Origin of the sequence: Bacteroides sp. AM37-9, from assembly GCF_003603455.1 — a bacterium.
Taxonomy (GTDB): Bacteria; Bacteroidota; Bacteroidia; order Bacteroidales; family Bacteroidaceae; genus Bacteroides; species Bacteroides xylanisolvens.
Genome location: NZ_QTNF01000006.1, coordinates 115,344 through 173,014, shown reverse-complemented (window position 1 = coordinate 173,014; position 57,671 = coordinate 115,344). Strand labels below are relative to the sequence as shown.

At 43.6% G+C, this 57,671-nt stretch carries 49 protein-coding genes and 1 tRNA gene (1 of these 50 only partly in view); 30 read left to right on the top strand and 20 right to left on the bottom strand.

Annotated elements, in window-relative coordinates:
* Positions 1 to 31: the final stretch of a sodium ion-translocating decarboxylase subunit beta gene (locus tag DW862_RS06560; RefSeq protein ID WP_004308326.1), read on the top strand. The gene continues 1,184 nt to the left of window position 1, outside the view; the window shows 31 of its 1,215 coding nt (coding positions 1,185-1,215); its start codon lies off the left edge, out of view; it ends in the stop codon at positions 29 to 31.
* 144 nt (positions 32 to 175) lie between these two features.
* On the opposite strand, the gene DW862_RS06555 is transcribed toward DW862_RS06560, so the two are convergent.
* The 5 genes from DW862_RS06555 to DW862_RS06530 all read right to left on the bottom strand — a co-directional run bounded on the left by DW862_RS06555 (position 176) and on the right by DW862_RS06530 (position 5,079).
* The gene (locus DW862_RS06555) at positions 176 to 928 is read right to left on the bottom strand and encodes a copper homeostasis protein CutC (RefSeq protein ID WP_055235860.1); all 753 of its coding nucleotides are present in this window, start codon (positions 926 to 928) and stop codon (positions 176 to 178) included.
* A gap of 65 nt (positions 929 to 993) precedes the next feature.
* Positions 994 to 2,529, bottom strand: coding sequence for a ribonuclease Y (rny, locus tag DW862_RS06550; protein ID WP_004313412.1), 1,536 nt, complete (start codon positions 2,527 to 2,529; stop codon positions 994 to 996).
* A 123-nt stretch (positions 2,530 to 2,652) separates the two neighbouring features.
* Complete coding sequence (locus tag DW862_RS06545; protein WP_004304741.1) at positions 2,653 to 2,943, bottom strand: cell division protein ZapA; 291 nt, start codon at positions 2,941 to 2,943, stop codon at positions 2,653 to 2,655.
* 11 nt (positions 2,944 to 2,954) lie between these two features.
* Complete coding sequence (locus tag DW862_RS06540) at positions 2,955 to 3,269, bottom strand: hypothetical protein (protein ID WP_004304743.1); 315 nt, start codon at positions 3,267 to 3,269, stop codon at positions 2,955 to 2,957.
* Between the two features lie 787 nt (positions 3,270 to 4,056).
* Positions 4,057 to 5,079 carry a LacI family DNA-binding transcriptional regulator gene (locus DW862_RS06530; protein ID WP_004313409.1) on the bottom strand — a complete coding sequence of 341 codons (1,023 nt, stop codon included), beginning with the start codon at positions 5,077 to 5,079 and terminating at the stop codon, positions 4,057 to 4,059.
* Positions 5,080 to 5,409: 330 nt separating this feature from the next.
* On the opposite strand from DW862_RS06530, the gene DW862_RS06525 reads away from it, so the two are divergent.
* The 15 genes from DW862_RS06525 to DW862_RS06455 all read left to right on the top strand — a co-directional run bounded on the left by DW862_RS06525 (position 5,410) and on the right by DW862_RS06455 (position 26,826).
* Entirely contained in the window at positions 5,410 to 6,729 is a 1,320-nt protein-coding gene (locus tag DW862_RS06525) for an FAD-dependent oxidoreductase (protein WP_009039729.1), read from the top strand.
* 14 nt (positions 6,730 to 6,743) lie between these two features.
* Entirely contained in the window at positions 6,744 to 8,534 is a 1,791-nt protein-coding gene (locus DW862_RS06520; protein ID WP_004308315.1) for a sodium:solute symporter family protein, read from the top strand.
* A gap of 31 nt (positions 8,535 to 8,565) precedes the next feature.
* Positions 8,566 to 9,930, top strand: a complete 1,365-nt coding sequence (locus tag DW862_RS06515) for a BACON domain-containing protein (protein ID WP_120067511.1) — start codon at positions 8,566 to 8,568, stop codon at positions 9,928 to 9,930.
* Positions 9,931 to 9,935: 5 nt separating this feature from the next.
* Positions 9,936 to 13,022 carry a TonB-dependent receptor gene (locus tag DW862_RS06510; RefSeq protein ID WP_004313405.1) on the top strand — a complete coding sequence of 1,029 codons (3,087 nt, stop codon included), beginning with the start codon at positions 9,936 to 9,938 and terminating at the stop codon, positions 13,020 to 13,022.
* A 24-nt stretch (positions 13,023 to 13,046) separates the two neighbouring features.
* A complete protein-coding gene (locus DW862_RS06505) occupies positions 13,047 to 14,786 on the top strand; it encodes a RagB/SusD family nutrient uptake outer membrane protein (RefSeq protein ID WP_004313404.1) in 1,740 nt (579 codons plus the stop codon).
* Between the two features lie 21 nt (positions 14,787 to 14,807).
* The gene (locus DW862_RS06500; protein ID WP_004304775.1) at positions 14,808 to 15,761 is read left to right on the top strand and encodes a DUF6772 family protein; all 954 of its coding nucleotides are present in this window, start codon (positions 14,808 to 14,810) and stop codon (positions 15,759 to 15,761) included.
* A 17-nt stretch (positions 15,762 to 15,778) separates the two neighbouring features.
* On the top strand, positions 15,779 to 16,108 hold the full coding sequence (locus tag DW862_RS06495) for a hypothetical protein (RefSeq protein WP_004304776.1): 330 nt from the start codon (positions 15,779 to 15,781) through the stop codon (positions 16,106 to 16,108).
* Entirely contained in the window at positions 16,096 to 17,472 is a 1,377-nt protein-coding gene (locus DW862_RS06490) for a ComEC/Rec2 family competence protein (protein ID WP_055235857.1), read from the top strand. Before DW862_RS06495 ends, DW862_RS06490 begins: the two co-directional genes overlap by 13 nt.
* Entirely contained in the window at positions 17,472 to 18,746 is a 1,275-nt protein-coding gene (locus DW862_RS06485; protein ID WP_004313401.1) for an FAD-dependent oxidoreductase, read from the top strand. Before DW862_RS06490 ends, DW862_RS06485 begins: the two co-directional genes overlap by 1 nt.
* A gap of 40 nt (positions 18,747 to 18,786) precedes the next feature.
* Positions 18,787 to 21,024, top strand: a complete 2,238-nt coding sequence (locus DW862_RS06480) for a histidine phosphatase family protein (RefSeq protein ID WP_120067510.1) — start codon at positions 18,787 to 18,789, stop codon at positions 21,022 to 21,024.
* Entirely contained in the window at positions 21,011 to 22,333 is a 1,323-nt protein-coding gene (locus DW862_RS06475) for a mannitol dehydrogenase family protein (protein WP_004308303.1), read from the top strand. Before DW862_RS06480 ends, DW862_RS06475 begins: the two co-directional genes overlap by 14 nt.
* A gap of 21 nt (positions 22,334 to 22,354) precedes the next feature.
* Positions 22,355 to 23,440: an SGNH/GDSL hydrolase family protein gene (locus DW862_RS06470; protein ID WP_120067509.1), complete on the top strand. Its 1,086-nt coding sequence runs from the start codon at positions 22,355 to 22,357 to the stop codon at positions 23,438 to 23,440.
* A complete protein-coding gene (locus DW862_RS06465) occupies positions 23,437 to 24,465 on the top strand; it encodes a zinc-binding dehydrogenase (RefSeq protein WP_120067508.1) in 1,029 nt (342 codons plus the stop codon). The genes DW862_RS06470 and DW862_RS06465 overlap by 4 nt, the downstream gene beginning before the upstream one ends.
* Before the next feature lie 4 nt (positions 24,466 to 24,469).
* On the top strand, positions 24,470 to 25,336 hold the full coding sequence (locus tag DW862_RS06460) for a carbohydrate kinase (protein ID WP_120067507.1): 867 nt from the start codon (positions 24,470 to 24,472) through the stop codon (positions 25,334 to 25,336).
* A 203-nt stretch (positions 25,337 to 25,539) separates the two neighbouring features.
* Positions 25,540 to 26,826: a Fic family protein gene (locus DW862_RS06455; protein WP_120067506.1), complete on the top strand. Its 1,287-nt coding sequence runs from the start codon at positions 25,540 to 25,542 to the stop codon at positions 26,824 to 26,826.
* Positions 26,827 to 26,870: 44 nt separating this feature from the next.
* Here DW862_RS06455 and DW862_RS06450 read toward each other — a convergent pair whose 3' ends face one another.
* A complete protein-coding gene (locus DW862_RS06450) occupies positions 26,871 to 27,758 on the bottom strand; it encodes a hypothetical protein (protein ID WP_120067505.1) in 888 nt (295 codons plus the stop codon).
* Between the two features lie 186 nt (positions 27,759 to 27,944).
* Here DW862_RS06450 and DW862_RS06445 point away from each other — a divergent pair, with 186 nt between their 5' ends.
* Positions 27,945 to 28,511, top strand: a complete 567-nt coding sequence (locus DW862_RS06445; RefSeq protein WP_118408606.1) for a nucleosidase — start codon at positions 27,945 to 27,947, stop codon at positions 28,509 to 28,511.
* Here the strand turns inward: DW862_RS06445 and DW862_RS06440 are convergent.
* Positions 28,481 to 28,840 (bottom strand): YbaN family protein, encoded by a 360-nt coding sequence (locus DW862_RS06440; RefSeq protein ID WP_004304786.1) that lies wholly within the window; start codon positions 28,838 to 28,840, stop codon positions 28,481 to 28,483. The genes DW862_RS06445 and DW862_RS06440 overlap by 31 nt on opposite strands.
* Positions 28,841 to 28,969: 129 nt before the next feature.
* Here DW862_RS06440 and DW862_RS06435 point away from each other — a divergent pair, with 129 nt between their 5' ends.
* The 7 genes from DW862_RS06435 to DW862_RS06405 all read left to right on the top strand — a co-directional run bounded on the left by DW862_RS06435 (position 28,970) and on the right by DW862_RS06405 (position 35,172).
* Positions 28,970 to 29,326, top strand: coding sequence for a 6-carboxytetrahydropterin synthase (locus DW862_RS06435; RefSeq protein ID WP_120067504.1), 357 nt, complete (start codon positions 28,970 to 28,972; stop codon positions 29,324 to 29,326).
* A gap of 21 nt (positions 29,327 to 29,347) precedes the next feature.
* Positions 29,348 to 29,893 carry a radical SAM protein gene (locus DW862_RS06430; RefSeq protein WP_032843967.1) on the top strand — a complete coding sequence of 182 codons (546 nt, stop codon included), beginning with the start codon at positions 29,348 to 29,350 and terminating at the stop codon, positions 29,891 to 29,893.
* Positions 29,894 to 29,944: 51 nt separating this feature from the next.
* Complete coding sequence (locus DW862_RS06425; RefSeq protein ID WP_120067503.1) at positions 29,945 to 30,685, top strand: (Fe-S)-binding protein; 741 nt, start codon at positions 29,945 to 29,947, stop codon at positions 30,683 to 30,685.
* Complete coding sequence (locus DW862_RS06420) at positions 30,682 to 32,067, top strand: lactate utilization protein B (protein ID WP_120067502.1); 1,386 nt, start codon at positions 30,682 to 30,684, stop codon at positions 32,065 to 32,067. Before DW862_RS06425 ends, DW862_RS06420 begins: the two co-directional genes overlap by 4 nt.
* Complete coding sequence (locus DW862_RS06415) at positions 32,064 to 32,645, top strand: LUD domain-containing protein (RefSeq protein ID WP_008021058.1); 582 nt, start codon at positions 32,064 to 32,066, stop codon at positions 32,643 to 32,645. Before DW862_RS06420 ends, DW862_RS06415 begins: the two co-directional genes overlap by 4 nt.
* A gap of 334 nt (positions 32,646 to 32,979) precedes the next feature.
* Positions 32,980 to 33,852, top strand: coding sequence for a pyridoxamine kinase (locus DW862_RS06410; RefSeq protein WP_004304792.1), 873 nt, complete (start codon positions 32,980 to 32,982; stop codon positions 33,850 to 33,852).
* A gap of 150 nt (positions 33,853 to 34,002) precedes the next feature.
* Positions 34,003 to 35,172 carry a DUF418 domain-containing protein gene (locus DW862_RS06405; protein WP_008775568.1) on the top strand — a complete coding sequence of 390 codons (1,170 nt, stop codon included), beginning with the start codon at positions 34,003 to 34,005 and terminating at the stop codon, positions 35,170 to 35,172.
* A 10-nt stretch (positions 35,173 to 35,182) separates the two neighbouring features.
* Here DW862_RS06405 and DW862_RS06400 read toward each other — a convergent pair whose 3' ends face one another.
* From DW862_RS06400 to DW862_RS06380, 5 genes are read right to left on the bottom strand one after another with little or no spacing between them, the layout of a single operon-like run.
* A complete protein-coding gene (locus DW862_RS06400) occupies positions 35,183 to 36,469 on the bottom strand; it encodes a carboxypeptidase-like regulatory domain-containing protein (protein ID WP_120067501.1) in 1,287 nt (428 codons plus the stop codon).
* Positions 36,466 to 37,038 carry an RNA polymerase sigma factor gene (locus DW862_RS06395; protein WP_004325078.1) on the bottom strand — a complete coding sequence of 191 codons (573 nt, stop codon included), beginning with the start codon at positions 37,036 to 37,038 and terminating at the stop codon, positions 36,466 to 36,468. Before DW862_RS06395 ends, DW862_RS06400 begins: the two co-directional genes overlap by 4 nt.
* Positions 37,039 to 37,695, bottom strand: a complete 657-nt coding sequence (locus tag DW862_RS06390; protein WP_165861890.1) for a lysophospholipid acyltransferase family protein — start codon at positions 37,693 to 37,695, stop codon at positions 37,039 to 37,041. It lies immediately after the preceding gene.
* A 24-nt stretch (positions 37,696 to 37,719) separates the two neighbouring features.
* Positions 37,720 to 38,676: a phosphatidate cytidylyltransferase gene (locus DW862_RS06385; RefSeq protein ID WP_008016953.1), complete on the bottom strand. Its 957-nt coding sequence runs from the start codon at positions 38,674 to 38,676 to the stop codon at positions 37,720 to 37,722.
* Entirely contained in the window at positions 38,673 to 39,329 is a 657-nt protein-coding gene (locus DW862_RS06380) for a CDP-alcohol phosphatidyltransferase family protein (RefSeq protein ID WP_008644284.1), read from the bottom strand. The genes DW862_RS06385 and DW862_RS06380 overlap by 4 nt, the downstream gene beginning before the upstream one ends.
* Before the next feature lie 190 nt (positions 39,330 to 39,519).
* Here DW862_RS06380 and DW862_RS06375 point away from each other — a divergent pair, with 190 nt between their 5' ends.
* Positions 39,520 to 41,370 (top strand): VWA domain-containing protein, encoded by a 1,851-nt coding sequence (locus DW862_RS06375; RefSeq protein WP_120067499.1) that lies wholly within the window; start codon positions 39,520 to 39,522, stop codon positions 41,368 to 41,370.
* A gap of 259 nt (positions 41,371 to 41,629) precedes the next feature.
* Here DW862_RS06375 and DW862_RS06370 read toward each other — a convergent pair.
* The 3 genes from DW862_RS06370 to DW862_RS06360 all read right to left on the bottom strand — a co-directional run bounded on the left by DW862_RS06370 (position 41,630) and on the right by DW862_RS06360 (position 42,783).
* A tRNA-Trp gene (locus tag DW862_RS06370) sits at positions 41,630 to 41,702 on the bottom strand.
* Positions 41,703 to 41,767: 65 nt separating this feature from the next.
* Entirely contained in the window at positions 41,768 to 42,121 is a 354-nt protein-coding gene (locus DW862_RS06365) for an arsenate reductase family protein (protein WP_004308288.1), read from the bottom strand.
* A gap of 83 nt (positions 42,122 to 42,204) precedes the next feature.
* Complete coding sequence (locus tag DW862_RS06360) at positions 42,205 to 42,783, bottom strand: uracil-DNA glycosylase family protein (RefSeq protein ID WP_049703251.1); 579 nt, start codon at positions 42,781 to 42,783, stop codon at positions 42,205 to 42,207.
* Between the two features lie 108 nt (positions 42,784 to 42,891).
* On the opposite strand from DW862_RS06360, the gene DW862_RS06355 reads away from it, so the two are divergent.
* The 4 genes from DW862_RS06355 (at position 42,892) to DW862_RS06340 (ending at position 49,883) form a co-directional block, all read left to right on the top strand.
* On the top strand, positions 42,892 to 46,023 hold the full coding sequence (locus DW862_RS06355; RefSeq protein ID WP_165861888.1) for a TonB-dependent receptor: 3,132 nt from the start codon (positions 42,892 to 42,894) through the stop codon (positions 46,021 to 46,023).
* A gap of 15 nt (positions 46,024 to 46,038) precedes the next feature.
* Positions 46,039 to 47,634, top strand: a complete 1,596-nt coding sequence (locus tag DW862_RS06350; RefSeq protein WP_049703250.1) for a SusD/RagB family nutrient-binding outer membrane lipoprotein — start codon at positions 46,039 to 46,041, stop codon at positions 47,632 to 47,634.
* Positions 47,635 to 47,707: 73 nt separating this feature from the next.
* Positions 47,708 to 48,415, top strand: coding sequence for a DUF5020 family protein (locus DW862_RS06345; protein WP_008021077.1), 708 nt, complete (start codon positions 47,708 to 47,710; stop codon positions 48,413 to 48,415).
* A gap of 154 nt (positions 48,416 to 48,569) precedes the next feature.
* Entirely contained in the window at positions 48,570 to 49,883 is a 1,314-nt protein-coding gene (locus DW862_RS06340; protein ID WP_008644291.1) for a nucleobase:cation symporter-2 family protein, read from the top strand.
* A 116-nt stretch (positions 49,884 to 49,999) separates the two neighbouring features.
* Here DW862_RS06340 and DW862_RS06335 read toward each other — a convergent pair whose 3' ends face one another.
* From DW862_RS06335 to DW862_RS06315, 4 genes are all read right to left on the bottom strand, one after another.
* Entirely contained in the window at positions 50,000 to 52,141 is a 2,142-nt protein-coding gene (locus DW862_RS06335; RefSeq protein ID WP_120067498.1) for a KamA family radical SAM protein, read from the bottom strand.
* Between the two features lie 485 nt (positions 52,142 to 52,626).
* On the bottom strand, positions 52,627 to 53,259 hold the full coding sequence (locus DW862_RS06325) for a hypothetical protein (RefSeq protein ID WP_009041269.1): 633 nt from the start codon (positions 53,257 to 53,259) through the stop codon (positions 52,627 to 52,629).
* Between the two features lie 111 nt (positions 53,260 to 53,370).
* Positions 53,371 to 54,759, bottom strand: a complete 1,389-nt coding sequence (locus tag DW862_RS06320) for a sodium:alanine symporter family protein (protein WP_118408596.1) — start codon at positions 54,757 to 54,759, stop codon at positions 53,371 to 53,373.
* Between the two features lie 40 nt (positions 54,760 to 54,799).
* Positions 54,800 to 55,447 carry a helix-turn-helix domain-containing protein gene (locus tag DW862_RS06315; protein WP_004314088.1) on the bottom strand — a complete coding sequence of 216 codons (648 nt, stop codon included), beginning with the start codon at positions 55,445 to 55,447 and terminating at the stop codon, positions 54,800 to 54,802.
* 147 nt (positions 55,448 to 55,594) lie between these two features.
* Here DW862_RS06315 and DW862_RS06310 point away from each other — a divergent pair, with 147 nt between their 5' ends.
* Positions 55,595 to 55,771, top strand: coding sequence for a histone H1 (locus tag DW862_RS06310; protein ID WP_004301965.1), 177 nt, complete (start codon positions 55,595 to 55,597; stop codon positions 55,769 to 55,771).
* A gap of 89 nt (positions 55,772 to 55,860) precedes the next feature.
* Here the strand turns inward: DW862_RS06310 and DW862_RS06305 are convergent, their stop codons facing one another.
* Positions 55,861 to 57,609 (bottom strand): ATP-binding protein, encoded by a 1,749-nt coding sequence (locus tag DW862_RS06305; RefSeq protein WP_120067496.1) that lies wholly within the window; start codon positions 57,607 to 57,609, stop codon positions 55,861 to 55,863.
* Positions 57,610 to 57,671: the final 62 nt, after the last annotated feature.

Here is a 57,671-nt window from a genome sequence, read left to right as displayed (position 1 = left end):
TATTTATATTACGATAATTCCATATTTATAAATAAAAGTATAGCAGTTTCTTGAGATACTGTTGGTAATGATGCAAAAAAGAAATGGTGAACAAAAGCTTGAAGGCTGTATGTTCACCATTTCTGTCTTGTATTAGTACTATTATGAGACGATATCTCATCCCTTGTCGCCATATTTATCCATGTAAAGCGGCATCAATCGTTTCTTTTACTCTTCGTATGGAAGTTACATTTCGTTCGTATTCGTTGATGTGTACCGTGCCTCCCATGGAGACGGCTTCATTTTTGAATATCATTTCGCTCTGAATACTTTCACGTGCCGAAAAATGAAACTCGTTGATTCCGGTTTCTGCGGCAATGCGCGCGATATTATTTTCATTTACTCCGCATCCGGCGAGTAATGTGATTCTTCCGGTAGCCTGTTTCTGTAACTCTTCTAAAAGGGGGATTCCCAGTTCAGCCGTAGGTTGCTGACCGGAAGTCAGAATACGGTTGCACCCCAGTTTGATGATCTGTTCCAATGCTCTCTGCGGGTTACGGCATACATCAAATGCCCGGTGAAAAGTCACAGATAGCCCTTGAGCAGCTTCCATTAGTTTCTGCATTGCTGGCAAGTCTACTTCACCCTCTGCTGTCAGGCAACCGAATACCACTCCGTCTGCCCCTAATTTTCGTGCAATTTCAATATCTTTCAGCATTGTCCGGATTTCGATATCCGAATACAGAAAATCTCCTCCACGAGGCCGGATAATAACGTGTAGTCGGGTATGAGTCAGTACTTCCCTTGCGATGGCGATCTCACCATAGGAGGGCGTTGTTCCACCTTCCGGTATTCCGGCACACAGTTCCACACGGTCTGCTCCACCTTTCTGTGCGGCCAGGCAACTTTCCACTGAATTGGTACAAATTTCAAATTGATACTTTCCCATAGTCGTGATATTAAAAAAGGGCGAATTTCTTCGCCCTTATATGAATCTTCTTTTGAATCGTTACGTTATTTAGCGAAACTTACCGCACGTGTTTCACGGATGACGGTAATCTTCACTTGTCCCGGGTAAGTCATTTCATCCTGGATCTTCTTGGCGATTTCACCTGACAGGCTTTCTGTCTGCTTGTCGTCAATCTTATCTGCACCAACGATAACGCGGAGTTCGCGTCCTGCCTGGATAGCATACGTCTTTGTTACACCCGGATAAGCCATTGCTAGCTGTTCGAGATCGTTCAGACGCTTGATATAAGCCTCTACGATTTCGCGGCGTGCCCCCGGACGTGCACCGGAGATGGCATCACATACTTGTACGATAGGAGCCAGCAGACTGGTCATTTCTGTTTCGTCATGGTGAGCACCGATAGCGTTGCAGATATCCGGTTTTTCTTTGTATTTCTCGGCAAGTTTCATACCCAGCAATGCGTGTGGCAATTCTGGTTCTTCATCAGGCACTTTACCAATATCATGCAGCAAACCTGCACGTTTTGCTTTCTTCGGGTTCAGTCCCAGTTCTGATGCCATCACAGCACAAAGATTGGCTGTTTCGCGTGCATGCTGCAACAAGTTCTGACCGTATGAAGAACGATATTTCATCTTACCGATGATACGGATCAATTCAGGATGCAGACCGTGGATACCCAAGTCGATGGTCGTACGTTTACCCGTTTCGATAATTTCTTCTTCCACCTGTTTGCGTACTTTAGCTACCACCTCTTCGATACGGGCCGGATGGATACGTCCGTCAGTCACAAGCTGATGCAGGGCCAAACGGGCAATTTCACGGCGAACCGGGTCGAAGGCAGAAAGAACGATTGCTTCCGGAGTATCGTCTACAACGATTTCAACACCGGTAGCAGCTTCCAGAGCACGGATATTACGTCCTTCACGTCCGATAATACGTCCCTTGATTTCATCCGATTCGATATGGAATACTGTAACAGAGTTTTCAATGGCAGTTTCCGTAGCCACCCGTTGGATAGACTGGATAACGATACGTTTGGCTTCTTTGCTGGCAGTTAATTTAGCATCATCCATAATGTCGTTGATGAATGATTGTGCCTGCGTTTTAGCTTCTTCTTTCAGTGATTCTACCAGGCGTTCTTTGGCCTCTTCGGCAGACAATCCGGAGATTGCTTCCAGTTTATCGATTTCCTGCTGTTGCAGTTTATCGAGTTCTTCTTTTTTCTTGTCAACAATCACAAGTTGCGCTTCCAGATTCTCTTTTACCGCTTCGGCTTCCATCTTTTTACGTTGGATTTCTTCCTGACGCTGGCTAAGTACCATTTCACGTTGCTTCAACTTGTTTTCCGCTTGCTGAATCTTCTGATTCCGCAATGCTACCTCCTTTTCAAGGTCTGCTTTCTTATTCAGGAATTTCTCCTTCACTTCCAGCAGCTTGTTTTTCTTAATTACTTCCGCTTCCGTCTCCGCTTCTTTCAGGACATTATCGTATTTGGATTTCAGTACATACCGGAATAGTATATATGAAAGGACTCCTCCTACGATGAAGCAAGCAATTGCTGTTGCTATTATTGCTATCATTCTACATTTAATTTAAGTATATAAATAAAAACGCACCGCCAAATATCAAAGCAATTATTTTTGCTTGGATATTGTGCAGTGCGTGGTTGTTTTATCTCTTATCAGCGAATAGCCAGTCGGGATTTATTCTTCCTTAAAATAATCCTCCAGCAATTCTGTCAGTTCTTTTACCTTCTCCACATAGGGGCTGGTATCATTACGTTGCATCAATTGCAGTCTCTCTAACGAGAACTGATAGGCTACCATGGCAATAATTTTTTCGGGTTCCAGATTTTTATAGACTTCCCGATACTTATTAAGCCTGATATTTACCTGCTTGGCGGCTTCCCGTACCATTTGTTCTTCCTCGCGGTTGATGGTTAACGGGTAGTTTGAGTCTGCTATCTGCAGGTTTATCTTTATTTTATCGTTCATACATCTTCTTCTTATTCATTCAACAAAGCGATGCATTTATCGACTTCACGCACTAATTTTGACAATCGCAGCTTCGTCTCTTTTACGTCGCTGCCGTTAAGGCTGATTGCCGTAGCTGTTTTTAGGTTTGTATAGCTGACTTCCAATTCATCGTATTGAGCTTGTACCTTCTCGTTTTTCAGCTTTTCATTTTCGAGAAGCTTCTTCAACTCGGCATTTTCACGCTTAAGTTCATCGTGCAAATAAATCAAATGCCGTAGTTGCGTTTCAAAGGAATTCAATAACTTTTTTTCTTCTTCTGTCATCACTACACCAAAATTGTACACAAAAATACGATTAACTCTGATATTACAAAAACTTTTCGGGAGAAAATGTTCTTTTTCGTCTAAATTAGCTATGAACGGAGGGGAAAGTAGAGTATTGCATAGGAAGCAAATACAGACTGCTTATAATATTATGGTATATTTTAAATTAATGCGAATTAGTAATTGAAAATGAATTGTCATTCATTTTTGTACGATTCTGAATCATTACAAAATCGATTAGATTTTTCTACTGGGTATTTATTTTCAATCTTTCTATTTCTTCTTTCACCTTTTCTCTGTCTCTTCGATGAATAAGGAGTTTGCGGGTGAAGAGTAACAATTTCACCATCTCTTCACCTGTAGCGAGTAGTTTCAAAAATAGTTTCAAGGCTTGAAACAATCTGTTTCACACCGAGAAACACTTCGTTTCGCTACTTGAAACAAAGTGTTTCCCGCCTTGAAACTTTTAGTTTCAAACAAGGTTGAAACTAATTACGAAATAGCTTTACTAATTTTACTCAATGGTGGAATCTGGAGGCTGCAATTTGATTTGATTCACGATGAAGAGCAGGTGAAGGGGCGGCTATTCACCTGCAAACAGCTTGTTTATCGGCCATACAGAAGAAAAGTGAAGGAGCTGGAAGAATTGGACGTATTATAGAGAAAGAGCATTGAATGATTCAAAACTATATAAATCTGAATTCTTCTTTTTTGTTGGTATCGTAAAAGATTACTATTCAGCAAACTTTTGTAACTTCGGTATGTTTTTCAGGAAAGTATTAAGATATAATATCTGGTAGATAAGTCATTAATATACCTCCAAACGTGGCGTCGATGCACGCATTTTGATTTCCGCATCCAACACGATTGAATGATTGGGAGATGCCGGATCTTTGATTTTCTCTAAAATAAGTTCGGCAGCTTTTTTCCCCATCTGGTACAAAGGCGGTTCTACTGTAGTCAATTTGGGATAGACTATGTTGGAAAGTTCAGTTCCTGAAAAACTGGCTACGGCGATTTCTTCGGGTATTTTTTTTCCAAGTTCCCTCAATCTGTTCATAGCTCCAATAGCCAATGTTTCCGTAAAAGCGAAAATAGCATTGAAAGGAATATTTCTTTCCACTAATATATCCGCTGCTTTTTTCCCTTCTTCAAAAGTCATACCGGTTTTTATCAGCATATTATTCTTATCAAAAGGAATCCCGAATTTAGCCAAAGCGTCTTTGTATCCTCTGACACGTTCTATGGAGTTGTAAATATCGTCCGGTCCCTGTATATGAACAATCTGTTTGCGTCCGCTTCGGATCAGACTTTCTACGAGAAAGAATGACTTCATATAATCGTCCACTATTACTTGCGGAACTTCAAGTCCATAGGGAATACGATCATAGAACACCATAGGCATTCCCGCTTGCTGTAAACGAGCATATTCCTCCTTATTCCTTTTATAACTGCAAAGACAGATGATGATGCCATCCACCATGAATCCTTCCATCAGTTGCAGGTTCTCTTTTTCTTTTTCCGGATCTCCTCCCGACTCTGCAATAATCACCTTTATATTTTTGGTGTGAAGCACTTCTTGTATGCCGTTTATTACTCGTGAAGCAAACGGCGTAACCATTTCAGGAACGATCACCCCCACGGTATTGGTATGTCCGTATTTAAGGTTGATTGCTACAGGGTTTGGTCTATATCCCAATCTTTTAGCTGCTTCTATCACCTTTTCTTTCGTTTCTTTACGGATATTCTTGTCATCTCCCAATGCACGAGATACAGTGGAGACGGATATTGACAAATGTCGAGCGATGTCTTTTATGGTTATATACTTCATGCTGAATGATTGTTTAAATCAAAGCAAAGATATTGATTTCAAACAATAAATCCTAATATTGGAGTAAAATACGAATCCCATTTGCCTTTGTGTAATGCTTTTGTAACGTTTGCAGATTTTGGGAACGTTCCCGCAATCGTTTGCAGGCAAAAGAGTTAGGAAAAAACTTTTTTTCAAGCTCTTGTTCTTTATCTTTGCTACATCAACATGATGTCGAACTAAAGAAAAAGAACTATGAAAACACACCTCTTTTCTTATAAGTGCGGTCGAAAGCACATCAAAGTTTACCATCTATTTGAATTGGTAATAATTAAAGGATAAAAAACGGTCATGGACAAGAAAGTACGAAGTATAGAAATTTCGAAACGGGTTCCAATTGTGGGCAACTATGATGTAGTTGTCTGCGGTGGCGGACCAGCTGGTTTCATTGCGGCCATTGCGGCTGCTCGCAGTGGTGCGAAAACTGCTGTTGTGGAACAATATGGTTTTTTAGGTGGAATGGCAACAATGGGGCTTGTTACTCCTTTGAGTGTTTTCACCTATAATAATGAAAAGGTGATAGGCGGTATTCCATGGGAGTTTATCGAACGGCTGGAGAAGATGGGAGGCTGTATCATTGAGAAACCTCTTGGCAATGTAGCTTTTGATCCGGAGCTTTACAAGCTTTTATGCCAGCAAATGATACTGGAAGCCGGTGTGGATATGTATATGCACTCTTACTTAAGCGGTTGTCAGGCAAAAGACGGCAAAATATCCTGTATCTTCTTTGAGAATAAGAATGGGACAGAGGCCATAAGTGCCGATATGTATATCGACTGCACTGGGGATGGTGACCTTGCCGCTATGGCGGGTGTTCCGATGCAAACTGATGAATGTAAACCGCTGCAACCTCTTTCCACCTATTTTATATTAGGAGGTGTGGATACAGATTCGCCCATGATAATTGATGCCATGCACCATAATAAACAAGGGCAGAATTGTCATTGCATTGCAGTTCGTGAGAAACTTCTAGCAATGAAAGAGAAGCTTGGCATCCCCGAGTTTGGAGGTCCTTGGTTTTGCACCACTCTTCGTCCGGGCGAAGTAACGGTTAATATGACCCGTACTGCAGGAAATGCCATCGATAATAGAAATTTTACCGCAGCGGAATGTCGCTTACGGGAAGATGTATTTAAAATAGCACGAATCTTTAAAGAGAACTTTGAAGAGTTTAAAAACAGTTATGTGACGACCGTCGCCGTACATGCCGGTATTCGTGAGACACGTCGTATCAAAGGTGTACATACCATTACAGCAGAAGAATATGTGAATGCTTATAAGTATCCTGATAGCATATCACGCGGCGCACATCCTATAGATATCCATGTCGCTGCAGGTGCGGAACAGAGCGTAACTTTCCTTAAAAAAGCGGCGTATGTACCTTATCGCGCTCTTATAGCTGAAGATTTTCCGAATCTGCTCGTAGCGGGACGCTGTATTAGTGCCGATAAGACTTCCTTTGCGTCACTTCGCGTTCAGGCAAGTTGTATGGGGGTAGGACAAGCCGCAGGAGTAGCAGCCGCACAATGTATAAAGGCAGGTGTGACCGTACAAAAGGCTGATATTCACAATCTCATAGAGGAATTGAAGAAACTTGGAGCAATTATATAAAGAAGAACCAGAATATGGAACAGTTAGATTATATTATTATTTTACTCTACTTTCTCGGACTGATTGCCGTGAGTGTTGTGATGTCCCGGAAAATCAAAAACTCCGAAGATATGTTTATTGCCGGGCGAAATTCTTCGTGGTGGCTGTCGGGAGTCTCTTCCTACATGACTATCTTCTCGGCAAGTACCTTTGTCGTTTGGGGAGGCGTTGCTTATAAATCGGGACTTGTTGCGGTAGTTGTTGCACTTTGTCTTGGCATAGCATCGTTTATTGTCGGTAAATGGATCTCGGGCAAATGGCGGGAGCTACGTATTAAATCGCCGGGAGAATTCCTTACCATCCGGTTCGGACACCGCACGGTGAGTTTTTACACAATTTCAGGAATTATAGCCCGTGCGGTGCATACGGCAGTGTCTCTGTATGCGGTAGCGGTTGTGATGTGTGCATTAATCAAAGTTGATGGTGGCAGTATTTTTGCAAGTACGGGTATGATGGGTGATTCACCGATGGGTTACCTAAGTATTTGGTGGGCGCTTCTTATCCTTGGTGCCATCGCTCTTGGATACACCATTGCCGGAGGATTTCTTGCGGTACTAATGACTGATGTAATTCAGTTCGGAGTACTTCTGGCCGTGGTTGTATTTATGATACCTCTTTCATTTAACGCGGTAGGAGGCGTAAGTGCATTTATTGATAAGGCCAGTGAGATACCGGGATTCTTCTCGGGCACATCTCCGACCTATACATGGGGGTGGCTTTTACTGTGGATATTTCTCAATGTTTCTATGATTGGCGGCGACTGGCCGTTTGTACAGCGATACATAAGCGTGCCTACTACAAGAGACGCAAAAAAGAGTACTTATTTAATCGGAATTCTTTATATCGTCACTCCTCTCATCTGGTATCTTCCTACCATGATTTATCGTGTGATGGAACCCGGACTTGCGCTTGATTTGGATGCAACCACAATGACTTTCAACGGCGAACACGCTTATGTGAATATGAGCAAACTCGTGCTCATGAAAGGAATGGTCGGCATGATGTTGGCAGCGATGCTATCGGCCACATTGAGTAATGTTTCGGGTATTTTGAATGTATATGCCAATGTATATACTTATGATATTTGGGGACACAAAGAGAAAAACCGTCAGGCAAATGAGAAAAAGCGTATCAAGGTAGGACGTCTCTTCACATTTGTCTTTGGACTTGTGATTATCGCTTTGTCAATGCTCATTCCTTTTGCCGGAGGTGCCGAAAAGGTGGTAGTAACTCTTCTTACTATGGTGATGTGTCCTTTATACATTCCGTCAATATGGGGACTGTTCTCGAAGCGGCTGACAGGCAACCAACTTATTTCTGCAATGATTCTTACCTGGCTCGTTGGTATTATGGCTCGCGTCATAATTCCCGCCTCCGTTATTAGTCCAAGCCTTATAGAGTCAGTTGCCGGTTGTGTACTTCCTGTACTTATCCTTGCAATTATGGAAGTTTGGTCGGCACGTAAAAAGTATGAAGACAATGGTTATCAAGCCATTTGTGAATATACTGATCCTGAAGCCGATCGCGAACCGACATTAAAGGAGAAGAAAGCGGTATTAATCTATTCGCATTTGGCTGTTAACTGCTTCTGTATTACCATTGGTGTCGTTGCGCTCTTACTGACAGGTCTGCTTATTGCTGGAGATCCGAAGACCCTTGCGGTCAAAGGAATTGTGATAGGAAGTATCATACTGATGATTGCCATGATACTTGCTTATGTGATATACAGAATTATATATGCAAGACGTCTGAAAATGTCTAGCTAGTCAATTATTAATAACCCTAAATACTAATCAAATGAATCTAAAGATGTTATTGTTTGCAAGTGTGTCGCTTGTGCTTTTTGCATCTTGTCATAACTCGGATGATCCGTATATGACACTCGCGACAAAGACACTTGATGTAGAAGCAGAAGGTGGACTTTTCACTGTTGACCTTTCATCTAATGTCTATTACAGAGTCAATAACGATTGCCAGACCGATGGAAGCGATAGCCATTGGGCAGTTGTTGATTCGCATGAGACACAAGGTGAGATTACTAAGTTTACAATCAAAGTCTCTGAAAATTCATCGACTAGTTCACGTGTCGGTACCATTCGTTTCATTGGCGATGATGTAACTCCTCTAAAGCTGGTTATTACCCAAAAAATGATTGTTCCGAAAGGTATCAGTCCTATCACCGAATCGATTGACGCAACTACAACAGAATCCTCATTCAAAGTCTTTGGCGATAAGGAGTGGAAGGCTGTATGTGCAGATGCGGATGTGACCGTTTCTCCTGCAAATGGGGTAGGCGAATGTGATATTAAACTTACTTTCCCGGAGAACAAGACATTTGCCAAAAGGACAATTAAAGTAACGGTAACCGTCCAGGATGATACAGACTATACCTATACTCTTGTACAAGATGCTTTCTCGGGCATTTTGGCTGATTGGGACTTGAATAGTTTAACTGCCAACACAAGTGGAACATTTGCTGATGATGAGGCACAATCGGTATTCCCGGGAACCAATGGCAAGTATCTTGCTCCGAGTGCCGGAAGTGGTAAGATTGAGTATTGGGCATGTGACCGGACAGGTTATGTAGTGCAGAATGCCGTATGTGAGCGTGCAGTGGGTGGTAATGGTGACCCGTATGTGTCAGGAGCCGTTCCCGGTGATTATTGGTATGTCTATGGGGATATGAAAGGTACGGTTATTCCTGCCGGCACAAAGATTCACTTCTATTTTGTGACCAAATTAGGAACGATGTGTTCCAACTACTGGATGATTGAGTTCAAGGATGGAGAAGAATGGAAACCGGCTCTTCCGACTTCGACTCTTCAGGAAAGTGCGACAGAGACTTTGTCGGGTGCGCCTATCAATTATTCGGCAACTATTACTTACAATTTTGCGGGAATGTTGCTCGATAACAAAAATAATGGCGCATATATCCCTGCCGAAGGAATATTTACCACGACTAAGGATATGGATGAGATTGTGTTACGGTTTGGACAGGCAGGCCGTTTATGTCTTAGTGGTGCCAAATATTCTGGCAAGTATATCGACTGCACACACGCAAGTGGCCAAACACGTTTTTCAGCGCAACATCCGAGTAACCCTGAAACAGGTGAGGCAATCAAAGAGTATAACGAACATGTATTGCTTGAAATCGTAGAATAAATAGTATGAAAAAAAGTATATTAAGCCTGTTATTGGCATGTTTCCTGCAAATCAATCTGGCTTTTGCACAGAATGTAATGAAGGGTGTCGTTAGCGATGCCAATGGTCCTCTTGTCGGAGTGGTGATCCACGATAAAGACAATGCAAAAGGTACTACCTCCGATATGTCGGGAAAGTATGCGCTCAATGGCGCTGAATCAGGCCATACAATAGAATTCCGTTATCTTGGTTATGTGACCGAGACTGTGGTATGGGATGGTAAAAGTGTAGTAAATATAAAACTTAAAGAGGATGCTGTACAACTTGAAGAGACGGTTGTTATCGGCTATGGATCTGTAAAAAAGAAAGATCTTACAGGTGCGGTCGGTGTAATCAACAGTTCGCTTATCGAGAAACAGAGCACGTCTCAACTTTCACAATCTTTGCAAGGACTGATTCCGGGACTGACGGTTACCCGTTCGAGCAGTATGCCGGGAGCGAGTGCTACGGTTCAGGTGCGTGGTGTGACAACAATGTCTGATTCAAGTCCGCTTATCCTTGTCGATGGTATGATGGTCAGTAGCCTCGACAATATAGCAAGCGAAGACGTACAGCAGATTACTGTACTTAAAGATGCAGCTTCTGCATCCATCTATGGTGCCCGTGCTGCTGCCGGTGTTATCTTGATAACGACTAAGGAGGCAACCGAGGGACAGCTTTCGATCGGTTATAACGGAGAGATTTCGTTGTCTTCTCCTACCGAATTTCCGAAATTCCTGACAGACCCTTATCACTACATGACAATGTACAATGAATGGTCGTGGAACGATGCCGGTAATCCTGCGGGAGGCGAATTTGCCAACTATTCACAGGACTACATCGACAACTATGCTACCAACAACAGATATGATCCCATTCAATATCCTATCTATGATTGGAAAGATGCTATTCTTTCGAATACCGCTATGCGCCATAAGCACAACTTGACCATGACGTATGGCAACAAGGTAATCAAGAGCCACACTTCCGCTACCTACGAAAATGCCGACGCTATCTATAAAGGTTCAAACCACGAAAGAATCTCTATCCGTTCGCGTAATAATCTGAAGATTAGTGATAAACTTTCCGGTTCTATCGATTTCTCGGTACGTTATGCCACGAAAAATGACCCGACTTCCGGTAGTCCGATTCGTGCAGCTTATATGTATCCTTCCATTTATTTGGGACTTTATCCGGATGGCCGTGTTGGTCCTGGTAAAGACGGCAGTCTTAGCAATACGCTTGCCGCCTTATTGGAAGGCGGAGAGAAGAAGACCGTATCCAACACAATGACCGGTAAATTCTCGTTGAGCTATAAGCCCATAAAAGATTTGACCCTTACTGCCAACCTGACTCCTACCGTCGGAACTGTTTCGATCAAGGAGATGAAGAAAGCCATACCTGTTTACGATGCATACGAAACCGATGTTATGCTGGGATATGTTTCGGGATATACTTCCAATTCGTTAAGTGAAGAACGCCGTAACATCAAATCATTGGAGAAACAATTCATCGCTACATACGACAAGACCTTCAGCAAGGTACATAACTTCAATGCCATGGTCGGTTATGAAGATTATAGCTATACGTATGAAACGATGTCGGGATCGACCAACGATATGTCTTTGTCTTCTTTCCCTTATCTTGATTTGGCGAACAAGAATGCTCTTGCCGTAGCCGGTAATTCTTATCAGAATGCATACCGTTCATTTTTTGGCCGTGTCATGTATAATTACGACAGCCGTTACTACCTCCAGCTCAATGCTCGTGAAGACGGATCTTCACGTTTTCACAAGGATCACCGTTGGGGATTCTTCCCGTCCGCATCGGTGGGTTGGGTCATCTCTAACGAGAAGTTCATGCAAAACATAACCCCGATAAACTATCTGAAGTTCCGTGCCTCTATCGGTACGCTCGGTAACGAGCGGATTGGAAATTATCCTTATCAGACATACATTTCGTTCAATAATGCCATTATGTATGACAGTGCAGGTTCTACGCCCCAATCTTCCATGTCTGCCGCTCAACAGGATTATGCGTATGAGAATATCCATTGGGAGAAAACACAGAGCTGGGATATAGGTGTGGATGCCGCTTTCTTTAACAATCGTCTAGACTTTAGCGCAGACTATTATTATAAGAAGACAACAGATATGCTCTTGTCAGTGGCAATCCCCTCGTTTACAGGCTATTCGGCACCTGACAGGAATGTAGGTAAAATGCATACCCGCGGTTGGGAAGTGAAACTCGGCTGGTCTGACCGTATCGGAGATGTAAGTTATGCGGTAAGTTTTAATATCTCTGATTACAAGTCTATAATAGATAATCTTAACGGCAAGCAGCAGTTTAACAGCGATGGTACCATTATTACTGAAGGTGCAGAATATAACTCCTGGTACGGATATAAGACTGCAGGTTTGTTCCAGACCGCAGAGGAAGTCAGTGAAAGCGCTCTGCTTTCGGCTTCTACCAAACCGGGTGATGTGAAATATGTAGATGTCAGCGGTCCGGACGGCACTCCTGACGGAATTATCAATGAGACATACGACCGCGTAGTGCTTGGCAGCTCATTGCCACACTATCTATATGGAGGTTCTATTAGTTTGGGCTGGAAAGGTCTCTCTTTCTCCTTACTCTTCAATGGTGTCGGGAAACAACTTTCACGCCTCACCGAAAGTATGATTCGCCCCATGCAGGGACAATGGCTTCCGGCTCCGTCAGTCCTTCTGAACGACAATGGCAGCCGTAATTATTGGAGTGTATATAACACTGCAGAGCAGAACGCGGCAGCCAGCTATCCCCGTTTGAGCCATCAGGGCGGTGAATACAACAACTACAAAATGTCGGATTACTGGCTCAAGAGTAGTGCCTATATGCGTATAAAGAATATCAACGTTGGCTATACAGTTCCTAAAAAAATCGTCTCTAAAGTCGGAATCAAGGGACTTCGGGTGTACGTCAATATCGATGATCCATACTGCTTTGATAGTTATCTTTCGGGATGGGACCCTGAAGCAGGCGCTTCTACCTATATCACACGCACTTATACATTTGGAGTGGATATCAAATTCTAATGGAGTATGAAAAAATTACATAATATGAAAAAAATACATGTATTGATTTGCATGATAGCTCTTCTATCTGTAACTTCTTGTGTGAACCTCGATCTGAATCCTCCTTCAGCCGCATCCAGCGAAAACTGGTTCTCGTCACCGGAGGAAGTTCGAATCTCATTGAACGATTTTTATCGCAGTACTTTCTTTGTTATAGAAGAAGGTTGGACGCTGGACCGTAATACGGATGACTGGGCACAACGAACCAACATTTATACCATTGCGGCAGGTTCACTGAATGCGTCTTCTACAAGTAATCCTAACATCAAGACTGTTTGGAGTTACACGTATAAGAACATTAGTCGTGCCAACCGGATTTTGGAGGCACTCGACAAACTTGAAGGCAAATATTCCACCACTGAACTGAACACGCTTCGTGCCGAAGCCCGTTTTTTCAGAGCATTTGCTTATTCACGTTTGATTACTCTTTGGGGAGATGTTCCTTTCTACGTGACTTCGATTACTCCGGAGGAAGCATTTGAGATGGGGCGTACCGACAAAGCTGTCGTTCTGAAACAAATTTATGAAGATTATGACTATGCCGCAGAAAATTTGCCGGCCGCAAATAATAATAGCGGCGCCACCCGTGTAGATAAAGGAACGGCTTATGCTTACAAGGCTCGTACCGCTCTCTATCAACACGACTACGGGACTGCCGCAAAGGCTGCGCAAGACTGTATGGATCTGGAAGTATATGACTTGGCCCCTGATTATGGAGAACTTTTCCGCGACAAGACAAGAGGAAGCAAAGAAGTTATCTTCTCTGTTGCTCACTCAAGCGACCTTGAGTTGGATGAAAACGGTAAACCTACTACACAGGCTATCGGTTCCTTTATTGCCCGTTCGGCAGGCGGTACACATAATGCGCAACCTTCGTGGGAACTTCTTGCTGTCTACGAAATGACGAATGGCAAGACGATTGATGAACCGGGCAGTGGCTTTGATCCTCACGATCCATTTGCCAACCGCGATCCCCGTTGCTTGGAAACATTTGCAGCTCCCGGCAGCCGTATCTATGGTATTGAGTGGAATCCTGCGCCGAACGCACTCGAAGTAATGGACTATACGCAAAATCGTATGATTACAAACAAAGATTCCAAAGGCGGTTCGGATGCTTCCAACTGTGCTTACAATGGTTGTTGCCTGCGCAAAGGCGCGCAAGAGTCATGGCGTACTACTTTGTATAACGACAACCCCGTTATTCTCATGCGTTATGCCGATGTTTTGTTGATGTATGCCGAAGCTAAGATTGAACTGGGGGAGATTGACGCTACTGTCCTTGCTTGCATCAACGATGTCCGTGCCCGTGCTTATGGCACCACCCGTACACAAACCAACGACTATCCGTCCATCACGACAACCGATCAGACGGCATTGCGCAAAGTGCTCCGCCGTGAGCGTCGTGTGGAGTTTGCATGGGAAAATCTGCGCTATTTCGACTTGCTTCGTTGGCATCAGTTTGAGAATGCTTTCGGACACAATATGTACGGATTTACCCGTACAGCCAACAGGGCAAAGGAATACTTTGCGGCAGGCAACTGGTTTTGGCCGGAGACTCCGACATTTGACAAAGACGGATTTCCTTCTTTTGAAGCGATGGCCGACGGAACCTATATCGTCCAGCATGGTGAACGTAAGTATGATGAGAAGATTTATTTATGGCCATTGCCAAGTGATGATGTATTGATAATGAATGGCAAACTTGTTCAGAATCCAGGGTACTAACTTTATTAAATAAATGATATTATGAGCATTGGAGAAATTTTATTGCGCAGTCGCTATCAACCATTGAAAAGGGTGTTGAGCTATGATGTATTCAACACTGGCTTTAACGGCTGGATGACATTGATGCCTAACTTTACGGAATATCCCGATTTTGATGTTCCCAAGACATTGGTCAATAAAGACCAGTGGCCACCGGTCATGCTTAGTTCCGCTACTTTCAGGTATCCGGGCACTCACGGGGCAATGTCCGGCACTTACTCTCTTAAACTTTCGACAAGACCTGTTGCCGCTCCTTATACGGAGATTCCGGCGGAAGGTTGTCTGGGACATGCCATTAAGCGGCTTTCGTTCTCTCGTCCGGGCTGCAAATATTTGCAGATAGAATGTTGGTTTACATACACGGCGGAGCAGGATGTGGTGGATGGCGGTGACCGTCCGCAACCGGGTTTGCATGAGAGTTCCATCCGCGATTTTGGTATGGGATTCGATGTACAGGAGGGTGGAAAACGTTACCATGTAGGAATTCGCTATCTCAATGCAGTAGATGGCAAATTAATGCAGAAGTGGCAGTATGAACATTCCAATGAAGACATAACCGACCGCGATTGGGCTTATGGACTTGACGGAGACTGGTGTAAGAGGGGAGTCGATCCCTGGTGGTTCGGCCGCCGTTATCCTAATGGCGACCACGATGGATTCAAGGATTTGAAAGATGGTCATCAGAAACTCATTTACAATGAGACCGACTGTAAACTCAATTGGCAATACATGCGTCTGAAACTTGACACAGAGCTTCGTGAATATGTAGAGTTCCAATGTCAGGACAAAATTTGGGATATGCGTGGCATTGCAGCCGATACCGTTGACGGATATGGACGCATCGACAATCTTATCAATCCTCTTTTCTGGGTGGGTACTGATACCAATCGTCGTGTATTCTTTTATATAGATTCTGTTGTTGTTTCACAAGAATAAAAGGAGGAATGTAATATATGAAAATGTTTAATGATTCCCATCTTGAGGTAAAGAAGTTCTTTAAAGGTACTTTCTTCACTCATCCTTACGAGGCTGGTTGGGCAGATGAGGCTATATTCTTTGTTATGGTTGAGAAAATAGAAGGAGATCCCGTATTCGAAGGTCGTGTACAACTATCGCAAGACGGCATACATTGGGCTGACGACGGTAGTGAGCCTGTAATCTTCAAAGGACTTGGCCAACATATTATAAAGGTAAATTCAAATTTTGGTAATTATATTCGTCTTGCCGTCAGCATTGAAGGCGGAGAGATGTTTTTAAATCTTCATATAGCATGCAAAGGTTAATATTTATACTTAGTCTGTTCATTCTTGCGATTGTAGGATGCAGCTCCAATGAGTCTCATTCATTTTTGATTCGTCCGGATGGAGGTGGGGAAGATGCTGCCACTGAAATAGAGGTAGGTAAAACGATTCCTGCCTGGCAGGAGGGTGTGATGGATATTCATTTCATCAATACAACTACCGGTGAAAGCATGTTTGTAATATTCCCGGATGGTACGCAAATGCTTATTGATGCCGCAAGTTCGAGTGTTACGACCAACTCTAATAGTAATACGACCAACACCGGTATCCGTAGTCGTTGGGATCCGACTCTGACTTCTACCCGTGGTTCACAGATTATAACTGATTACATTCGTAAGTGTATGGTATGGACAGGTAACAGTACGATTGATTATGCCGTACTTACCCACTTCCATAATGACCACTTCGGCGGTTATACTTCTTCCTTGCCGAAATCTTCCAATTCCGACACTTATTCGTTGATAGGTTTTGCCGAGATTTTCGACAATTTCAAGATTGGTACGCTTCTTGATCGTGGCTATCCCGATTATAACTATCCGTTTAATATGGCGACAATGGCAGACAATGCTCCAAGTTGCAGCAATTATATCAATGCAGTGAAATGGCATGTCGCCAATCAAAAGTTCGATGCTGCGATATTCAAAGCAGGGGCGAATGATCAGATCGTTCAGAAGTATAATCCTGCAAAGTACCCTACTGCAAAGGTGCAAAACGTGGCAGTGAATGGAGAGATCTGGACAGGTTCGGGTACTACCACAAAGAAGACATTCCCTGAACTCTCGGAGATTTCATACGAAAACAGCAAGAACATTACCTCCAGTGACAATTGTCCGCCGGAGAATATAACCAGTTGTGTGATGAAAGTTTCGTATGGCAACTTTGATTTCTTTGCCGGTGGTGACCTTCAGTATAACGGACGTTCGAGTCATGCATGGAAAGATGCCGAACTGCCCTGTGCAAAAGCAGTGGGTCAGGTGGAACTATTGAAAGCTAACCATCACGGTGTAACCAACACCAATCAGGTGGATGCTCTGAAAGCACTCAATCCACAAACGATTGTTGTCAATTCGTGGGTAGATTGTCATCCCCGTACCGATATACTGAATTCGATGGAGACAACGCTCCCTGCGTGTGACATGTTTATCACTAACTTCTGGCAGGGCGATCGCCCCAGCGGAGTAGACGACCGGGTTACGGCGGAAGAGGCTGCGAGAGTAAAGGGATATGATGGACATATTGTAGTTCGTGTGACCGACGGGGGAAACAAATATAGAGTTGTGACAATCACAGATTCTGACGGGGCAATGACTGTTAAGACTATTTCCGGTCCATATACAAGCAGATAATGAATACAAAATATTATGATGTAATAGTAGCAGGTGCAGGTCCTGCCGGGATATGTGCGGCTGTAGCCGCCGCCCGGCAAGGAGCACGTGTTGCTCTTATCGAAAGATATGGAGTCATCGGAGGTAACCTGACCGCCGGGTATGTCGGCCCTATTCTCGGTAGTGTAAGCAAGAACACGATGCGCGATGAGGTTTGTGCTATTCTTGGCGTCAAAGACAATGACTGGATTGGTGAGCATGGAAATGCTCACGATTTCGAAGAGGCAAAACTTACATTGGCAGAGTTTGTCGCCAGGGAAAAGAACATCGATGTCTTTTTGCAATGTTGCGTGTCGGATGTTATTCGTGACGGAAAGGTGGTAAAAGGTATTAAGTGTGCAAGTAACGAGGGGACGCTCTGTTTTGAAGCCGCGGTTACGATTGACTGTACCGGTGATGCCATAGTATCTTTTCTTGCCGGTGCAAAAATAGAAAAAGGACGTGCTGACGGACTCATGCAGCCTGTAACCCTTGAATACACCATTGATGGCGTAGATGAATCGAAAGGAATTATCTGCATTGGAGATGTAGACAATGTTCAATTGAATGGCGAGTGTTTTCTTGATTGGTGTAAGAAGAAAGCCGATGAGGGCAAACTTCCCCGGATGCTTGCTGCCGTGCGTTTGCATCCATCGGTCAGACCGGGTTGCCGTCAGGTAAATACGACACAAGTCAATAGGGTGGATATAACTTCGGTAAGCTCTATTTTCACCGCCGATCTTGAACTTAGGCAACAGATACGCCTCCTGACTCAATTCTTGAAAGAAAATTTGCCGGGTTACGAAAACTGTAGAGTGATCGGAAGTGGTACAACAACCGGAGTGCGCGAAAGCCGCAGGGTGATGGGCGACTATGTGATTGATGCCGATGAAATGGCGGAAGGCTGCCGTTTTGCCGATGTGGTGGTACATAAAGCATTGTTCATTGTCGATATACATAATCCTGACGGAGCCGGACAGGCGGAACCAACCATCCAATATTGCAAACCATACGATTTGCCGTATCGTTGTTTTCTCCCGTTGGGCTTGGAAGGGCTTCTGGTGGCGGGACGGTGTATATCGGGTACTCACAGAGCTCACGCTTCATATCGTGTCATGAGTATTTGCATGGCGATGGGAGAGGCAGTTGGTATTGCTGCTGCCATGAGTGCGTCGCAGCACTGTACTCCGCGGGCTCTCGATGTAGGAGAGTTGCAGAAACGGCTTGAGTCGTTAGGCGTAGAGCTGTTCGATTAACGTAGAACATAATCATACTTTAAATTTATAGAGCATACTTATGAAAAAGATATATTTGTCTGTCGTGTGCTTACTGATCTCTATTCCCCTTATCGCCCAGTTGTATGTAGAGCCGGAGAAAGAGGTAGAGTGCTCTGTCTTCCTGGCAAAGGAAGGACGGGGGCGGGCACAGCAAGGACTTGAAATATGGGATGATTACATATTCTCGTGCGAGGATGGAGGGCACGTGAATATCTATGATTTCAAAAGTGCCGATCCGAAACCTGTGGCAGGCTTTGAGTTGGCGTCCTCCCATCCGGACAACCATGTAAATAATGTATGCTTTGGCGTCGAGACAAAACGCGGAGCATCGTTTCCTCTCTTGTATATCACAAACGGGAAGGTAGGAAGCGAGTTGGAATGGTTGTGCTTTGTGGAGAGCATCACCCGTCGTGGAAAACGTTTTAGCAGCGAAATCGCACAGACAATTGAACTCGATGGCTCGAAGTGGGCGGAGAAAGGGTATGTCCCCATCTTTGGCGCACCAAGCTGGCTGGTCGATCGGGAACGGGGATTTATATGGATATTTTCGGCGCGTAAACGTACTGTGGCGAAGGTGACAAAGCATGCATGGGAAAACCAGTATGTCGCCACCAAATTCCGTATACCATCGTTGAGTGAGGGGGCAAAGGTGCGCCTCGACGAAAATGACATTCTCGATCAGGTGGTGTTCCCCTATGAGGTATGGTTCACACAAGCGGGCTGTATGCATGATGGTAAAATCTATTTCTGCTTCGGAGTTGGGAAACAGGATGACAGCCGTCCTTCCTGCATCCGGGTGTACGATACGGATAGGCGGACGATTACTGCCCGATACAATGTGCAGGAACAGGTTATTTACGAACCGGAAGATATTGTGGTCAAAGACGGGGTTATGTATGTCAATACCAATACGAATGCGAAAAAGACGTCTGATCTTCCTTGCATATTCAAACTCTCTCTTCCGAAAGAAAAGCCGGTGGCCGAAAATCCTCTCGACGAGATACGCAGGGACCCGGAACGTGCGGGCGGCGTGTATTATGTGACCGATCTTTCACATCCGGTTACGCCGGCGCCCAAAGGATATACGCCTTTCTATATAAACGGCTATTTTCGTCACGGAGCGCGTCAGATAGACGATGAGGTGACTTATCCTGCCATATACGGCGTATTGGAGAAAGCTCATGCCACAAACAACCTTACCGATTTTGGGAAAGCCTTGTACGAACGTCTTGAACCGTTCAAGAAGAATGTGTTTTACAAAGAAGGCGATCTGACGCAAATCGGTTATCGTCAGACAAGGGAGATAGGCCGGAGGATGGTACAAAATTATCCGGAAGTATTTGAAGGCCATCCCTATTTGAAGACTAACGCAACGAATGTGCTTCGGGTGGCGGCCACCATGCAATCTGTAAATTCGGGCATTTTGTCGCTGCGTCCCGGGCTTGAATGGGCGGAGATAGACAACTCCCGTTCGTTCCTTGCCACACTGAATCCATACGGTAACGTATGTCCCGACAGGAGTCCGCTTGATAAGTATATACTCGGTAAAGAAAACAGTTGGTATAAGAAATATCGTTCATATATAGATGAAAAGTTGGATGTGGATGCTTTTTTTACAAGACTGTTTATAGATGTTACGCAAGTAGAAAGTGAGTATGACAAGTACGACCTGATCCATCGTTTCTGGTTAATGGCATCGCTGATGCAATGCCTCGACCGCCAAGTGCCTATATGGGATATTTTTACAGAAGAGGAAATATTGGCTTGGGCGGAAATCGAGAACTATAAGTATTTTGCGCAGAAAGGTCCTGAACCGGTATCTCACGGGCGTAGTTGGGGACTTGCATCCCGCACGTTACGCCATTTGTTAGACGAATCTGCCGAAGATCTGGTGCGCAAGCGTCATGGTATCAATCTCAACTTCGGACACGATGGCGTTCTGATGGCCATCTTGACCAATTTGCAAGCCGGGACGTGGGCGCGGGAGGCTAGTAATTCCAAAGAAGCGTTACGGAGTTGGAAGTATTGGGATATTCCGATGGGTGCGAACCTTCAGATGATCTTTTACCAATCAGAAGGCAATCCGGACGTTTTAGTTAAGTTTATGCTGAATGAAAAAGACCTCCGGTTGCCGTTGGAAGCGGTTGAAGCATCTTATTACAAATGGAATGAGGTTTATAAATTCTATATAGAACATTGCGACAAGGTGGAAAAATCACTTGCCGAAACATTGAAATTATCGTATGAAGACTTTTAATTATAATCGTGCTGAAATAAAGGCCGGAATAGTACATTTCGGCGTTGGAAACTTCCATCGTGCACATCTCGAAGCTTACACAAATCTATTACTTGAAGATCCTTCACAAAGATGCTGGGGGGTATTCGGAGCCATGATTATGCCTACGGACGGGGTCTTGTTCAACGCCCTCAAGAAAGACGACGGCATATATCAGTTGACGACATGCAGCCCTTCCGGCGAACAGGATAGTATGCTGATTGGTTCGCTTGTAGAACTGGCATGGGGGGAAATAGATAGTGAGCCTATCATCGCTAAAATAGCATCGGAGGAGATAAAAATCATCTCTCTCACCATTACCGAAGGGGGATATAAGGTTGATTTTAACCAATCGCGCAGTGTGTTTTGGTATGTAGCCGAAGGACTTAAACGCCGGATGGAGAAAGATTTGCCGATTACGATTCTTTCGTGTGACAACATGCAGATGAACGGCAATGCCGCCAAATGTGCGTTTATGTCATACTTCGAAGCGAAATATCCCGAGGTGGCAGCGTGGGCGAAAAAGAAAGTGACGTTCCCGAATTCGATGGTGGATCGAATCACTCCCGTAACAAAACCGGGTAAGGTTACAGATGTGTGTTGTGAAGACTTTATACAATGGGTGATTGAAGATAATTTCATTGCAGGCCGTCCTGCATGGGAGAAGGTGGGAGTTACATTCACCCATGATGTGACCCCGTATGAAATCATGAAATTAAGTCTTCTCAATGCGTCACATACTCTTCTTTCTTATCCTGCCTATATGGAAGGATTCAGGAAGGTCGATGCTGTAATGGCAGACGAGAGGTATCGTGCAATGATAAAGCTGTTTATGAACAGGGACGTTACTCCTTATGTTCCGGTTCCCGAAGGCGTTGACCTTGAAGCGTATAAAGACCAGCTTATCGAACGATTTTCAAACAAGGCGATCAGCGATCAGGTATCACGGCTTTGCGGCGATGGCATTGCTAAGTTTGCGGTTTATGTGGTACCCATACTCAAACAGATGTTGCAGGATGGGAAGGATATTTCGATAGAGGCTTTCCTGATAGCTGTTTATTGCAAATACCTGATAGGTGCGCGCACCGAGTCCGGTGAAAATATAGCTATCTCCGAACCTCACATCACCCCGGCGGACAGGAAGTTGATTTCGGGAGGATCGCCGGCCGAGTTCTTGAAGATATCACCTTTTGTGTCATTGGGACTGGACAAATATCCTGTGTTTATGGAAAAGTATGAGCAGTTTTATGCTATGCAGGTAGCGGAAGGATTGAAAGTCTTATTACAGTAAACAACTAAAAAATCCAAGGCAATGAAGAAGTTTTTCATAACGGTTGTTCTGTCGCTTTCGTGCGTATTGTCGGTTTCGGCACAAAAACAGACGGAGGCGTCAACGCTTAACCTGATAGGTAAGCCGTTTGAATCGACTCCCAATCCGTATCATAGAGTCGATACATTGGTTTATAAAGGTTTTAACAGGACGGAGAATCGACAACTCCGTTGCTCTGCCGGTATGGCTGTGTTGTTTAAAACGAACACGCGTAATATACAGATTACGACAAAGTGGGGATATGTATATTCGAGCCATTCAACCATGCCGATCTCTTATAAAGGATATGATCTTTATATCAAAAATGCAGACGGTCAATGGCAATATGCAGCAAGCGGTTCATTGAAAGCGTATAAGGGCGAGAAAACCGAGACATTCACGCTCATTGAGAATATGGATGGTACGATGCACGAATGTATGATGTATATGCCGATGTATTCGGAGGTCATTTCTTGTAAGATAGGGATAGATGACGATGCTGTTATCGAACCGTTGAAGTCCGATTTTCGTCACAGGATAGCGGTATATGGCTCTTCGTTTACGCAGGGAGTGAGCACGGATCGATCCGGTATGAGTTATCCCATGCAATTTATGCGTAATACAGGTCTTCAAGTCGTGTCGCTCGCAACAAGCGGACGTTGCCTGATGCAGCCTTACATGCTCGACGTTCTTGCGGAAGTCAAGGCTGATGCCTTTATATTCGATACTTTTTCAAATCCTGACGCAGAACTGATAAGAGAGCGCCTGATGCCGTTTATCGATCGGCTTATAGCGGCACATCCGGCTACTCCGTTGATATTTCAGCGTACTATCTATCGTGAACGACGTTCATTCGATACAGTTCTTGATGCGAAAGAACGGGCTAAGGCGGCAACCGTAGAGGAGTTGTTTGCGAAAATCCTCACGAACCCGAAATATAAAGACGTTTATCTGATTACGCCTGATGCTTCCGATGCGCATGAGACATCGGTCGACGGAACTCATCCAAGTAGTTATGGATATGCACTTTGGGCGAAGTCAATAGAGACTCCGGTAATAGAAATTTTAAGTAAATATGGTATAAAATGAGACAAGCGGTATTAGTAGAACCAAAACATATTGAATTTCGTGAAGTTGAGGCGCCTAAGGCGTCGGACCTGAAAGAACATCAGGTACTTCTGAATATTAAGAGAATTGGTATTTGTGGAAGTGAGATACATTCTTATCACGGATGTCATCCGGCAACTTTCTATCCGGTAGTTCAGGGGCATGAATATTCGGCAGTGGTAGTCGCTACGGGGGCGGCGGTTACGATCTGCAAGGCGGGTGACGTTGTCACCGCACGTCCGCAACTCGCGTGTGGGAAGTGCAAGCCTTGTCAGCGGGGAGAGTATAATATTTGTGAAGAGCTAAGAGTGCAGGCTTTTCAGGCAAATGGAGCTGCGCAAGACTTTTTTGTGGTTGATGATGACAGGGTTGCGGTGTTGCCTGAAGGTATGTCACTTGATTATGGGGCTATGATAGAACCGGTGGCAGTAGCTGCGCATGCAACCATGCGTGGCGGGGACTTGAAAGGTAAGAATGTGGTTGTATCGGGTGCCGGAACAATCGGTAACCTCGTGGCGCAGTTCGCTAAGGCAAGAGGAGCCAAACGGGTTCTTATTACCGATGTAAGTGATTTCAGACTTGAAATCGCTCGTAAATGTGGCATAATAGATACGCTCAATGTAGCTAAGACGCCGCTCAAAGAAGGAGCGAAGAGGCTTTTCGGGGATGAAGATTTTCAAGCTGCGTTTGAGGTTGCCGGAGTTGAGTCGAGTATTCGTTCGCTTATGGAGTGTATTGAAAAAGGGAGTACCATCGTTGTAGTGGCGGTATTTGGCAAGGATCCGTCGCTTGATATGTTCTATTTGGGAGAGCACGAACTGAAGGTGAACGGAACGATGATGTATCGCCATGAAGATTATCTTACGGCTATCGATCAGGTAAGTTCGGGAGCTATCCGTCTCGAACCGCTTATTTCGAATCATTTCCCGTTCGAGCAGTATGACGAGGCATATAAATTTATAGACGAGCATAGTGCAACATCCATGAAAATAATTATTAAACTATAAAACCATGAAAATAATAGGTATAGGAGAAGTTGTTTGGGATTGCTTCCCGGAAGGTAAGAGACTCGGTGGAGCACCTATCAATTTCTGCTTTTTTGCGAAGGAATTGGGAGCAGAATCATATCCCGTTACGGCAATAGGTGACGACGAACTCGGTGATGAAACATTTGCGGTGCTTAAAGAGACCGGACTTGATTTAGGATATATTTCCCGTAATATTTTGCCGACAGGTAAAGTGCTTGTGTCGTTGAATGAGGCCGGTGTACCGCAATATGAGATTGTTGAGAATGTTGCTTGGGATGCTATCGAGTGTAGTCCTGCGACCATGAAACTTGTCAGCGATGCAGATGCTGTTTGTTGGGGCTCTTTGGCACAACGAAGTGAAAAGTCACGTGCTGCAATCTTGAGACTCATAGATGCCGTGCCGGATACCTCTTTGAAGGTGTTTGATATTAATATCAGGCAACGTTTTTATTCGACAGACTTGATTGTGGAATCCTTGCAAAAGGCAAATGTGCTCAAATTGAATGAAGACGAATTGCCGTTATTGATTTCTCTTCTTTCCCTTTCGACTGATTTTGTGGAAGCTATCGCAGAACTCATTGCTCGTTTCTCGCTCAAATATGTTATATTCACACAGGGGGCAGTACGTAGTGGCATATATGATGTAAGTGGGGAAGTGTCATCCATAAACACACCTAAAGTCGAGGTGGCCGATACTGTAGGTGCAGGCGACTCGTTTACTGCTACCTTTGTTGTGAACATACTTAGAGGGGCGTCGGTTGCTGAATCACACCGCAAAGCGGTAGATGTATCGGCATATACTTGTACACAAAGGGGGGCTATTAATCCGTTGCCGGATAGTAAAAAGTAATATTGGGTACTCCACATAAGGAAGTTTCGTACTTGGTTTGAATGATTCTTCAAACCAAGCGTGATGAATATGCCTTGTTTTTATTAAATGCGGTTTAATCTCATTAATTAACCGCAAAATTTGCGGCTTATCATACCTCTTTTAACCGCATTTTTATAGATAACTCCAATTTAATAGTTATTTTTGCAGAAATAACTGATGGTATGTTTATCCATGAAATAGAAAATTGGAGTTCATTCAGATGGAACGCTGAAAGATTGTCAGATGCGATAGCCCTGACAAACAGGGCTATCGGATATCTTGTTGGAAGGTTAAGTACAATTGGATTTGATAGTCAGATGATCGCTACGGTGGAAGCTGTGACGCATGATGTTGTTGCATCTTCAGAAATTGAAGGAGTAACTTTGAATACAGCAGAGGTACGTTCTTCCGTTGCCCGAAAATTAGGTGTAGCTGTACCCGATGTGAAAGAACCGACGCATTATATTGATGGAATGGTCGAGATGATGCTTGATGCTATAATGAATTACGAAACTCCGTTAACACATGATAGATTATTCGGATGGCATTCCGCACTTTTCCCAACAGGTAAAAGTGGCTTTTCTGATATTTTAGTGGGAAGTTATCGTACTGAAGCTATGGAGGTTGTTTCCGGTACATTTGGGCGGGAAAGAATACATTATCGTGCTCCCGGGCCGGAACGTGTATATGACGAAATGGATAAATTTCTTTTATGGTTTAATGCCCCCAATATAGCTCCGTCATTATTAAAGTCTGCAATTGCTCATTTCTGGTTTGTATGTATCCATCCGTTTGACGATGGGAATGGTCGTATTGCGAGAGCTATATCAGATATGGTATTATCCCAGACAGATCGCAGTAAATTGCGATTCTTTAGTATGTCTATGCAGATTAATAAGGAAAAGAAGGCTTATTATCGTATGCTGGAACAGGCTCAACGTGGAAATGGTGATATTACAGAATGGTTAGAATGGTATCTGGCTTGTCTTAAACGGGCTATTGATGAATCCAATGGCTTGTTAAGCGGCATATTGAATAAAGCGATTTTTTGGAAAACTCATTCGGGGAGCATTATAACTGAAAGACAACGAATGATCCTCAATATATATCTGAATGGCTATGAAGGAAAACTTACTGCAAAAAATTGGAGCAAGTTGGCCGAAGTTTCATTAGATACAGCTACTAGGGATGTGAAGGATTTAGTGGCAAAGGGAATTCTTTCGCCTATACAGGGGCGTGTCAGGGATGTGTCATATACATTAAATTATGTAGAATCAGATACTCAAATATCTGATTTTACAGATTCTGTACTAATAAATCGTGATGGAAAAGACTATATTTCTTCTATATATAAGAAACAAAAAACTGTAGAGGAAAGAATTTCTTCATTGGACAAAATGCGTTTTGAACAAAAGGAGATGTCAATTAATGATTTAGTATATAAGTATTTTGCATATCTTATTGAATGATTATTCCCCCCTCTTATGCCATTTATTGAAGTATTTTTGGGGCGTTAATTATTCAAATAACAATCCCACGAAATCTCTTTCTTATTGAAATCAATTTTAGCCTCAACAGATACTCCGACAGCTTCACCATTCATTACCGCAGGTTGCCATTTCACTTCAGTACTAAAAAAACGTCCGGGAAAAGTTTGCTCTTCTATGAAATATCCCAGTTGAATCCCGGATAAATCATGCACATATTTCAAGTCGGAGAACTTTCCGGTTTTATCAATATTAAAGTTTAATTGCAATACTCCCATTATTGAAAATATTGCGGCATCCGGAAATTCCAGTTTTTCCACATGATTGGCAGTCCGGCTATAAATATGCATGGCAACTTGGTGTAGATACCTTGTCAGATTATATCTTTTGGAATATACTCTTTGATTCATTTCTCCCCATTCAGGAGCTTTGTCCAACATAACAGGTTTACCTTTCAGGTTAAGTGGAATGATAAACTGTTGCTTTGAGTGTGCTCTAGCTCTATTTTCTTTTGACACTTTCCAAGGACCGGACTTAGATACCAATCGTTGTATTTCGTTGGCGAAAGCTACATTAGCGGGCTTTTCAACAATTATGTTACTGATTTTACCTTTTGGGCTTACTGCAAAATCAGTGACAATTTCAATTTGAAGCGGAGTAGTATTGGCATAAACTAGATTGCTGAACAAGATGTCCTCCTCATTGAGATTGGCACTAAATGGTATATCTCTGTGGAGTAATTGATTTTCCAACCATTTTGGGAAACTGACTTCAGCATCTTTTCTTTTAAATAAAACTTCGGCATCTTTTCCCTTAGAGGAAGTCTCTAAATTACTTTGCGCATTTAAAGAGAAATATCCTCCCCATGCAATGAACAGCAATAAAACCGTTCTTCTTACTGTACTCATAATCATAACGAATAGTTTTATAGTTTTGTGTTTATGTATCCAACATCCAAATATATGTATAATTTTTGATTAATGGGAATAATGTTCAGCAATTATTTTTTATCTATGTTTTTTTGGAGATTATGTACGACTAGGGTGGCTTATCTCCAATAAAAATTCTATTTTTGCATATTCATAAATCAAGAGAAACCCATGTTGAAAATATTAATAACCTACGCCGTCCAAGGCGAATTTGTAGAGATTAAATGGCCGGATATAGAACCTTACTACGTTCGTACAGGCATTGGTAAAGTTAAATCAGCCTTTCATCTGGCAGAAGCAATCCGTCAGGTACAACCGGACTTGGTGCTCAATATCGGAAGTGCCGGAACAGTCAACCATCAGGTAGGGGATATTTTTGTATGCCGCAAGTTTGTAGACCGTGATATGCAGAAAATGAAAGAGTTCGGATTGGAGTGTGAGATCGATTCATCAGCTCTGCTCGAAGAAAAAGGTTATTGCACGCATTGGACGGAACATGGAATCTGCAATACAGGAGATGGTTTCCTCACCGAGTTGACTCACGTTAGCGGAGATGTTGTAGATATGGAAGCATACGCACAGGCATTTGTTTGCCGTTCAAAAGAAATACCGTTTATTTCCGTGAAATACGTGACTGATATTATTGGTCAGAACTCCGTGAAACATTGGGAAGATAAACTTGCCGATGCACGGCAGGGACTATCACACTATTTCAATGTCTTGAAAGAAAGAATATGATAAGTGACTCCTGCGGCTATCAATCCCAGGAGAATCTTTACCCATATAAAAGGTATTAGGAAGAAAATGCAATAAAGCATCGTTCCCCACATTAATACGAGAGAAATTATTTTGGCACGGAGAGGAATCGCCTTGTTTTCGCGGAAATTGCGGATATAAGGACCGAAGTGCCGATGATTGAGCAGCCAGTTATATAATCGGGGTGACCCTTTGAAATAAAGGGCGGCGGTGAGCAATAGAAAAGGGGTAGTGGGCAGTAACGGCAGAAAGATGCCGAGAATACCGAGCGCAAGGGAAATACTACCTAAAACAATATATAGAGTTTTCATGCGGCAAAGATAGTGCAAAAAAAGGGAAAAAATAACACTCTTTGCTGGATGAAAACTCTATTTTATATTACCTTTGCCGTTGCATCGAGGTGACATTAGATGCGTGTAACTATTAAAATACATACACTCATGTTTACAGTAATCAAACGCATGGAGATCTCGGCTTCTCATAAGCTGGTACTTCCGTATCGCAGTAAATGCGCCAGTTTACACGGTCACAACTGGATTATCACCGTCTATTGCCGTTCCGTGCGGCTCAACTCCGAAGGAATGGTGGTAGATTTCACCCGCATCAAAGAAGTGGTCACGGAGAAACTCGACCATCAAAATCTGAACGAAGTACTCCCATTTAATCCCACAGCGGAGAATATCGCCCGGTGGGTATGCAAACAGATTCCTCAATGCTATAAAGTAGAAGTGCAGGAATCGGAAGGAAACATTGTCATCTACGAGAAAGATCCCGGCAGCACAGAAGGACAAGAATAGCAAACCAAACAAATTTTGATGATGAGAAAGATTAATGAAATCTTTTACAGCTTGCAAGGCGAAGGCTACCATACCGGAACTCCGGCCATATTCGTCCGTTTTTCCGGCTGCAACTTGAAATGTGACTTTTGCGACACACAACACGAAGAAGGAAAAATGATGACCGACGATGAAATTATCGCCGAAGTGAAAAAATATCCTGCCGTCACCGTTGTCCTTACGGGCGGCGAACCTTCCTTATGGATAGACGATGAATTGATCGACCGTTTGCATGAGGCAGGCAAATATGTGACCATCGAAACCAACGGTACACGCCCCCTGCCGGCAGCTATCGACTGGGTGACCTGCTCCCCCAAACAAGGGGCGAAACTTGCCATCGACCGGATGGATGAAGTGAAAGTGGTCTATGAAGGACAAGATATAAGTATTTTTGAACTACTTCCGGCCGAACATTTTTTCCTCCAGCCTTGTTCTTGTAATAACACTGCTTCAACAGTGGACTGTGTAATGCGACATCCCAAATGGAGACTCAGCCTGCAAACACACAAATTAATCGACATCCGTTGAACAAAATAGACGGGTGATGCGGAAGAAGCTTAAATTATTACAAAATATAGTATGAAAGTAGGTTTGTTTATTCCTTGTTATATCAATGCTATTTACCCCAATGTGGGAGTGGCATCGTATAGACTATTGAAAAGTTTGGGAGTAGACGTCGATTATCCGTTGGATCAGACTTGTTGCGGACAACCGATGGCAAATGCCGGTTTTGAAGATGAATCGATGAAATTGGCACTCCGTTTTGACGATCTATTCCGGGAATACGATTACATCGTCGGCCCTTCCGCCAGTTGTGTGGCATTTGTGAAAGAGAATCATCCGGGCATCTTGGAGAAAGAAGGACATATTTGTCAGAGTGCGGGAAAGATTTATGATATTTGTGAGTTCATTCACGATGTCTTGAAACCTTCCAAAATTCCTGCACGCTTTCCTCATAAAGTCAGTATTCACAATAGCTGTCATGGGGTGCGCGAACTGTTGATTTCCGCTCCCACCGAACTGAATATCCCTTATTACAATAAATTGCGTGACCTGCTCAATCTGGTAGAAGGCATCGAAGTATTCGAGCCCAGCCATATTGACGAGTGTTGCGGCTTTGGCGGAATGTTTGCGGTGGAAGAGCAGGCAGTCTCCGTCTGCATGGGGCGTGATAAGGTAAAAGATCATATCGCTACCGGAGCCGAGTATATTGTCGGAGCGGACAGTTCCTGCCTGATGCACATGCAAGGTGTCATCAAACGGGAGCATCTGCCTATTCAGATTATCCATATTGTAGAAATTCTAGCGTCGCAATCATGAGTACAAAACATTCAAAGGCTGCCGAAAAGTTCTTGCAGGACAGCAAGATGGCAGCATGGCATAACGAAACCCTTTGGATGGTCCGTGCCAAAAGGGACAAGATGAGCAAGGAAGTTCCCGAATGGGAAGAGTTGCGCAACAAGGCTTGCGAGTTGAAACTATACTCCAACAGCCACCTCGAAGAACTTCTGCTGGAGTTTGAGAAGAATGCTACCGCCAACGGCGCCATCGTACATTGGGCAAAAGATGCCGATGAATACTGCGCCATCGTCTACGAGATACTGAATGAGCATAACGTCCACCATTTCATCAAGAGCAAATCCATGCTCGCCGAAGAGTGTGGCTTGAATCCTTTCCTGATGGAGCGGGGCATCGATGTCGTAGAGTCCGATTTGGGCGAACGCATCCTGCAACTGATGCATCTCGAACCGAGCCACATTGTATTGCCTGCCATCCACATCAAACGGGAACAGGTAGGCGAACTATTCGAAAAGGAGATGGGCACGGAAAAGGGAAACTTTGACCCTACCTACCTGACTCATGCCGCACGTAAGAACCTGCGCCATCTCTTCCTCAATGCCGAAGCCGCCATGACAGGCGCTAACTTTGCTGTCGCTTCAACCGGTGACATTGTGGTCTGCACCAATGAAGGAAATGCCGATATGGGTACTTCCTACCCAAAACTGAACATTGCCGCTTTTGGTATGGAAAAGATCGTCCCGGATCTGAACGCATTGGGTGTGTTCACCCGATTACTCGCCCGTTCGGCCACCGGACAACCGGTGACAACATATACCTCTCATTACCGCCGTCCCCGCGAAGGCGGTGAATATCATATTATCATCGTAGACAACGGCCGGAGTGCCTTACTGTCCAAGCCCGACCATATCAAGACACTGAACTGTATTCGTTGTGGTGCGTGCATGAACACCTGCCCGGTGTACCGCCGGAGTGGAGGCTACTCTTATACGTACTTCATCCCCGGACCTATTGGCATCAACTTGGGTATGGCCCACGCTCCGGAGAAGTATTATGATAATCTTTCAGCCTGTTCTCTGTGTATGTCCTGTTCCGATGTCTGTCCGGTGAAAGTAGATTTGGCCGAACAGATTTACAAATGGCGTCAGGATTTGGACGGACTGGGAAAAGCCAATACGGGAAAGAAGATCATGTCCGGTGGTATGAAGTTCCTGATGGAGCGTCCGGCATTGTTCAACGCAGCCTTGTGGGCAGCCCCGGTGGTAAATAGCCTGCCTCGTTTCATGAAATACAACGATCTCGACGATTGGGGAAAGGGGCGTGAACTGCCGGAATTTGCCAGCGAGTCGTTCAATGAAATGTGGAAGAAAAACAAAGTACAAGGAAAGGAGGAATCCAAATGAGCAGTAGAGAAGATATATTAGCCAGCATCCGCCAGCATACGCAGACGCGTTATGATAAACCGGATATTGCGGATATGAAACGATTGTCATATCCTGATAAGATAGAACAGTTCTGTGCAATCAGCCGTGCAGTGGGTGGTACGGCAGTTGTATTGGGTGAAGGGGAAGATGTGAATACAGTCATAAGACGGACTTACCCGGATGCTATGCGCATTGCTTCCGTATTGCCGGATATTTCCTGCGCTACGTTCAATCCCGATAATTTGGATGATCCGAAAGAGTTGGACGGCACAGATGTTGCCGTAGTGAAAGGAGAAATCGGAGTAGCCGAAAACGGAGCCATCTGGATACCGCAGACGGTGAAATATAAAGCAATCTATTTTATTTCGGAGAAGTTGGTCATTCTGCTCGACCGGAATAAAATTGTAGATACCATGTATGACGCCTACCGCGAACTGGACGGACAGGAATATCAGTTCGGAACGTTCATCTCCGGTCCGTCAAAGACTGCTGATATTGAGCAGGCTTTAGTGATGGGAGCGCATGGGGCACGAGACGTGTTAGTGATATTGACCTAATGTTTCCGTGTTGATTATTCTAAAATAAATTTGGTTTCAAAACAATGGAGTTTTATATTTGTTAGTACAAACGAAATGGAGACTCCGTTGACGCTTAAAAACAGAGGCTCTATTGATAAGAAATAGAGCCTTTGTTTCATATAAACAGAGCTTCCGTTTGATGTAAATAGAGGCTCTGTTTGGATAAAGTCCGGCTTCCATCGGATGTAATAGAGTCTTTTGGAGAATATAGTCGAATCTCCTTTGATGTAAATAGGATATCTGTTTCTGTTTGTCCATAGTAGATAAATGAGTTTGTAGGATAAGAGTAGTAAAACGTTTAATTATAAATTATATGTATGCCAATAAAGTAAAGAAAATAGCCGCCGTCCATGACCTTTCGGGAATGGGGCGCGTATCTCTGACCGTCGTCATTCCTATTCTTTCATCCATGGGTTTTCAGGTCTGTCCGCTTCCTACGGCTGTATTATCCAATCATACGCAATATCCCGGTTTCTCCTTCCTCGACCTGACGGACGAAATGCCGAAGATTATTGCCCAATGGAAGAAACTGGAGGTAGAGTTCGACGCTATCTATACCGGATACTTGGGTTCTCCGAGACAAATTCAGATTGTTTCTGATTTTATCAGGGACTTTCGTCGGCCGGACAGCCTGATCGTTGCCGATCCGGTGTTGGGAGATAACGGACGATTATACACCAACTTTGATGGAGAGATGATAAAAGAGATGCGTCACTTAATCACGAAAGCAGATGTGATTACCCCCAATCTGACGGAACTGTTTTATTTATTGGATAAACCCTATAAAGCAGATAACACGGATGAAGAGCTGAAAGAATATCTTCGTCTTTTGTCCGACAAAGGTCCGCAAGTGGTTATCATCACCAGTGTTCCTGTACATGATGAGCCTCATAAAACATCTGTCTATGCATATAACCGTCAGGGAAACCGCTACTGGAAAGTGACCTGCCCTTATCTGCCTGCACATTATCCCGGCACGGGAGATACTTTCACCAGTGTCATTACCGGCTCTTTGATGCAGGGAGACAGTCTGCCGATGGCATTGGACCGTGCCACACAGTTTATCCTGCAAGGTATCCGTGCCACTTTCGGGTATGAATATGATAACCGCGAGGGTATTCTATTGGAGAAAGTGCTTCATAATTTGGATATGCCAATACAGATGGCTAGTTATGAATTAATATAAAAGATAAAGAGTCTCCACAGATAAGAAACACACACACACTGTAAAGATAAAGAATAAGGGGCAACTCCTTTAACATTTACAAGCTTTTGTGTTTCAAATATTTCCATTAATTTTACCGGCATTAAAAAATGGAATAATTATATCTGACTAATGACTCAAACACTAAAAACGTCCGAACGTCTTGGAGTAGTAGATGCTCTGCGCGGATTTGCCCTTTTGGCAATTGTATTATTACATAATCTGGAGCATTATAATCTGTTCTTAGTACCGGAGAATGTGCCTGCATGGTTGCAAACAATTGATAAATATGCATGGGACATCCTGTTTTTCCTGTTTGCGGGAAAGGCGTATGCTACTTTCTCCTTGTTGTTTGGTTTTAGTTTTTACATTCAGTTTCATAACGCGGAGAAACGTGGTATAGACTTTCGCGGACGATTTGCCTGGCGGATGTGTTTGCTTTTTCTGTTTGCGCAGTTGCATGCCCTGTTCTATAACGGGGATATTCTTTTACTCTATGCGGTAGTGGGTTTTGCATTGATACCCGTGTGTAAGCTAAAGGACAAAACGGTCTTTTGGATTGCCCTGATTCTGCTTCTTCAGCCTTATGAGTGGGGTCGTGCCATTTATGCGATGATAAATCCCGACTACGTAGTAGCAACCGGTCATTATATGCCTTATGCCATACGTGCGCAGGAGGTAACTGCCAATGGTAATTTCTTCGAAGTACTCTGTTCCAACATCTCCGACGGACAATTATACAGCAATATCTGGCAAGTAGAAAATGGTCGTTTGTTTCAGACGGCTGCTCTGTTCATGTTCGGAATGTTGCTGGGACGCCGGAAATATTTAATAAAGAGCGAAGAGTCTGTACGCTTTTGGAAGAAGATGTTGAAAGGTGCCGTCCTCGCATTCATTCCTCTCTATTGCCTCAAAACCTTTGTGCCGGACTTACTCACCAATCCGTCCGTACAAATTCCTTATAAGATTGCCGTTCCATCCTATGCCAATTTTGCGTTTATGATTATCCTAGTTTCTATTTTCACCTTGCTTTGGTTTAAGAAAGAGAAAGGATATGGCTGGCAAAGTCTGCTGATTCCTTACGGGCGTATGAGTCTGACAAACTACATCTCTCAATCTATCATGGGAGTTATTATCTATTATGGATTTGGATTAGCCATGTACAAATACGCCGGAGCAACGGCAAGCCTGCTTATCGCACTGCTTATCTTCACTGTTCAGCTGATATTCAGCCGTTGGTGGCTTGCCCGTCATAAACAGGGACCACTCGAATTCTTATGGCGTAAGGGAACTTGGATTTAGTGACTTCCCACTATTCGAATTTGACAGTGACTTCTACCAGTTTGTTGCCGTAAATCCAGTCCGGTCCCTCCTGAATCAGGCGGATTGCTTCTTTATCGGCAGACTCGCAAAGGCTCTCTTTTACTTTGATGTAGAAGGGACGCCCTTCCTTGTTAACAAGGAAAGTTAATACAACCTTCCCTTTCACTTGTGCACACTTTTCATCTGTCGGACAAACGAGATTCTCTTTCAGGTATTTCTGATAGCTACGTTTACCGATGACAGGTTGCGGAGTGATCTCTTTCTCTGCCTGTTCCTTAACCTTCGCATCGCTTCCGAGGGTTGTTGACTTCTTATTTTTCTTAGCGCCATATCCCACTACCACCACTTCGTTAAGTGCCTGTTTGTTTTCGTTCATGGCAATGAGCATCGTCCGGCTGGTATCTACCCGGATTTCTACCGGATCATATCCGATATACTCCGCTGTCAATCGTTTCTTATCATCCTTTTTGACTAACGAAAATTCTCCATTCATATTTGTGATGGTTCCGATATTCGTTCCTTTATATGTCACACTGGCTCCGATAAGTGGTTCTCCTTTTTCGTCGGTCACTCTCCCTTTAATCATGTTCTTTTGAGGAAGGATAGTCGCTACCTTAGCCAACTTCATTTTCTTATCAGATTCAGATTCGAAAGTATCCATCGTTGCTACTACTTCTTGCAATGCGGCAGTCTCTTCCGACACTTCCTCCATTACCGGCACAGTTGCCACAGGCGGCGTACCTTGTTGTGGTTGGGAAGTCGCTTGGATTTTGGCAATCATATCTTTCTTATCCGCTTGTCTCGCAGTAATTTCGGAAACAGGAGTGGAATCTTCGGAAGCAGGAGTGGAATCCGTTTTTACCTTTGCGGTAGCCAATGCGATTTCCTTTTGTGGAGTTGCCGGAACTGTTGGAGTTGCAGGAATAGCCGGAGTGGGCGGAATTGCGGGTTCAGCCAACTTGGAGGAAACACTCTCTTTGGCAATGAACACTTCGTCCGTCATACTCTTTTTCAGGAACAGGAAATAACTGCTGACACCGAATCCGATAGCCAGACAGGCAGCGATGCTCCAAGTGATAGCACGGGTGTTCTTTTTCTTTGCCGAATGAGCTGAAACCTGCATCCGCAGTTTCTCGATCCGTTGTTCGTGATTTCCCTCCACCTGGCTGTAACCATCCATAGCATCGGCCAGGAAAGGATCCTGCATCGACTCTCGTTCCAGTCGGTGGGCCTCTTTTCCTTTGCGGAGTCCTCGTATGTAGTCCAATAGTTTCATAGGGCTTGTTTCTTAATACAAATTTTTAAATTTCGCTTTCCGTTCTGGATATAGCTTTTCACATTGTTCAGAGTAAATCCGGTTTGTTCCACAATGTCGGCATACGACATCTCTTCCAGAAAGAAACGCGTAATACTGGTCCGTTGTTCTTCGGGCAACTTTTCGAGACAGTGATGTAATGCCTTCAGTTGTTCCTCCGAACTTTCCTCTTCACTTAATAGATGCAGAAATTCGTCAGATTCCATAATATTAACCGTATAATCTAACGGAATTTCTTTATTTTCCTTCCGTAAAAGTTGCAGGCAATGATTCTTCGCCACCCGGTAGAGCCATGGCTTGAAAACTTTTATCTCATAATTTCCCAGTTTAGGCAATAAATCTTCAAACAACTGCATGACTGCTTCCTGTGCCCGGTCTTCATCATGCAGGTATTTCAGGCAAAGTCCGTACAGTAACGGGATATATCGGTTATATAATTCACCGAAATATTCCGTATCGCCGGACTTCGTATAGTGTATCAGTAATTCCTCGTCCGATAGTTTCGATATGTTTCTTTTGAAAAACAACATCTATTCCTCTTCTTCGTCGATAACGACTTGATATTTTTCTTTCATTCTTTCAAAATCACCTGTTATCTGCTCCAATATTTCATGTGTATCCGTGCTCTTTACCAAAGCGGGCATACCATAATAGATAGATGCTTTGTATGGCAACAGGATCATCTTTCCTTTGGGTAAAGAGCGTCCCATACCGGTCATGAATACAGGAATATATTTCACTTCAGGTCGTAGTGACAGGATACGGGCAATGCCGGATTTTATTTTTCCCATCTGCTCCGGTTTCCCTCTGGTTCCTTCCGGAAAGAGAATCAGTGAATATCCGGCATCGATGGCTTCAAGCATCTTACGGATCGGATCGTGCTCCGAATCTTTTTCCCCTTTTCTTCTGATAAGAAGCGTATTGATGAAAAAGTTGCTGATAGAAGCCTGAAAGCGGGTTTTCCCGAAATAGTCTTCTGCTGCCACGGGTTTGACTTTCCACAAAAGATCGCCGGGCAGGGAAGTCAACAGGCTTAGGGTGTCCAGGTGACTGTTATGGTTGGCAAGGATAATGAATTGCTTTTCTTTTTTAAGGAAGCGGCAATCGGTGAACTGAACCCCTACGATTAATTTCAGGAACCATTGGAAAACACCTTTATATATAATCTGCATCGCAGCAGCTTGCATGAATCTTTTTTCCATTCTCTCCGTTTAATATGCAATGTAATAAACTAAATGAAAAAATACAGGAGCAGTGTAGGACAGCGAATCTATCCGGTCGAATACTCCTCCATGACCGGGAATACTGTTCCCCATATCTTTAATTCCTTTATCTCTCTTGATAGCGGAGATGACCACGTCTCCCGAGAAGCCGGCAATCGCAAGGAGGGCGCTAACCAGAATAACGTTAGGAGCGGAGAGGGGAGTCAGGAAACCGAGGAAGTAACCAATGACAGTGGTACTGATGACACCGCCTAGGAAACCTTCCCATGTCTTGTTCGGACTTACTTTCGGAAGAATCTTATGCCGTCCGAGAAGTTTGCCCCAGATAAATTGCATGATATCATTGATTTCCGTAAGGAATACAAGGAACAACAGCAGACCCCGTCCTCCGGAACTGAATCCCGGTAGTTCGGGAAGCGACAGGAGATAAGCGAGGTGGCTGATACCGAATACCGAAAGCATCAGAATCCATTGCAAGAGTGCCATTGACTTGGTGATTCCGTGTGTGTCTCCCTTTAAAACCAGCCGTAAAGGCAATACGAGGAACATGACTACCGGAATGAAGATGATGAATGCTCCATACCAGGCAAGGTAAGCCAGATAATATTGAATGGGGATAGACAGTATGCCCCAAAACAGTGCTCCGCGATCTGCCTCTCTGAATCCCAATACAGAATAAAGTTCTCTGAAAGCAATGAAAGAGAGAAAGGCAAGGAAGAAATAAGAAATGTTATAGCTGATAAATACAGCGCCGATAAACATACCCGCCATAATCCACCATGAGCGCGTGCGTGCGGCGAGTTCGCTGATATTTGTTTTCGGAGATATCTTTTTTACGAGGAAAAGAATAAGGCTTGCCGTAACAAGCAATCCGATGATAAGCGAGATGACAATAATCAGTTCATCGCTTAATGTAGGGAATATTTTATCCAGTAGATTTTTCATTTTATTTCAGTGTTTGTTGTGTGTGACATGAGGTACAGGCGATGTATCAGTGTCGCGATAAGACCGATGTTGATAATGATTAGAGCGATGAAGCATACCATCCGGTCGTATCCTGAATGGATGGTGCAGGTGGCGACTACAAAGGTCAGTGTCAGCAATGCCATGCGGTGTTGTTTGGCCATCGGACCATTAAAGAAATGCTGATGTGTTTTATAGGCTCCTATCCAGCGGAAATAAGCTGTCATAACAGCAAGAAGGGCGCCCAGCCATCCCAATTCGACTCCGAATCCACCTGCTACATACCCGACGGGAATGATGAATAATGCATCGGCAAAACGGTCGGGCATATCGTTATAAAGATCTCCGTTGGCGCTTTTCTTTCCTCCTTCAATGGCAACCATCCCATCGAACAGGTTGCAGAGCAACCGCGACTGCATACAAACGATGAACAGAATATAGGCTACATATTTATTGAAGCCGGGATAAATAACTGTGCCAATCAGCAGGAGGCAACCTATCATAGCGAAGAATACACTCATCATGGAAATTTGATTGGGAGTGACACCCCAACGAGTTAGTTTGCGGGCAATGTTATTAGCCCAGGCCGTGTTTCGCGAGGCTATTTCCCGCCTTCCGTCGACTTCGTTTTTCATATTTGTGATATGTTTATGATTCGCAAATATACACATCATCTGATGAGTGGCAAAGGAATAAGGGAGAATTTTGAAAGGACTCTTTTTTTCTGCCGGATAAAAAAAAGTTCAAGTCATTTATGGAATCAGTGTGAAATCTGCATCTCTATAGTAAAAGCGAACTATTAGTAACATTTTAAATAATGAAGTTATGAAAACAAATCAATTCAGAGCAATGATGCTCGTACTGCTGATGGCAGTTGTTTCTTTAGGGATGGTGAACGCGCAAGCTATTACCGTGTCGGGTACTGTGACGGATGCAAAGGATGGAACTCCGCTTGTTGGCTGTTCGGTACAGATAAAGGGTACTACGAAAGGTACAGTAACGAATATGAATGGCCGGTACACGATACAGGCTAAGAAAGGGGAAACGTTGTTGTTTCAGTATATCGGGTATAAGCAAGAGAGAAGGGTGGTAAAATCGGCCACGCTGGATGTGAAGATGAAAGCTGACGAACTGGTATTGGAAGAATGTGTGGTGGTAGGATACGGCCATGAGACAAGAGCTGCAAAAGTAATGTCTACTGCTTACAAGGCAGTATGTCCGACTCCGGGAATCATGTATGATGCTGCAAATGCGGAAGAATACGGAGAGTTTCAGGAGAATGGTTTCAAGAGTGTGTCGGATGCTCCGCTTTCTACTTTCTCTATTGATGTAGACGCCGCTTCTTATAGTAATATGCGTCGTTTTATCAATAAAGGTGAACTGCCTCCGGTTGATGCTATCCGTACGGAAGAATTAGTGAACTACTTTTCTTATGATTATCCGAAGCCGACAGGAAGTGATCCTGTGAAAATTACGATGGAATCCGGAGCCTGTCCCTGGAACACAAACCATCGTCTTGTACGTATCGGCCTGAAAGCAAAAGAAATCCCGACGGATAATCTGCCTGCATCTAATCTGGTATTCCTGATTGATGTCTCCGGTTCTATGTGGGGAGCCAACCGGTTGGATTTGGTGAAGTCATCTCTCAAATTATTGGTAAATAACTTACGTGATAAAGATAAAGTAGCGATTGTGACTTATTCAGGCAGTGCCGGTGTGAAACTGGAAGCAACTCCGGGTAGCGACAAACAGAAGATTCGCGAAGCGATAGATGAATTAACGGCGGGTGGCTCTACGGCAGGTGGTGCAGGTATCTTGTTAGCGTATAAAATAGCCAAGAAGAATCTGATCTCTAACGGCAATAACCGTATCATACTTTGCTCCGATGGTGATTTTAATGTGGGCGTTTCTTCCGCTGAAGGATTGGAACAATTGATTGAAAAAGAGCGCAAGAGTGGAGTATTCCTTACCGTACTGGGTTATGGCATGGGTAATTATAAAGATAAGAAGATTCAGGTGTTGGCTGAAAAGGGAAATGGCAATCATGCTTATATAGATAACTTGCAGGAGGCCAACCGTGTTTTGGTAGGCGAATTCGGTGCTACGCTGCATACAGTGGCAAAAGACGTCAAACTGCAAGTCGAATTTAATCCTTCCCAAGTGCAGGCATATCGTCTGGTTGGTTACGAAAGTCGTCTGTTGAAAGACGAGGACTTTAATAATGATGCTAAAGATGCCGGAGATATGGGTGCGGGACATACAGTGACAGCCTTTTACGAAGTGATTCCTACGGGAGTAAAGAATGAATATGTAGGTAAAATAGACGACTTGAAATATCAGAAGAAAGAGAAAGTGTCCGTGAAGCCGACAGGCTCTAATGAACTCCTGACTGTGAAACTGCGTTATAAAGCCCCGGATAAAGATGTCAGCAAGAAACTGGAACTTCCTTTCATAGATAATAAAGGAAATAATGTTTCTTCCGATTTCCGCTTTGCTTCTGCAGTGGCTATGTTCGGACAGTTACTCCGGGAGTCTGACTTTAAAGGAAATGCCAGTTATGACAAAGTGATTGATCTGGCCAAACAGGGACTGAATAATGACGATAAAGGATATAGAAGAGAATTCATTCGTTTGGTTGAGGCTGCTAAAGGATTGGAAAGAACAAATAAGAACTAGGAAAGCAAACAGGAGTCATTGGAAATGTACATCATATTATTATGCGTAATATTCACTGATATGAATAAACGTACAATTCCAGATAGATAATCCTAAAAAATAATAGTGACGGTATATGCTCGGGATAGTGACGCTATCACTGTTGTATACCGTCACTATCTTTGCCGGATACCGTCACTATAATTAATTTCGTCCGAAATTCGTCTGACCTAAAACGAAAAATAGCCATAAACTTATCGTTTACAGCTATTTAACTCTGCACGGGAGGAGAGGCTCGAACTCCCGACACCCGGTTTTGGAGACCGGTGCTCTACCAACTGAGCTACTCCCGTGTTTGCGGCTGCAAAGGTAGTAGAAACTTCTGAATCTCCAAACATTCGGGTAAATAAGTTTTGAATTATTTTAATTTTTCCCACTCATCGGGCTTGAAACCGACCAGAACGAAGCTGTCTGTCACTACCAATGGGCGTTTCACCAATTTACCGTTCGTTGCCAAGAGTGCTATCTGTTCTTCCTCACTCATAGCAGGCAGCTTCTCGCTTAGTTTCAGCTCTTTATATACTAATCCGCTCGTGTTGAAGAATTTCTTCACCGGTAAACCGCTACGTGGAATCCATGCTTTTAATTCTTCAACTGTAGGATTTTCTTCTACAATTAATCGGTTTGTAAACTCAATGTTATTTTCTGTTAACCATTTCTTGGCTTTCTGGCATGTGCTGCATGCCGGGTACTGCAAAAATAATGTTGCCATATTCATTTATAATTTAATTCTTACTATGTAATACTTAATACTTAACACTTAATACTTGATACTTAATACTTACCACTTAAACCTCACCTCAATATCTGCAAATCCTGAAACATAATCCGGTAAGCGGCTGCTTTCTTATCCAACGCCAGTGGATATGCTCTTGATGATGAAGGCATCCGGTAAAGCCGCATGGCGCGTCCTTCAAAAACGAACTCGGAGTAATCGCCTACTTTCGGCTCTTCTATTTCGAATTGCTGTCGGAGAGTGTCCGTTGCTTTTTGCCCGGTAGTGACGATGGCTTTGCATTCGGGAAGTTGTCGCAGCAATGCTGCTACATCGGTAGCCTCCACTACTTCGAGAAACTTATCCGATGCGTTATCCTGCAACCGGCGGATGGATGAAGCGGTATCAAACAGGGCAATTCCCTTTTCGTTCAAAAAGTCTATGATTTGCTCACGACAAAACGATTTTAGTGTTGAATTCAGAAAGTGATTCTTATCATTAAAGAATAAGATTCCGTATATACGCCACATGTCATTGTTTAGGTTTGGATAATAAAAATCCATCGACCATCTTTTTTTCTGTGGCGGGAAACTGCCCAGCATAAGCAATTTTGATTTCGCTGGGAGAAATGGTTCTAGCGGATGTGTTTCGATTTCCATGTTATCGTTCATTTTAATTTCGTACAAAAATAGTGATAATGTTTATTTCCCTCAAAATCAATGAGAAAAAATGCTAGATTTAAAATATTTAGTTATTTTTGCGGTGTGATGAACAAACAGTATCTTATTATATCATTGAAAAAAGAAATTTTAGTAAGTTGTTTCTTAATGAGCTTATTTTTCCTGGAGGGTGGGAATTGTTATGCTTCGGAGCAACAACTGTTAAGAGGGACGATAGAAACTCCTTCTGACAATTATACCGTGAGAGGGCGTGTTATGGATGTCTATGGTGAACCACTAATCGGTGCTACAATACGAGAGAAAGGGGGAGCCAATGGTACTGTGACCGATATTGATGGACGATTCTTTTTATCTGTTCCGGATAGTGCTGTCTTGCAGGTTTCTTTTGTAGGTTACAAAACTTTAGAAGTCAATGTGACAGGTCGGACTATGCTTGAAATACGCCTTCAGGAAGACGCGGTGATGCTTGATCATGTCATCGTAACAGCCTTGGGAATTGAAAAGGATGAAGCTACACTGGCTTATTCTGCGCAGAAAATCAAAGGTGAGGAACTAAATCGTATAAAAGAAATAAATATGATTACTGCCCTGGCGGGAAAAGCAGCCGGTGTACAAATCAATAAAAACTCTTCCGGTATGGGAGGGTCTGCCAAAGTCAGTCTCCGGGGAATCCGTTCGGTGTCCGGTGATAATCAACCGCTGTATGTGATAGACGGAGTGCCGATGTCGAATACCTCTTCCGAGCAGGCTTATTCGGCAATTGGAGGTACGGCGAATGCCGGCAACCGTGATGGAGGAGATGGGATTTCTAACCTGAACCCGGAAGATGTGGAAAGCATCAGTATCTTGAAAGGTGCTCCAGCAGCAGCTTTATATGGTAGCATGGCTGCTAACGGGGTCATTCTTATCACTACTAAAAAAGGAAATTCTGTCGGGCAAAGGAATATTAATTTCTCTACGGGACTAACTTTCGAGAAAGCATTCAGCCTGCCTAAAATGCAGGATCGTTACGGTGTCAGTGATGTGGTAGACAGCTGGGGTGAGAAAGATAATCTGACGGCTCATGATAACCTGAATGATTTTTTCCGTACCGGATTGACCTCAATGACTTCTGTGTCCGTCAGCTATGGAAATGAAACTCTACAAACTTATTTCTCCTATGCCAACACCACCGGAAAGGGGATTATGGATAAAAACAAGCTGAAGAAACATAATATAAACCTACGCGAAACAGCTACCATGTTCAACAAACGTCTGAAACTGGATGGTAATGTGAATGTAATGAAACAGACTGTTGAGAATAAGCCGGTATCGGGAGGCTTTTATATGAATCCGTTGGTAGGGCTTTATCGTTTTCCTCGTGGTGAGAATCTGTCTTATTATAAAGACCATTTTGAAACCTATGACGAAGAACGGAATTTGAATGTGCAAAACTGGCATACATTTACCGAAGACTTCGAACAGAATCCATATTGGATAGTGAACCGTATACAAAGTAAAGAAACGCGTACGCGCATTATCCTTTCCCTTTCGGCAAACTTTAAGATAAATGATTGGTTGACGATTCAAGCTCGTGGCAACATGGATTACTGGGCTGACAAGTTGCGTCAGAAATTCTATGCGTCTACCGCTACTGCCCTGTGTGGAGCGAACGGTCGATATATTGAAATGGATTATCAGGAAACGCAGATGTATGGTGATGTCATGGCGATGTTTAAGAAAACCTGGGGAGATTTTACACTGGATGCGGCTATTGGCGGTAGTATAAATGACCGAATCAGAAACTCGACCCGTTATGATTCCAAGAATGCTTCTTTGAAGTTTGCTAATGTATTTAATATTGCCAATATCATCATGAACAGTTCCGCCAGTATTGACCAGAAAATAGATGAGCATCGTCAGCTTCAATCTATTTTCGGTACAGCACAGATTGGCTACAAGGAAAAATTATTTCTTGATTTGACAGCTCGTAATGACTGGGCATCAACATTGGCTTATACTGAACATGAGAAAGCGGGATTTGCTTATCCTTCCGTCGGTCTTTCCATATTGCTTGATAAATGGGTGAAGCTGCCCGAATGGATTTCTTTTGCGAAACTGCGTGGTGCCTATAGTAAAGTGGGGAACGATATTCCTGTATTTGTCACTAATTCCGCTTCGCATATCGGTGCCGGTGGCGAGATACAGGCAAATGATGCAGCTCCTTTCAAAGATATGGAGCCGGAAATGACTCATGCCGTGGAATTCGGAACGGAATGGAGATTCTTCCAACATCGGCTAGGAATCAATCTGACCTATTATCGTACCAACACTTATAATCAGTTCTTCAAACTTCCTGCTCTTGCAGGTGATAAGTTTGCTTACCGGTATGTGAATGCCGGAAATATCCAAAACCAAGGATGGGAAGTGACACTGAACGGAACTCCAATGCTAACTTCTGATTTCACCTGGAAAACTTCCATCAATTTTTCTGCTAACAAGAATAAGATCGTGAAGCTGCACGACGAATTGAAAGAATTAGTCTACGGGCCTACGAGCTTTTCTTCCAGTTATGCAATGAAACTGGTGAAAGGTGGTTCTATCGGTGATATCTACGGTAAAGCCTTTGTACGTGATGCCGCAGGAAACATTGTTTATGAAACAGAAGGAGATTACAAAGGACTTCCATTGGTGGAAGGTGACGGAAATACGGTGAAAGTAGGAAATGCCAACCCTGTCTTTATGATGGGATGGGATCACACATTCTCTTACAAAGGATTCAGCCTTTATTTCCTGCTTGACTGGCGTTACGGAGGAAAAGTCCTTTCGCAGACACAAGCGGAAATGGATCTCTATGGCGTATCGGAAATTACGGCTGATGCACGCGACAGAGGATATGTGATGCTTGAAGGTCAGCAGATCGATAATGTGAAAGGATTCTATAAAAATGTAGTGGGCGGGCGTGCCGGAGTGACAGAGTATTATATGTATGATGCCACTAATTTACGGTTACGCGAAGTATCGTTGAGCTACAATTTCTCAAAGAAGTGGATACAAAAAACGAAGGTTCTGAAAGATGTGCAGCTTTCGTTTGTGGCCCGCAATCTATGTTTCTTATATAAGAAAGCTCCTTTTGATCCGGATTTGGTACTTTCCACCGGGAATGATAACCAAGGGATTGAAGTATTCGGAATGCCTACGACCCGTAGTTTGGGCTTTACTCTGAAATGTGAATTTTAAAGGTAGGAGAGAGAAATGAAGAGAAAATATGTATATTTATACTTGCTGGGCTTACTGCTCTTTTCTGTAGCATGTACCGGTAATTTCCGTGATTACAATACCGACTTGTCCGGAATCACGGATGATGACCTGATTATTGACGACAATGGTTATGGAATCCGTTTGGGCATTATTCAGCAGGGTATTTATTTTAATTATGATTTCGGAAAAGGGAAGAACTGGCCTTTCCAGCTGATACAGAATCTGAACGCAGATATGTTTGGTGGATATATGCATGACGGTAAACCCTTGAACGGAGGTTCGCATAATTCCGACTATAATATGCAGGATGGTTGGAACAGCGCCATGTGGACGCATATGTATTCTTATATTTTCCCGCAGATATACCAATCGGAGAATGCTACCCGGAATACACATCCTGCTTTGTTCGGGATCACGAAAATATTAAAGGTAGAAGCCATGCATCGTGTGACGGATTATTATGGTCCCATCATTTATAAGAATTTTGCGAATGCAGAAAACCACTACCGTCCTGATAAACAAAAAGATGTTTATTATGAGTTTTTCAATGAACTCGATTCTGCCGTGGTTGCCCTCACCGGTTATATAGAGGAGAAACCGGAATTCAATGGATTTGCACGTTTTGATATTTTGTTGGATGGTAAATACCCTTCCTGGGTAAAGTTTGCCAATTCGTTGCGTTTGCGTCTAGCTATGCGTATTGCCTCTGTTGCCCCCGATAAGGCACGTGCTGAAATACAGAAAATAAAAGAAAACGATTACGGCTTCTTTGAAGCGGAAACAGGCGGAGCTGTTGTTTCTACCAAATCCGGATATACCAATCCATTGGGAGAACTTAATCGTGTGTGGAATGAAACTTACATGAGTGCGAATATGGAATCAATCTTGGTGGGATATAATGATCCCCGTCTTGGAATTTATTTCGAACTCTGTACGGATGAAACCCTGAAAGGACAATATCGTGGAATTCGTCAGGGGACATGTTTTGCTCATAGTCATTATTCCGGATTGTCGAAGCTGTTTGTCAAGCAAAGCACCGATGCGCCTCTGATGACTGCTTCGGAAGTTTGGTTTCTGCGTGCCGAAGCTGCATTGCGCGGGTGGACGGATGAAGATGAAGAAACCTGTTATCAGAACGGTGTAACTACTTCTTTCCATCAATGGGGAATCTATGGCGTAGAAGATTATCTGCAAAGTGAACAGACCGCCTCCGACTTTATAGACACGTATGATGAAGAAAATAATATAGAGGCCCGTTGTAAAGTCTCTCCCAAATGGAATCCGCTGGATGATAAGGAAACGAAACTGGAGAAGATCATTACGCAGAAGTGGATTGCTATGTTTCCGGAAGGTTGCGAAGCTTGGGCAGAACAAAGACGAACAGGGTATCCCCGTTTATTTCCCGTACGATTCAACCATAGCAGAAACGGTTCTATCGACACGGAGATTATGGTGCGCCGTCTAAACTTCCCCGGTACCTTACAGACGGAAGACCCGGAACAATATTCCGCGCTTGTGGAAGCTTTAGGAGGAAACGATCATGGAGGTACAAGGCTTTGGTGGGACACGGGAAATAATAACCTGGAATAAAAAAAGATAAAAGTAGTGTGTTTATATGTGTAGCTTTAACTATTTTTGCATCTTCATTTAAACACATTTACTTATGAAACAGATTATCTCTGCTCTTTTCCTTTGTATGTTGCTCTCTGCCGTACCGGGATTGCAGGCGCAAAACATCCAGTTACATTATGATTTTGGACGTTCTTTGTATGATAAAGATTTGCAAGGTCGTCCGCTGTTAACTTCCACAGTAGAGAAGTTTCATCCTGATACTTGGGGAAGTACTTATTTCTTTGTCGATATGGATTATACCTCCGAAGGTGTCGCTGCTGCTTATTGGGAAATAGCCCGTGAAGTGAAATTCTGGAAAGGTCCTTTCTCTGCGCATCTTGAATATAACGGTGGATTATCCAAAGGTATGTCTTATAAAAATGCTTATCTGGCAGGAGCCACGTATACCTTTAATAATGCTTCTTTTTCCAAAGGCTTCACACTGACCGCCATGTATAAGTATATTCAGAAACACTCATCACCCAACAACTTCCAGTTGACAGGTACATGGTACGTAAACTTCTGCCGTAACCTGCTCACTTTCTCCGGCTTTGCCGACTGGTGGCGTGAAGAAACGAACTACGGAAAGACTATCTTCCTCTCCGAACCACAATTTTGGGTAAACCTGAATCAAATCAAGGGAGTAAATAAAAACTTCAATCTAAGCGTTGGCTCCGAAGTCGAATTGAGCAATAACTTCGGTGGTCGCGATGGCTTTTATGTGATCCCGACGCTTGCTCTGAAATGGACGCTGAACTAAAAAAATCGAACCAAAAATCGAACCAAAAAACGGATTAAAAAGCGAGTTAAAAGAAATAGAGTAAAAAGAAGTCAGGCTAAAAGAATCCGAACTTCAGAGGAATCTCCGTTTATCCCTTTGTGGAACTTACAAAATATATAGAACAACCTATTAAATGAAAACTGATTTAATCTACGGCGTAGAAGACCGTCCCCCTTTTAAAGACGCCCTGTTTGCGGCTTTACAACATCTCTTGGCTATTTTCGTGGCAATTATCACACCGCCGCTTATCATAGCGAGTGCCTTGAAACTGGATGTAGAAAAGACAAGCTTTCTAGTTTCCATGTCCCTTTTTGCTTCGGGAGTATCTACCTTTATACAATGCCGTCGTTTCGGTCCGATAGGAGCAAAGCTGCTCTGCATCCAGGGAACCAGTTTTTCTTTTATCGGTCCTATCATCGCCACAGGAATGGTAGGCGGATTGCCGTTGATTTTCGGTTCCTGTATGGCTGCCGCACCTATCGAAATGATTGTCAGCCGCACATTCAAATATTTGCGTAATATCATCACTCCGCTGGTTTCCGGTATTGTCGTACTGCTTATCGGATTGAGCCTGATAAAAGTAGGTATCGTATCTTGCGGAGGTGGATATGCAGCTATGGATAACGGTACGTTTGCTACCTGGAAAAACCTGTCTATTGCAGCACTGGTACTTCTTAGCGTCTTATTTTTCAACCGTTGTGGGAACAAATACCTGCGCATGAGTTCCATTGTACTCGGACTTTGTCTGGGTTATGGTTTGGCATTTGTTTTGGGAAAAGTGGATATGAGTGCATTGAATGTAGAAATGCTGATGAGCTTTAATATTCCCCAACCTTTTAAATATGGTGTTGATTTCAATGTGTCTTCTTTCATAGCCATTGGTCTGGTCTACCTGATAACTGCCATCGAAGCAACAGGTGACGTGACTGCCAACTCTATGATTTCCGGACTTCCCATTGAAGGAGATTCCTATTTGAAACGAGTTTCCGGTGGAGTAATGGCAGATGGATTCAATTCCTTCCTCGCTGGTATATTCAACTCTTTCCCCAACTCCATCTTTGCACAGAATAACGGTATTATCCAACTGACCGGAGTAGCCAGCCGCTATGTCGGTTATTATATCGCAGCAATGCTCGTTCTTTTGGGATTATTTCCCATTGTAGGTGCCGTATTCTCCTTAATGCCCGATCCTGTATTGGGTGGTGCAACCTTACTAATGTTCGGTACAGTAGCAGCGGCAGGAATCCGTATTATCTCCTCACAAGAAATAGGCCGTAAAGAAACTCTGGTATTAGCAGTCAGCCTTTCCTTAGGCCTAGGAGTAGAATTAATGCCGGACGTATTACAACAAGCCCCGGAAGCAATTCGAAGTATCTTCTCTTCAGGGATCACCACCGGAGGCCTAACTGCAATTATTGCAAATATAGTAATACGTGTAAAAGAATGATGAATAAGTATTAAGTATTAACCGACAAGTATCAATCAACAAGTTTAAGTATTAATCGACAAGTATCAAATAGCAGGTATTATCCAGCAGCTTCGGTAATACTTATTACTTAATACTTAGTACTTATTACTTATTTCTAAATTACTCATTTTATCAGTAGTGCGGAAGGGGAAATCAGGATACTCGTAAAGACTGAAGCGAGGTTCGGTTTCTCCTTTCGTATAATTCCAGATAGAAGCATAATCTTCCGGATCTTCTCCCATCTTGGCTAATTGGCGCAGATAAGCGGCCAGTGATTTATTTTCTACAATATAAATCTGTCCCATCTGGTCGATAATCGGGCTATGATGACGAGTGCCGTCATGTTCGAAGCGTAGAATCCGTTTTCCTTCTTCCGTCAGTCCCACCAATTGGAAGGTCATACTCTTACCGATAGCCGGCAAATTCAATACACTGCGATCCGTAGCAAGGAAAGGCAAATGATGTTTTCTCATGAAATGTCTTAATTGCTTGGCAACATCTTCTTTCGTCTCCTCTTCCGTTCCGACTTTCGTCTCTAATATTTTGTATAATTCCTCCGCCTGTTCCAGTGTCATCCGACCATAAATCTTTTCCTCCTGTTGTTCCTGCATCGAACGGCTGTTGGGAGCAAATACTGCATAATTCTCATTGAATCCCTTCACCGAGAAAGTATAATAACATACCACCCCCAATGAATTGAGCACCTGGCGAAGCCGTGTCGTATGTCCCCGACGTGAAGCAGCCACTGTATATACCAACTGATTCGTGATAATCCATCCGGCAGAAAGAATCTTCCGAATCGCCTCTTTAGCTTCAGGCGTGACCTCCAGCGGTGTTTGAAAATGAGTCTGGATAATAAACTGTTTCACCCCGATAGCCGAAGCCTTCTCCTTGAACTCCCGCAAAATATCAACCAGCCCGTCATTGATACGCATCGGCAAATAAGCCAACAACCGTGACCCCAGCCGTACCCGTTGTAATTCCGCATATTTCTCTCCTTCCGGTCGTCCGAGATTTGCCTTCTGCTTGCGTACCGCCGTCCGATACACCGCATCCAAAATATGTTGAAGTGTCTTATTCTGACTCATCAGCGCATCGCCCCCTGTAATCAGAATATCCCGCAACTGTGTATCCTCTTCAAAATAAGTCATCAACCGGCGCAACTTACGATCCCATGATTCCTTCGGGCGTAAAGACTCAAATTCGAAATTCAACCGTTCGCTTTGGAAATCATACATCCGCTGGCAAGAAGCACAAAGTCCCCCGCAAGCCCTTCCCATCGTGTCAGGAATGAGAATAGCCACCTCCGGATACCGGCGATGAATATTATGTCCGTCCGGCAGAAGCCATCCCGCAGCATTAGGTTTACCAACCTCCACAATATCCTCCTTTTCCCACGCACGAATATTTCCATACGTCTCCACCAATCGTGGCGAATACAGAATATAACTCCGGATAGCCTCATCATTATACCCATATCCTGTAATATTGAGTAACGACAAATAATAAGGAGTCGCAAAAAACGGCATCCCCTTCTTTCGTGCCCGATAAAGCAAATACATCGTCTCCGAAGAAAGAGAATTCCCCAAGAACCGATTCAGTTCTCCCGGACTCTTCACAGCCATCGCCAAATGAAAGCGGAAATCATTCCACCACTCACTCACCAACCTGTATTTCTCCTCATAACTCATTCCCTCCTCAAAGTGGAAACGAACCGAAGGCTTCGACTTCCTGTTCTCAATCTTCTGAATCAGCAAGTGCAACATCCGCTCCTTATTTTCATCCCGTATCTCCCGTACCTCTTCATCCAGTCCGGTTTCCCACCGGTCATTCCGACTTTTGATACGCTGCGGTGACGGCAAAGGCGTAATTTCTCCCTTCAACCGTTTAAACATCTGAAAAATTTCAATAAACAAATCCGTCGGCATCTCCATATTCTCCAACGTTCCCGTCAGAAACTCATAAAGCAGCCGAATAGTCTGTACTGACATATCCTGTCCCGTAGACAGTTCATGAACATTTTGCCCATCATAATCAAGTAAGAGTCGAATTTGCTCCCTCGCCTCCTCCGCAGCTTCGTTTTCTATCCTGCAAGTCTCCAACAACCGCAGTATTCCAGCCTTGAAATCCTCAACAGTAGAGCTCTTATCCGCTATCTCCACTATCTCCGGAATCTCCTGACCATAGATTTGTTTCAACTGTGAAAAAGTAAGTGTAAGCATTTTCTTTTGTTTCATAAGCAATCTATCAATTTTTAAATTATATAATAAGCATTTTAAGTTTGAACGACCTCCCTTCCCCCCGAACTATATGTCTCAAATCCCGAACAGCATCTCATCCCCTAAGTATCCTCCATCCATAACCTACCAACATAATCATCAAAGCGCAACATAACACACAATCACACCGCATAGCACTCTACACTGCATAGCACTCCACGCCGCATGGCCTCCCGGCCTCGTCTGCACGGCGTCAAGCGGAGGTTTCATTCCCGGCGTTAAGAAGGGCAGACTGTTTGAGCGAAGCGAGTTTCTGCCCTTTAGCCGGGGATGAGACCGGAGTAGCCGGGCAGACGCAGCCTTGATTTTTTCTTTTTGGTACTTTTTCTTTTGTATCAAGACAAAAGAAAAAAGTACATAAAGATAACAAAAAAAGCGGAAGTACAAAACCCCCGCTTTCTCTATCATATTAATCTTTACGCTTTTCTAACATTTAACGCGACTTATTTTTTCGTTTCCGTGTCGTCATCCTTCCGTTTCGGTTCCTTCTTGGCAAGTAGAACGATATTATACACATAATCCGTCATCCACTGCTCCGAGTACCCCAGACGCTCTTTGTATTGGCGGATAGCCGCAGCCGTCTTATGCACGTCATCCGCTTTCCATACCGTCTTGGTGCAAACATCATGTACCGTCTTCTGCGTCATGCCATACAGAGCCTTTTTAAAGATCGACGGCATACGGAACTTCCACTGCATCAGATTTCCCATCAACATCATCAGATCATTAGAAAATCCTTGATACATGAATAAATAAGATTGAATATCATTTTGAGTGCGGCAGTTACGTTTCACGGAAGCGTCGATTTCCTTGAAGAAATTCTCATTCAGCCCATAATCCTGCATCAGCATTTTGCGTGACGCAGACTTTTCGGCCAATCCCAGTTTACCGTTTTGAGTAGGCACTTTAAATAAACGTTTGAAGTTAGCTACGTCCGGCAAGAATCGGATATTGGTGATACCTAGGTTTGTGGCGATCACTGACTGGAAATACACCCGGGTCAGTGAAATGAAATCTTCTACATTGCCGACTTTCGTTTCATCGGATTTTTTCTTGAATAAACCAAATAAGCCCATTGTTATATTTACAATTTTACAATTTACAATTTACTATTTGAGTGCGTGGAAGGTATATAATATAACTACCATCTGTCAATTTCCGTGCAAAGGTACAAAAACAGTTGGTTTTCACCAACATTCCAAGTCCTTTTCGATGTCCGGCATAGACTCTTTCTTAAAAACAGGACTTTGAATGCCGGCTTTCTTTTGCGCCCGGTAATCATTTAACAGGCGGATCGCATATTTTCCAAGGAAGAGGATAGCGATCAGATTGCAGATAGCCATTAACGCCATAGTGACATCTGCCAGGCTCCATACCATATCCAATGTGGCAAGTGAACCGAAGAGCACCATACCGCCCACTAATATCCTGTAACCATGAAGCACCCACTTCCGGTGAGTGATAAAGCGGATATTGGCCTCCCCGTAATAATAATTTCCCAGAATACTGCTGAAAGCGAAAAAGAAAAGAGCCACAGCAACGAAGACGCTGCCCGAAGAACCGATCTCGTTCGTCAATGCCTGTTGAGTCAACTGCACCCCATTGGTCGATCCATCCAGCGGAGCACCACTAAACAGAATGATAAAAGCCGTACAAGTACAAATCAATAATGTATCCGTAAATACTGCCAAAGTCTGTATCAATCCTTGTTTCGCGGGATGACTGACATGAGCCGTGGCAGCCGCATTCGGAGCCGATCCCATACCGGCCTCATTGCTGAAGAGCCCTCTCTTGATACCTTGCATCAATGCCATGCCGACTCCTCCTGCCAGTGCCTGTTCCCAACCAAAAGCATGGCTGACAATCAGAGCGATGACGCCCGGTAAATGAGTGATATTGAGTATAACAATCACCAGCGCCAGCCCCACATATCCCAATGCCATAACCGGCACGATAATGCTGCTGACACGGGCAATGCGTTGAATACCTCCGAAGATGATAACCAACGTCAGCAATGTCAGTACCCCTCCCAATATAATATGATTGAACCCGAAAGCATGCTCCGCAGCAGCACAGATGGTATTGCTCTGTACAGAATTGAAAGCAAAACCGAAAGTGATGCTTATTAATATGGCAAAAAGCATTCCCATCCACGGTTGTTTCAATCCCTTCTTCATATAATAGGCAGGACCTCCGATGAATGAATCCTTTCCGCGTATTTTGTATAATTGCCCTAAGGTAGACTCGATGAAAGCACTCGAAGCCCCTAGCAGTGCGATGACCCACATCCAGAAAATAGCTCCGGGACCGCCGATAGCGATGGCGGTAGCCACTCCCGCAAGATTTCCTGTACCCACACGGCTGGCGATAGAGATAGCGAATGCCTGAAAAGAAGATACATGTTTCTCTCCCTGCTTCCCTTTGCCCGCAGATTCGCTTAACAGTACGATCATTTCGCGAATCATGCGGAATTGTACGAAGCGTGTCCGTATGCTGAACCAGACAGCACATCCCAATAACATGATAATCAGAATATAGGTCCAGAGTATGTCGTTAATCTCGTTGATAAAGGTCATAGTTAAGTATTAAGTATCAAGTATTAAGTATTGTTTGTGGTTATTCGTTTTTTATTCGGAAGTAGAATTTATGATTTTCGAATACGGGTTCCACAATATCATAACGAACAAATTTGGCGAGCAGATGTTCAGCGGCACGTCGTGAAAGTCCGGTTTGGCGACAGTAGCGGTTGAGTGAAAGTAAAGTGCCATGCTCCAGTTGTTCGAGCAGGAGCTGTTCACGTTCGGTGTAACGGATCAGTTCGCCACGGGGGCTGTCGCTTTGTTGCCATACACGGAGATGTATAGGTGTTGCCAGAATATTTTCATCCTTGATGCGGAGATAGGCTAGAGGTTTCCCGGTTTCGTCTTTGGCGTAAACCGGTTTATGCGGAGTTTCTTCGATGGTCGCTACCAACACTTGCCGTCCCTCCACTATATATGTTTGCAATGTGTATTCCACTTCCGGCACGCAATAAAGTTGTGCGGCGGCTTCAATCATATATTTTTCTTCTTCGGAGCGTACTCCCGCGATTTTTCCATTGTCTTTTACGCCAATAAGTAATCTTCCTCCGTCCGTGTTGGCAAAAGCCGAGAGTGTTTTGGCAATTTTGCGTGCGTCGGAAATTTCGAATTTAAAGTCCTGTTGCTGGTGCTCTCCTTCAGCAATCAATGCATGTATATAATCGGTATCTGTAAGCAGTTTCATGGCTACAAAGGTAGGTAAAAATGGTGAAAAGCCCCTTTTTTAGATATTTTTCGAAGATTATTTCAAAAAAAATATTGATTTTATGCTTTTATTTCGGGAAACAGTGTATTTTTGCGGCACATTATTAACGAAAAAAATAAAAGGATTATGAAAGAATTGGTAGAAAAGGTAGCAGCTCTGTATGCTGACTTCTCAAAAGATGCTAACGCACAGATCGAAAACGGTAACAAAGCAGCAGGAACTCGCGCTCGTAAAGCTTCTTTGGAAATCGAAAAAGCAATGAAAGAATTCCGTAAAGCATCTTTGGAAGCTTCTAAGAAATAATTTAGAAGACTACTAAGATATCGGAAAGAGGCTGTCTAAACTTGTTAGACAGCCTCTTTTATTATAATACATGAAAATATATACGAACTTTAAACTTCTTCGCACACCACCATTTTCATCCCTTGATAAACGACTATAATTTTGTGCAGCGTCGTTGTTCCGATTGCTTTTTGCACCGTTTCACTGGCGGCATAGCGGTTGGCTTGTGTGATAGCCTCTTGTCGGAGTTGCTCCACCTTTTCATCACTATCCTTTCCTTTGGCATATTTCAGTTCGATAATGTAAGAATGGAGCATGTCTTTGTATATATCCAGTAAGGGAAACATGAAGATGTCGGCATATCCTTCCTGATTCTCCTGTTCGGAGATAGGGCGATAGAAACGGTTCTGTGCGGTCATAGCCAACGTAAATCCATGTACGTATGCTTCGCCTTTTTGCTTGTCTCTCTGGGAAGAATATCGGTGCAGACATTCGGCGATATAGTCGAAGTAGGCTTTCCAGTCGCCACGATAAGCCATAGCGGATGCCAGTTTTCCTTTTTCCCAGTTGTCAAAGCGGAGGTCCGCTTCGTTGTAGGTATCTAATAAGTAACTGTACAATTGTTCACGTACTACTTGATTGGGAATAGTCAACTTCGTTTCTCCTTCTAAAGTCCCACTGATAGTCAACATTCCGAAATAGAATAATAGGCTGATAAAGTTATCCGGTTCTGCAACTGTTTCGGCTGGAAAACCTGTTTTTAGTTCTCCGGTGACATATCCTTGTTGTACCAATGTCTGGATGGTAGAGGCGTCATGAGCAAATTCTTTGTCCTTGCGGATCAACATTCGTAGTTTGTTGTAATCCACGCGGATGTTTTCTTCTACCATATTGCGTGGCATATAGCCTCCATTCCGGATGTAATTATCCACAAAGTAGAGTACCATATTGGAGTTGTACATTGTAGTACTGCCATAACTTTGTTCTGCAAAACAGTAGTTGTCATACCAAGGTTTCATAGCTTCTATCAGCTCGTCGGTAGAGTGGTGAAACTGGCAGGTAGTGGCATAATAATCCAGCATTGCGCGTACCTCTTCTTCGTTGAATCCGGTCATTTCATTAAATTCCGGAGAGAGCGAATAATTGGTGCCAATATTGAATCCGCTGGTGAGATCGTCCATCGTGACGGGGCTGACACCTGTTACGAAGCAACGCTTGATAGTGGAGTCCGTGCCTGCTTTCACCGTATCGAAGAAACTGCGTAGATAACCTGTTCCGTATGTCTCGCTCTTGTAATCTTCCAAACAGGAAGGCTCTGATAGGATTTTGCTTGTAAAGTGGTCGTATTCATCAATGAACAGATAAATCTGCTGATTGGTCTTGATACATTCTTTATATAGATAATCCAGTTGCTCTATGGCTCCCTTTTTCTTATTCATTTCTTCCTTTATCCCTTCGGGAAGATATTGCGCATAGACATCGCAGAAAAAGTTGAATTCAGTGTTGCAATGTGCGTCCAATGATTGCTGGTAACTATTCAATTCGGCATTAACTACGGCAAAGTTCAGATAAATGATGAGATATGAATTTCGTTCGGGAGTGGGATGCTTTCCTATGTACAGGTCGCCATACCATTTCTCAAACTTGTCCGCTTCTAATATGTTATAATAATGGTGGAGCATGGAGATCGTTAAGCTCTTTCCGAACCTTCGCGGACGAATGTAAAAGAAATACTTGTTCGCATTCTCTATGAGAGGGATATAATGCGTTTTGTCTACGTAATAACAGTCGTCTTCGCGGACATCGATAAAGTTCATCATTCCGTACGGAATACGTTTGCGCTTTACTGGTTGGTTCATAACTCTTTCATTTTCTCACAAAAGTAACAATAAAAATGAATATTGATGGATGGCAGTTATAT

Excerpts from the sequence above, each read along its gene's own strand:
- DW862_RS06555 (WP_055235860.1), bottom strand. The coding sequence starts at position 928 with ATGGGAAAGTATCAATTTGAAATTTGTACCAATTCAGTGGAAAGTTGC.
- rny (WP_004313412.1), bottom strand. The coding sequence starts at position 2,529 with ATGATAGCAATAATAGCAACAGCAATTGCTTGCTTCATCGTAGGAGGA.
- DW862_RS06545 (WP_004304741.1), bottom strand. The coding sequence starts at position 2,943 with ATGAACGATAAAATAAAGATAAACCTGCAGATAGCAGACTCAAACTAC.
- DW862_RS06530 (WP_004313409.1), bottom strand. The coding sequence starts at position 5,079 with ATGAAGTATATAACCATAAAAGACATCGCTCGACATTTGTCAATATCC.
- DW862_RS06525 (WP_009039729.1), top strand. The coding sequence starts at position 5,410 with ATGGACAAGAAAGTACGAAGTATAGAAATTTCGAAACGGGTTCCAATT.
- DW862_RS06520 (WP_004308315.1), top strand. The coding sequence starts at position 6,744 with ATGGAACAGTTAGATTATATTATTATTTTACTCTACTTTCTCGGACTG.
- DW862_RS06515 (WP_120067511.1), top strand. The coding sequence starts at position 8,566 with ATGAATCTAAAGATGTTATTGTTTGCAAGTGTGTCGCTTGTGCTTTTT.
- DW862_RS06510 (WP_004313405.1), top strand. The coding sequence starts at position 9,936 with ATGAAAAAAAGTATATTAAGCCTGTTATTGGCATGTTTCCTGCAAATC.
- DW862_RS06505 (WP_004313404.1), top strand. The coding sequence starts at position 13,047 with ATGAAAAAAATACATGTATTGATTTGCATGATAGCTCTTCTATCTGTA.
- DW862_RS06500 (WP_004304775.1), top strand. The coding sequence starts at position 14,808 with ATGAGCATTGGAGAAATTTTATTGCGCAGTCGCTATCAACCATTGAAA.
- DW862_RS06495 (WP_004304776.1), top strand. The coding sequence starts at position 15,779 with ATGAAAATGTTTAATGATTCCCATCTTGAGGTAAAGAAGTTCTTTAAA.
- DW862_RS06490 (WP_055235857.1), top strand. The coding sequence starts at position 16,096 with ATGCAAAGGTTAATATTTATACTTAGTCTGTTCATTCTTGCGATTGTA.
- DW862_RS06485 (WP_004313401.1), top strand. The coding sequence starts at position 17,472 with ATGAATACAAAATATTATGATGTAATAGTAGCAGGTGCAGGTCCTGCC.
- DW862_RS06480 (WP_120067510.1), top strand. The coding sequence starts at position 18,787 with ATGAAAAAGATATATTTGTCTGTCGTGTGCTTACTGATCTCTATTCCC.
- DW862_RS06475 (WP_004308303.1), top strand. The coding sequence starts at position 21,011 with ATGAAGACTTTTAATTATAATCGTGCTGAAATAAAGGCCGGAATAGTA.
- DW862_RS06470 (WP_120067509.1), top strand. The coding sequence starts at position 22,355 with ATGAAGAAGTTTTTCATAACGGTTGTTCTGTCGCTTTCGTGCGTATTG.
- DW862_RS06465 (WP_120067508.1), top strand. The coding sequence starts at position 23,437 with ATGAGACAAGCGGTATTAGTAGAACCAAAACATATTGAATTTCGTGAA.
- DW862_RS06460 (WP_120067507.1), top strand. The coding sequence starts at position 24,470 with ATGAAAATAATAGGTATAGGAGAAGTTGTTTGGGATTGCTTCCCGGAA.
- DW862_RS06455 (WP_120067506.1), top strand. The coding sequence starts at position 25,540 with ATGTTTATCCATGAAATAGAAAATTGGAGTTCATTCAGATGGAACGCT.
- DW862_RS06450 (WP_120067505.1), bottom strand. The coding sequence starts at position 27,758 with ATGATTATGAGTACAGTAAGAAGAACGGTTTTATTGCTGTTCATTGCA.
- DW862_RS06445 (WP_118408606.1), top strand. The coding sequence starts at position 27,945 with ATGTTGAAAATATTAATAACCTACGCCGTCCAAGGCGAATTTGTAGAG.
- DW862_RS06440 (WP_004304786.1), bottom strand. The coding sequence starts at position 28,840 with ATGAAAACTCTATATATTGTTTTAGGTAGTATTTCCCTTGCGCTCGGT.
- DW862_RS06435 (WP_120067504.1), top strand. The coding sequence starts at position 28,970 with ATGTTTACAGTAATCAAACGCATGGAGATCTCGGCTTCTCATAAGCTG.
- DW862_RS06430 (WP_032843967.1), top strand. The coding sequence starts at position 29,348 with ATGAGAAAGATTAATGAAATCTTTTACAGCTTGCAAGGCGAAGGCTAC.
- DW862_RS06425 (WP_120067503.1), top strand. The coding sequence starts at position 29,945 with ATGAAAGTAGGTTTGTTTATTCCTTGTTATATCAATGCTATTTACCCC.
- DW862_RS06420 (WP_120067502.1), top strand. The coding sequence starts at position 30,682 with ATGAGTACAAAACATTCAAAGGCTGCCGAAAAGTTCTTGCAGGACAGC.
- DW862_RS06415 (WP_008021058.1), top strand. The coding sequence starts at position 32,064 with ATGAGCAGTAGAGAAGATATATTAGCCAGCATCCGCCAGCATACGCAG.
- DW862_RS06410 (WP_004304792.1), top strand. The coding sequence starts at position 32,980 with ATGTATGCCAATAAAGTAAAGAAAATAGCCGCCGTCCATGACCTTTCG.
- DW862_RS06405 (WP_008775568.1), top strand. The coding sequence starts at position 34,003 with ATGACTCAAACACTAAAAACGTCCGAACGTCTTGGAGTAGTAGATGCT.
- DW862_RS06400 (WP_120067501.1), bottom strand. The coding sequence starts at position 36,469 with ATGAAACTATTGGACTACATACGAGGACTCCGCAAAGGAAAAGAGGCC.
- DW862_RS06395 (WP_004325078.1), bottom strand. The coding sequence starts at position 37,038 with ATGTTGTTTTTCAAAAGAAACATATCGAAACTATCGGACGAGGAATTA.
- DW862_RS06390 (WP_165861890.1), bottom strand. The coding sequence starts at position 37,695 with ATGCAAGCTGCTGCGATGCAGATTATATATAAAGGTGTTTTCCAATGG.
- DW862_RS06385 (WP_008016953.1), bottom strand. The coding sequence starts at position 38,676 with ATGAAAAATCTACTGGATAAAATATTCCCTACATTAAGCGATGAACTG.
- DW862_RS06380 (WP_008644284.1), bottom strand. The coding sequence starts at position 39,329 with ATGAAAAACGAAGTCGACGGAAGGCGGGAAATAGCCTCGCGAAACACG.
- DW862_RS06375 (WP_120067499.1), top strand. The coding sequence starts at position 39,520 with ATGAAAACAAATCAATTCAGAGCAATGATGCTCGTACTGCTGATGGCA.
- DW862_RS06365 (WP_004308288.1), bottom strand. The coding sequence starts at position 42,121 with ATGGCAACATTATTTTTGCAGTACCCGGCATGCAGCACATGCCAGAAA.
- DW862_RS06360 (WP_049703251.1), bottom strand. The coding sequence starts at position 42,783 with ATGGAAATCGAAACACATCCGCTAGAACCATTTCTCCCAGCGAAATCA.
- DW862_RS06355 (WP_165861888.1), top strand. The coding sequence starts at position 42,892 with ATGAACAAACAGTATCTTATTATATCATTGAAAAAAGAAATTTTAGTA.
- DW862_RS06350 (WP_049703250.1), top strand. The coding sequence starts at position 46,039 with ATGAAGAGAAAATATGTATATTTATACTTGCTGGGCTTACTGCTCTTT.
- DW862_RS06345 (WP_008021077.1), top strand. The coding sequence starts at position 47,708 with ATGAAACAGATTATCTCTGCTCTTTTCCTTTGTATGTTGCTCTCTGCC.
- DW862_RS06340 (WP_008644291.1), top strand. The coding sequence starts at position 48,570 with ATGAAAACTGATTTAATCTACGGCGTAGAAGACCGTCCCCCTTTTAAA.
- DW862_RS06335 (WP_120067498.1), bottom strand. The coding sequence starts at position 52,141 with ATGAAACAAAAGAAAATGCTTACACTTACTTTTTCACAGTTGAAACAA.
- DW862_RS06325 (WP_009041269.1), bottom strand. The coding sequence starts at position 53,259 with ATGGGCTTATTTGGTTTATTCAAGAAAAAATCCGATGAAACGAAAGTC.
- DW862_RS06320 (WP_118408596.1), bottom strand. The coding sequence starts at position 54,759 with ATGACCTTTATCAACGAGATTAACGACATACTCTGGACCTATATTCTG.
- DW862_RS06315 (WP_004314088.1), bottom strand. The coding sequence starts at position 55,447 with ATGAAACTGCTTACAGATACCGATTATATACATGCATTGATTGCTGAA.
- DW862_RS06310 (WP_004301965.1), top strand. The coding sequence starts at position 55,595 with ATGAAAGAATTGGTAGAAAAGGTAGCAGCTCTGTATGCTGACTTCTCA.
- DW862_RS06305 (WP_120067496.1), bottom strand. The coding sequence starts at position 57,609 with ATGAACCAACCAGTAAAGCGCAAACGTATTCCGTACGGAATGATGAAC.